62 protein-coding genes and 3 pseudogenes (2 of these 65 cut by a window edge) are annotated in these 54426 nt (G+C 66.7%); 24 read left to right on the top strand and 41 right to left on the bottom strand.

Going from position 1 to position 54426, the window contains the following annotated elements; all coding sequences use genetic code 11:
• Window positions 1-278, top strand: the 3' portion of a protein-coding gene (gene guaA / locus ROSELON_RS13390) for a glutamine-hydrolyzing GMP synthase (RefSeq protein WP_038650431.1). It extends 1300 nt beyond the left edge of the window; 278 of the gene's 1578 nt are visible here — the last part of the coding sequence; the start codon falls outside the window, past its left edge; it ends in the stop codon at window positions 276-278.
• A 7-nt stretch (window positions 279-285) separates the two neighbouring features.
• The gene (locus ROSELON_RS13385) at window positions 286-918 is read left to right on the top strand and encodes a YdcF family protein (protein WP_198020760.1); all 633 of its coding nucleotides are present in this window, start codon (window positions 286-288) and stop codon (window positions 916-918) included.
• Here the strand turns inward: ROSELON_RS13385 and ROSELON_RS13380 are convergent.
• Window positions 849-2297, bottom strand: coding sequence for a PQQ-binding-like beta-propeller repeat protein (locus ROSELON_RS13380; protein WP_245605351.1), 1449 nt, complete (start codon window positions 2295-2297; stop codon window positions 849-851). The genes ROSELON_RS13385 and ROSELON_RS13380 overlap by 70 nt on opposite strands.
• A 62-nt stretch (window positions 2298-2359) precedes the next feature.
• Window positions 2360-3163 (bottom strand): hypothetical protein, encoded by an 804-nt coding sequence (locus ROSELON_RS13375; protein ID WP_025312856.1) that lies wholly within the window; start codon window positions 3161-3163, stop codon window positions 2360-2362.
• A 301-nt stretch (window positions 3164-3464) separates the two neighbouring features.
• Between ROSELON_RS13375 and ROSELON_RS13370 the strand changes: the two genes are divergently transcribed.
• Together ROSELON_RS13370 and ROSELON_RS13365 are read left to right on the top strand one after the other, a co-directional pair.
• Entirely contained in the window at window positions 3465-4724 is a 1260-nt protein-coding gene (locus tag ROSELON_RS13370; RefSeq protein WP_025312855.1) for an efflux RND transporter periplasmic adaptor subunit, read from the top strand.
• Entirely contained in the window at window positions 4721-8542 is a 3822-nt protein-coding gene (locus ROSELON_RS13365; protein ID WP_025312854.1) for an efflux RND transporter permease subunit, read from the top strand. Before ROSELON_RS13370 ends, ROSELON_RS13365 begins: the two co-directional genes overlap by 4 nt.
• Before the next feature lie 123 nt (window positions 8543-8665).
• On the opposite strand, the pseudogene ROSELON_RS13360 reads toward ROSELON_RS13365, so the two are convergent.
• Window positions 8666-10568 (bottom strand): annotated as a pseudogene (locus ROSELON_RS13360) (ABCB family ABC transporter ATP-binding protein/permease).
• A gap of 71 nt (window positions 10569-10639) precedes the next feature.
• Window positions 10640-11248 carry a LysM peptidoglycan-binding domain-containing protein gene (locus tag ROSELON_RS17590; protein ID WP_025312853.1) on the bottom strand — a complete coding sequence of 203 codons (609 nt, stop codon included), beginning with the start codon at window positions 11246-11248 and terminating at the stop codon, window positions 10640-10642.
• A gap of 744 nt (window positions 11249-11992) precedes the next feature.
• Here ROSELON_RS17590 and ROSELON_RS13350 point away from each other — a divergent pair.
• Window positions 11993-12550 (top strand): LOG family protein, encoded by a 558-nt coding sequence (locus tag ROSELON_RS13350; protein WP_025312852.1) that lies wholly within the window; start codon window positions 11993-11995, stop codon window positions 12548-12550.
• Here ROSELON_RS13350 and rarD read toward each other — a convergent pair.
• From rarD to ROSELON_RS13295, 11 genes are all read right to left on the bottom strand, one after another.
• Window positions 12525-13442, bottom strand: coding sequence for an EamA family transporter RarD (gene rarD / locus ROSELON_RS13345; RefSeq protein WP_051508421.1), 918 nt, complete (start codon window positions 13440-13442; stop codon window positions 12525-12527). The genes ROSELON_RS13350 and rarD overlap by 26 nt on opposite strands.
• A 71-nt stretch (window positions 13443-13513) precedes the next feature.
• A complete protein-coding gene (locus tag ROSELON_RS13340) occupies window positions 13514-14023 on the bottom strand; it encodes a baeRF12 domain-containing protein (RefSeq protein WP_025312851.1) in 510 nt (169 codons plus the stop codon).
• Window positions 14023-14253 carry a hypothetical protein gene (locus tag ROSELON_RS13335; RefSeq protein ID WP_025312850.1) on the bottom strand — a complete coding sequence of 77 codons (231 nt, stop codon included), beginning with the start codon at window positions 14251-14253 and terminating at the stop codon, window positions 14023-14025. Before ROSELON_RS13335 ends, ROSELON_RS13340 begins: the two co-directional genes overlap by 1 nt.
• A 134-nt stretch (window positions 14254-14387) precedes the next feature.
• Window positions 14388-14996 carry a superoxide dismutase gene (locus tag ROSELON_RS13330; protein WP_025312849.1) on the bottom strand — a complete coding sequence of 203 codons (609 nt, stop codon included), beginning with the start codon at window positions 14994-14996 and terminating at the stop codon, window positions 14388-14390.
• 141 nt (window positions 14997-15137) lie between these two features.
• Window positions 15138-15704 carry a sarcosine oxidase subunit gamma gene (locus tag ROSELON_RS13325; protein ID WP_025312848.1) on the bottom strand — a complete coding sequence of 189 codons (567 nt, stop codon included), beginning with the start codon at window positions 15702-15704 and terminating at the stop codon, window positions 15138-15140.
• On the bottom strand, window positions 15697-18732 hold the full coding sequence (locus tag ROSELON_RS13320; RefSeq protein WP_025312847.1) for a sarcosine oxidase subunit alpha family protein: 3036 nt from the start codon (window positions 18730-18732) through the stop codon (window positions 15697-15699). Before ROSELON_RS13320 ends, ROSELON_RS13325 begins: the two co-directional genes overlap by 8 nt.
• Entirely contained in the window at window positions 18729-19049 is a 321-nt protein-coding gene (locus ROSELON_RS13315) for a sarcosine oxidase subunit delta (RefSeq protein WP_025312846.1), read from the bottom strand. Before ROSELON_RS13315 ends, ROSELON_RS13320 begins: the two co-directional genes overlap by 4 nt.
• Window positions 19036-19488: an HD domain-containing protein gene (locus tag ROSELON_RS13310; RefSeq protein WP_245605350.1), complete on the bottom strand. Its 453-nt coding sequence runs from the start codon at window positions 19486-19488 to the stop codon at window positions 19036-19038. Before ROSELON_RS13310 ends, ROSELON_RS13315 begins: the two co-directional genes overlap by 14 nt.
• On the bottom strand, window positions 19485-20222 hold the full coding sequence (locus ROSELON_RS13305; protein WP_025312844.1) for a glycosyltransferase family 32 protein: 738 nt from the start codon (window positions 20220-20222) through the stop codon (window positions 19485-19487). The genes ROSELON_RS13310 and ROSELON_RS13305 overlap by 4 nt, the downstream gene beginning before the upstream one ends.
• Before the next feature lie 22 nt (window positions 20223-20244).
• A complete protein-coding gene (locus ROSELON_RS13300) occupies window positions 20245-20991 on the bottom strand; it encodes an FkbM family methyltransferase (protein WP_025312843.1) in 747 nt (248 codons plus the stop codon).
• Window positions 20988-22232 carry a sarcosine oxidase subunit beta family protein gene (locus tag ROSELON_RS13295; RefSeq protein WP_025312842.1) on the bottom strand — a complete coding sequence of 415 codons (1245 nt, stop codon included), beginning with the start codon at window positions 22230-22232 and terminating at the stop codon, window positions 20988-20990. The genes ROSELON_RS13300 and ROSELON_RS13295 overlap by 4 nt, the downstream gene beginning before the upstream one ends.
• Before the next feature lie 229 nt (window positions 22233-22461).
• Between ROSELON_RS13295 and ccmI the strand changes: the two genes are divergently transcribed.
• The 3 genes from ccmI to ROSELON_RS13280 are packed head-to-tail and all read left to right on the top strand — an operon-like array spanning window position 22462 to window position 24480.
• Window positions 22462-23724 carry a c-type cytochrome biogenesis protein CcmI gene (ccmI, locus tag ROSELON_RS13290; protein ID WP_025312841.1) on the top strand — a complete coding sequence of 421 codons (1263 nt, stop codon included), beginning with the start codon at window positions 22462-22464 and terminating at the stop codon, window positions 23722-23724.
• Window positions 23721-24203, top strand: coding sequence for a Holliday junction resolvase RuvX (gene ruvX, locus ROSELON_RS13285; RefSeq protein WP_025312840.1), 483 nt, complete (start codon window positions 23721-23723; stop codon window positions 24201-24203). The genes ccmI and ruvX overlap by 4 nt, the downstream gene beginning before the upstream one ends.
• A gap of 4 nt (window positions 24204-24207) precedes the next feature.
• The gene (locus ROSELON_RS13280) at window positions 24208-24480 is read left to right on the top strand and encodes a DUF1289 domain-containing protein (RefSeq protein WP_025312839.1); all 273 of its coding nucleotides are present in this window, start codon (window positions 24208-24210) and stop codon (window positions 24478-24480) included.
• A gap of 26 nt (window positions 24481-24506) precedes the next feature.
• Here ROSELON_RS13280 and ROSELON_RS13275 read toward each other — a convergent pair whose 3' ends face one another.
• The 3 genes and pseudogenes from ROSELON_RS13275 to dusA form a co-directional block, all read right to left on the bottom strand.
• Complete coding sequence (locus ROSELON_RS13275; protein WP_025312838.1) at window positions 24507-25286, bottom strand: hypothetical protein; 780 nt, start codon at window positions 25284-25286, stop codon at window positions 24507-24509.
• Window positions 25283-26108: pseudogene (locus ROSELON_RS13270) on the bottom strand (sulfite exporter TauE/SafE family protein). Before ROSELON_RS13270 ends, ROSELON_RS13275 begins: the two are co-directional and overlap by 4 nt.
• A gap of 115 nt (window positions 26109-26223) precedes the next feature.
• Window positions 26224-27207: a tRNA dihydrouridine(20/20a) synthase DusA gene (dusA, locus tag ROSELON_RS13265; protein ID WP_342665337.1), complete on the bottom strand. Its 984-nt coding sequence runs from the start codon at window positions 27205-27207 to the stop codon at window positions 26224-26226.
• Between the two features lie 183 nt (window positions 27208-27390).
• On the opposite strand from dusA, the gene ROSELON_RS13260 reads away from it, so the two are divergent.
• Window positions 27391-28413 carry a site-specific integrase gene (locus ROSELON_RS13260; protein WP_245605349.1) on the top strand — a complete coding sequence of 341 codons (1023 nt, stop codon included), beginning with the start codon at window positions 27391-27393 and terminating at the stop codon, window positions 28411-28413.
• Window positions 28414-28658: 245 nt separating this feature from the next.
• Here ROSELON_RS13260 and ROSELON_RS13255 read toward each other — a convergent pair.
• The 6 genes from ROSELON_RS13255 to ROSELON_RS13225 all read right to left on the bottom strand — a co-directional run bounded on the left by ROSELON_RS13255 (window position 28659) and on the right by ROSELON_RS13225 (window position 32206).
• Window positions 28659-29758, bottom strand: a protein-coding gene (locus ROSELON_RS13255) for an IS3 family transposase (RefSeq protein WP_156945632.1) whose coding sequence is annotated in 2 segments (ribosomal slippage) — window positions 28659-29506 and window positions 29506-29758 — 1101 coding nt in all. Because the reading frame shifts where the segments join, the coding sequence is not laid out codon by codon here.
• Between the two features lie 70 nt (window positions 29759-29828).
• The gene (locus tag ROSELON_RS13245; protein WP_025312836.1) at window positions 29829-30080 is read right to left on the bottom strand and encodes a hypothetical protein; all 252 of its coding nucleotides are present in this window, start codon (window positions 30078-30080) and stop codon (window positions 29829-29831) included.
• 158 nt (window positions 30081-30238) lie between these two features.
• A complete protein-coding gene (locus ROSELON_RS13240; protein ID WP_025312835.1) occupies window positions 30239-30436 on the bottom strand; it encodes a CsbD family protein in 198 nt (65 codons plus the stop codon).
• 194 nt (window positions 30437-30630) lie between these two features.
• A complete protein-coding gene (locus tag ROSELON_RS17870; RefSeq protein WP_025312834.1) occupies window positions 30631-30801 on the bottom strand; it encodes a DUF1328 domain-containing protein in 171 nt (56 codons plus the stop codon).
• A 64-nt stretch (window positions 30802-30865) separates the two neighbouring features.
• Window positions 30866-31258, bottom strand: a complete 393-nt coding sequence (locus tag ROSELON_RS13230; protein ID WP_156945946.1) for a hypothetical protein — start codon at window positions 31256-31258, stop codon at window positions 30866-30868.
• Window positions 31259-31462: 204 nt separating this feature from the next.
• Window positions 31463-32206 carry a Crp/Fnr family transcriptional regulator gene (locus ROSELON_RS13225; protein WP_342665295.1) on the bottom strand — a complete coding sequence of 248 codons (744 nt, stop codon included), beginning with the start codon at window positions 32204-32206 and terminating at the stop codon, window positions 31463-31465.
• 80 nt (window positions 32207-32286) lie between these two features.
• Here ROSELON_RS13225 and ROSELON_RS13220 point away from each other — a divergent pair, with 80 nt between their 5' ends.
• Entirely contained in the window at window positions 32287-32661 is a 375-nt protein-coding gene (locus ROSELON_RS13220) for an ANTAR domain-containing protein (protein WP_156945945.1), read from the top strand.
• Window positions 32662-32715: 54 nt separating this feature from the next.
• On the opposite strand, the gene ROSELON_RS13215 is transcribed toward ROSELON_RS13220, so the two are convergent.
• From ROSELON_RS13215 to ROSELON_RS13195, 5 genes are all read right to left on the bottom strand, one after another.
• Complete coding sequence (locus ROSELON_RS13215; RefSeq protein ID WP_025312830.1) at window positions 32716-32907, bottom strand: PLD nuclease N-terminal domain-containing protein; 192 nt, start codon at window positions 32905-32907, stop codon at window positions 32716-32718.
• A gap of 11 nt (window positions 32908-32918) precedes the next feature.
• Window positions 32919-33128, bottom strand: a complete 210-nt coding sequence (locus tag ROSELON_RS13210; protein WP_025312829.1) for a hypervirulence associated TUDOR domain-containing protein — start codon at window positions 33126-33128, stop codon at window positions 32919-32921.
• A complete protein-coding gene (locus ROSELON_RS13205; protein ID WP_025312828.1) occupies window positions 33125-33376 on the bottom strand; it encodes a hypothetical protein in 252 nt (83 codons plus the stop codon). Before ROSELON_RS13205 ends, ROSELON_RS13210 begins: the two co-directional genes overlap by 4 nt.
• Before the next feature lie 40 nt (window positions 33377-33416).
• On the bottom strand, window positions 33417-34229 hold the full coding sequence (locus ROSELON_RS13200) for a formate/nitrite transporter family protein (protein ID WP_025312827.1): 813 nt from the start codon (window positions 34227-34229) through the stop codon (window positions 33417-33419).
• An 83-nt stretch (window positions 34230-34312) separates the two neighbouring features.
• The gene (locus ROSELON_RS13195) at window positions 34313-35155 is read right to left on the bottom strand and encodes a response regulator (RefSeq protein ID WP_025312826.1); all 843 of its coding nucleotides are present in this window, start codon (window positions 35153-35155) and stop codon (window positions 34313-34315) included.
• Window positions 35156-35239: 84 nt separating this feature from the next.
• Here ROSELON_RS13195 and ROSELON_RS13190 point away from each other — a divergent pair, with 84 nt between their 5' ends.
• Genes ROSELON_RS13190 through ROSELON_RS13180 form a run of 3 tightly spaced genes read left to right on the top strand, consistent with a single transcriptional unit; the run spans window position 35240 to window position 37687 of the window.
• A complete protein-coding gene (locus tag ROSELON_RS13190) occupies window positions 35240-35422 on the top strand; it encodes a NepR family anti-sigma factor (RefSeq protein ID WP_025312825.1) in 183 nt (60 codons plus the stop codon).
• Window positions 35412-35960: an RNA polymerase sigma factor gene (locus ROSELON_RS13185; protein WP_025312824.1), complete on the top strand. Its 549-nt coding sequence runs from the start codon at window positions 35412-35414 to the stop codon at window positions 35958-35960. Before ROSELON_RS13190 ends, ROSELON_RS13185 begins: the two co-directional genes overlap by 11 nt.
• Before the next feature lie 11 nt (window positions 35961-35971).
• Window positions 35972-37687, top strand: a complete 1716-nt coding sequence (locus ROSELON_RS13180; RefSeq protein ID WP_217520164.1) for a sensor histidine kinase — start codon at window positions 35972-35974, stop codon at window positions 37685-37687.
• 73 nt (window positions 37688-37760) lie between these two features.
• On the opposite strand, the gene ROSELON_RS18465 is transcribed toward ROSELON_RS13180, so the two are convergent.
• The 4 genes from ROSELON_RS18465 to ROSELON_RS13165 all read right to left on the bottom strand — a co-directional run bounded on the left by ROSELON_RS18465 (window position 37761) and on the right by ROSELON_RS13165 (window position 40195).
• Complete coding sequence (locus ROSELON_RS18465) at window positions 37761-37928, bottom strand: hypothetical protein (protein WP_198020759.1); 168 nt, start codon at window positions 37926-37928, stop codon at window positions 37761-37763.
• 228 nt (window positions 37929-38156) lie between these two features.
• The gene (locus ROSELON_RS13175; RefSeq protein ID WP_025312822.1) at window positions 38157-38909 is read right to left on the bottom strand and encodes a gamma-glutamyl-gamma-aminobutyrate hydrolase family protein; all 753 of its coding nucleotides are present in this window, start codon (window positions 38907-38909) and stop codon (window positions 38157-38159) included.
• Window positions 38906-39862, bottom strand: coding sequence for an amidoligase family protein (locus ROSELON_RS13170; protein WP_038651616.1), 957 nt, complete (start codon window positions 39860-39862; stop codon window positions 38906-38908). The genes ROSELON_RS13175 and ROSELON_RS13170 overlap by 4 nt, the downstream gene beginning before the upstream one ends.
• A 72-nt stretch (window positions 39863-39934) precedes the next feature.
• The gene (locus ROSELON_RS13165; RefSeq protein WP_025312820.1) at window positions 39935-40195 is read right to left on the bottom strand and encodes a DUF7218 family protein; all 261 of its coding nucleotides are present in this window, start codon (window positions 40193-40195) and stop codon (window positions 39935-39937) included.
• 106 nt (window positions 40196-40301) lie between these two features.
• Here ROSELON_RS13165 and ROSELON_RS17585 point away from each other — a divergent pair, with 106 nt between their 5' ends.
• The 5 genes and pseudogenes from ROSELON_RS17585 to ROSELON_RS13145 all read left to right on the top strand — a co-directional run bounded on the left by ROSELON_RS17585 (window position 40302) and on the right by ROSELON_RS13145 (window position 43829).
• Window positions 40302-40733 carry a DUF2383 domain-containing protein gene (locus ROSELON_RS17585; RefSeq protein ID WP_198020758.1) on the top strand — a complete coding sequence of 144 codons (432 nt, stop codon included), beginning with the start codon at window positions 40302-40304 and terminating at the stop codon, window positions 40731-40733.
• 97 nt (window positions 40734-40830) lie between these two features.
• The gene (locus ROSELON_RS13155) at window positions 40831-41349 is read left to right on the top strand and encodes a hypothetical protein (RefSeq protein WP_156945944.1); all 519 of its coding nucleotides are present in this window, start codon (window positions 40831-40833) and stop codon (window positions 41347-41349) included.
• Window positions 41349-41684 (top strand): annotated as a pseudogene (locus tag ROSELON_RS19230) (phage holin family protein); the annotation flags it as partial. The gene ROSELON_RS13155 and the pseudogene ROSELON_RS19230, both read left to right, overlap by 1 nt.
• Before the next feature lie 68 nt (window positions 41685-41752).
• Entirely contained in the window at window positions 41753-42706 is a 954-nt protein-coding gene (locus ROSELON_RS17580; protein ID WP_025312817.1) for a DUF3618 domain-containing protein, read from the top strand.
• Between the two features lie 154 nt (window positions 42707-42860).
• On the top strand, window positions 42861-43829 hold the full coding sequence (locus ROSELON_RS13145) for a YihY/virulence factor BrkB family protein (RefSeq protein ID WP_025312816.1): 969 nt from the start codon (window positions 42861-42863) through the stop codon (window positions 43827-43829).
• 14 nt (window positions 43830-43843) lie between these two features.
• Here the strand turns inward: ROSELON_RS13145 and ROSELON_RS13140 are convergent, their stop codons facing one another.
• The gene (locus tag ROSELON_RS13140) at window positions 43844-44893 is read right to left on the bottom strand and encodes an AI-2E family transporter (protein ID WP_038651602.1); all 1050 of its coding nucleotides are present in this window, start codon (window positions 44891-44893) and stop codon (window positions 43844-43846) included.
• A 232-nt stretch (window positions 44894-45125) separates the two neighbouring features.
• On the opposite strand from ROSELON_RS13140, the gene ROSELON_RS13135 reads away from it, so the two are divergent.
• Complete coding sequence (locus ROSELON_RS13135; RefSeq protein WP_025312814.1) at window positions 45126-45620, top strand: PRC-barrel domain-containing protein; 495 nt, start codon at window positions 45126-45128, stop codon at window positions 45618-45620.
• Between the two features lie 332 nt (window positions 45621-45952).
• Here ROSELON_RS13135 and ROSELON_RS13130 read toward each other — a convergent pair whose 3' ends face one another.
• Together ROSELON_RS13130 and ROSELON_RS17860 are read right to left on the bottom strand one after the other, a co-directional pair.
• Complete coding sequence (locus tag ROSELON_RS13130; protein ID WP_407059659.1) at window positions 45953-46354, bottom strand: DUF4112 domain-containing protein; 402 nt, start codon at window positions 46352-46354, stop codon at window positions 45953-45955.
• Window positions 46341-46508, bottom strand: coding sequence for a YqaE/Pmp3 family membrane protein (locus tag ROSELON_RS17860; RefSeq protein ID WP_038650423.1), 168 nt, complete (start codon window positions 46506-46508; stop codon window positions 46341-46343). Before ROSELON_RS17860 ends, ROSELON_RS13130 begins: the two co-directional genes overlap by 14 nt.
• 146 nt (window positions 46509-46654) lie before the next feature.
• On the opposite strand from ROSELON_RS17860, the gene ROSELON_RS13120 reads away from it, so the two are divergent.
• From ROSELON_RS13120 to dps, 3 genes are all read left to right on the top strand, one after another.
• Window positions 46655-48151: a TrkH family potassium uptake protein gene (locus tag ROSELON_RS13120; RefSeq protein WP_245605348.1), complete on the top strand. Its 1497-nt coding sequence runs from the start codon at window positions 46655-46657 to the stop codon at window positions 48149-48151.
• Between the two features lie 6 nt (window positions 48152-48157).
• Window positions 48158-48808: a potassium channel family protein gene (locus tag ROSELON_RS13115; RefSeq protein WP_025312811.1), complete on the top strand. Its 651-nt coding sequence runs from the start codon at window positions 48158-48160 to the stop codon at window positions 48806-48808.
• A gap of 155 nt (window positions 48809-48963) precedes the next feature.
• A complete protein-coding gene (gene dps / locus ROSELON_RS13110; protein WP_025312810.1) occupies window positions 48964-49446 on the top strand; it encodes a DNA starvation/stationary phase protection protein Dps in 483 nt (160 codons plus the stop codon).
• Window positions 49447-49549: 103 nt separating this feature from the next.
• Here the strand turns inward: dps and ROSELON_RS13105 are convergent, their stop codons facing one another.
• Complete coding sequence (locus ROSELON_RS13105) at window positions 49550-51031, bottom strand: Do family serine endopeptidase (RefSeq protein WP_025312809.1); 1482 nt, start codon at window positions 51029-51031, stop codon at window positions 49550-49552.
• Window positions 51032-51174: 143 nt separating this feature from the next.
• On the opposite strand from ROSELON_RS13105, the gene ROSELON_RS13100 reads away from it, so the two are divergent.
• Window positions 51175-51558, top strand: a complete 384-nt coding sequence (locus tag ROSELON_RS13100; protein ID WP_084613880.1) for a hypothetical protein — start codon at window positions 51175-51177, stop codon at window positions 51556-51558.
• Window positions 51559-51671: 113 nt separating this feature from the next.
• On the opposite strand, the gene ROSELON_RS13095 is transcribed toward ROSELON_RS13100, so the two are convergent.
• The 4 genes from ROSELON_RS13095 to ROSELON_RS18225 are packed head-to-tail and all read right to left on the bottom strand — an operon-like array spanning window position 51672 to window position 53827.
• On the bottom strand, window positions 51672-52646 hold the full coding sequence (locus tag ROSELON_RS13095; RefSeq protein ID WP_025312807.1) for an AI-2E family transporter: 975 nt from the start codon (window positions 52644-52646) through the stop codon (window positions 51672-51674).
• Window positions 52621-52833 (bottom strand): hypothetical protein, encoded by a 213-nt coding sequence (locus ROSELON_RS18230; RefSeq protein WP_156945943.1) that lies wholly within the window; start codon window positions 52831-52833, stop codon window positions 52621-52623. The genes ROSELON_RS13095 and ROSELON_RS18230 overlap by 26 nt, the downstream gene beginning before the upstream one ends.
• 38 nt (window positions 52834-52871) lie before the next feature.
• Window positions 52872-53642 (bottom strand): trehalose-phosphatase, encoded by a 771-nt coding sequence (locus ROSELON_RS13085; RefSeq protein WP_025312805.1) that lies wholly within the window; start codon window positions 53640-53642, stop codon window positions 52872-52874.
• Entirely contained in the window at window positions 53639-53827 is a 189-nt protein-coding gene (locus tag ROSELON_RS18225; RefSeq protein WP_156945942.1) for a hypothetical protein, read from the bottom strand. The genes ROSELON_RS13085 and ROSELON_RS18225 overlap by 4 nt, the downstream gene beginning before the upstream one ends.
• A gap of 111 nt (window positions 53828-53938) precedes the next feature.
• Between ROSELON_RS18225 and ROSELON_RS13075 the strand changes: the two genes are divergently transcribed.
• A protein-coding gene (locus tag ROSELON_RS13075; protein ID WP_025312803.1) for a sodium:calcium antiporter crosses the window boundary here: on the top strand, window positions 53939-54426 show its beginning. 538 nt of this gene lie beyond the right edge of the window; the window shows 488 of its 1026 coding nt (coding positions 1-488); its start codon is at window positions 53939-53941; its stop codon lies off the right edge, out of view.

Genomic DNA, 54426 nt, shown 5'->3' with positions numbered 1-54426 from the left:
AGATTCGCAAGCACGGCCTCTATGACGAGATCTGGCAGGCCTTCGTGGCCATCCTGCCCGTGCGCACGGTGGGCGTGATGGGCGACGGGCGCACCTATGACTATGCCTGCGCCCTGCGGGCGGTCACCTCGGTCGACGGCATGACCGCCGACTACTACCCGTTCAGCCACGACTTCCTGGGCGAAACCGCGACGCGGATCATCAACGAGGTCAAGGGCATAAACCGGGTGACCTATGACATCACCTCGAAACCGCCGGGCACCATCGAGTGGGAGTGAACGGCTGATGCGCGGCACGGGTGTCCGGCGCGTGGGGCGGGGATTGCGCGCAGTTGGTCTGATCTGGCTGGCGACGCTGGCGGCTGTCTGCCTGTGGACGTTTCTGTGGCCGATGGACCGGTCGATGCCGCGTGGCGATGCCATTCTCTGCCTTGGCAGCGGTCTGAACGACGACGCCACCGCCGACGACGGCTCGCGTTCTCGGGCCGAGACCTGCGGCGCGCTGTACCGCGCCGGCGCGGCCCCGGTGGTCATCTTCAGCGGTGGTGGCCGGCCGGTGACCGTTGCCGCGGCGATGGCCGAGGTGGCAGACCTGCCGGAAGGGGCCGCACAGATCGAGCCGCGCGCGGCCTCGACCCTCCAGAACATCCTTTTCGCGTCGCGGATGCTGCCCCGGGGCGCGCGCGTGATCCTTGTTACCGAGGCCTATCACCTGCCGCGATCCTGGGCGAGCGCGCAGCTGATGGGCCAGCGGGATGTCGCGCTGGTTCCCGCCGCGCGGCTGCACAACACGCCCCGCGCCTGGTCACTCGTACGCGAGAGCATGGCAATCTGGTTCAATCTGGCCCGCTATGGCGCGTGGCGGATCGGCGGATGGCTCGGCGTCTCCGATACCGCGCGCGACCGCTGGTTGGTCTGATCCCGCCTCAGCGATAGGCGCTCAGGCGCCCGTCTTCGGTGACGACCAGCAGCGTGTCGTTGACGACGATGGGCGCCGCCGCCGCCCCGTCGCGCAAGCGCACCGTCCCCAGCAGCTGACCGGATTCGGGTGAGAACAGGCGCAGTTGCCGACTCCCCCGAGGCCACCAAGAGCCGCCCCCCGGCCAGGATCGGTCCGTAATGGGTAAAGACCGCCCGGCGGCGACGCTCGCGCTCGCGCACATAAAGCGGCAATTCGGTGCCCCAGACACGCGCGCCATTCGCGGCGTCGAGGCGGATCAGCTCGTTACGGTCCGAGACGAAGAACAGGCTGCCGCCCGCCACCAGAACCGGCGAATAGCTGCCTTCGATCGCGGTCCAGCGCCGCGCCCCGGTATCGGCGTCCAGCGCGATCACCCGGCCCGACTGGTTGCCGGTATAGACGGTGCCGCCCAGGACGACCGGATCGCCGGTGATGTCGTTGATGTTGGAATAGGCCACACCCAGCCGCCCGCCGGCCACCGCCGTGGACCACAGGCGCACGCCGCTGTTGCGCAGGCTGGCCACCAACTCGCCCGAGCCGAAGGGGAAGATCACCACGCGATCGGTCACCGCCGGGGCAGCCCCGCCGGCCAGAACGGCCTGGGCCGGGGCCGAGGGCACCTCCCAATCGAGACGCCCGGTGGCGGCGTCGATGGCCCAAGCCCGGTTGTCGCGGCTGACGACATAGACAGTGCCGCCCGACACGGTGGGCGCGCCGATCCCGGCCTCAAGCCGCTGGCGCCAGATCACGTTGCCCGTGGCCGGGTCGAGCGCGACCAGCTCGCCAAAGCCCGTGGTCGCAAAGAGCCGGCCACCGGCCACGGCCAGCCCTCCGCCGGAAATGCTGCCACCGCGGTCGAAACCGGGTTCGAGGCTGACGCGCCACAGCGCCTCGCCCGAGCTGAGAGAGGTCGCCTGCAGCCCGGCCTGGGCATCGAGGGTAAAGACACGGCCCGCATCGGCCACCGGATCCGCCGTCAGGCGCAGGCGGCGCGAGTTGCCGCGCCCGATCCCGGTCGTCCAGACCTCGGTCAGACTGCCGCCAAGGGCGGCGTGGGGCGTGCGGTTCTGCGCATCATAGCCCCGCATCCCCCAGCTCGACAGCGCACGCGCGGCCGGCAGGCTGATCGGGCGGGCCGCATCCGTGGGCCCGGTATCGACCGCGCCGCGTTCGGTCTCGGCAAGCGGCACCCGCGTGTCGAAGCGTTCGCCGGGCAGGATGGTTTCATCGCCGCAGGCCGACAGGATCAGGCCCGCGCCCAGCACGAGGCCCCAGGTGGCGGGGCGGAACAGACGGCGCGGTGCGCGTGGGCGGGCGGCATCGACTTGGGTCATCATTCTGTCGGGTCTTCCTGTCTTCCGTCCGTTTTGGCCGCGCGTGCCGTAACAGCAGACGCGGTTCAGTTCTCGGGCGCAGTGGCCTCCTCGTCGGCTGCCTCGTCAGCCCCCTGGGTGGGCGCTCCTTCGGCCGGGTCGGCCTGGCCGGGCGCCGCTTCGGCCTCGGGTGCCGTCTCCTGTGGCAACTCCGGGGCCGCCTCGGGTGCCGTATCGACAAGGCGCGCCCCGGTTTCGAGCGCCACAATCAACTGTGCGGCCCGTTGTTGCAAGCCCGGTGTCGCAGCGGCGGCGTTTTCCAGCGCACGCAAACGGTCGATCCCGGCCTCGATGTCGCCCTCGGCGATATCCAGAAGGGCCAGTTGCTCTTCGGCGAGCGCGGCGAAGGGACGGCCCGGCTCGGCAAGACCGCCCAGTTCCAGCCGCGCCTCGGCAGGCGATTGCGGGCTGAGCAGATGCGCCTTGTAGATCGCCAGGTCGCGGTAGATCGGCGGCACATCGGGCGCTGCGGCCGCGCGGCGCAGGGTGTCGGCGGTCTCGCGCGCGGCCTCGGGGTCGGCGGCCACAGCCTCGCCCGCCGCCAGCAGACCCACCAGCAAAGCCCCCTCGGGGCCCGGCGCCTCGACCGCCCCCAGGGCAGCGATCCGGGCCTCGGGCGTGGTGCCGTCGAGCGCCGCCAGAAGCGCATTGCCGAACGCCTCGGCGCGGGCCTGGTCCTGCGCGCGCTGCCATTCCAGCCATGCCGCCCCGCCCACCAGCACGGCGACGATCAGGACGGCCAGCCACGCCCACCGGCGAAACAAGGCATAGAGCCGGTCGCGGCGCAGCTCTTCTGACACCTCGTCGATGAAACTGTCGGTATTGGCCATGTGCCGATCACCCCTCAACCCTTTGCGCCGATGCCATAGCGCGGTCGGCGGGGGCGCCGCAAGGGCCACGGCCCGGCCCGGCGCATCGGCCGGCATGCTGACCCACGGTCGCCCCCGCAACGCGTGGTGTCACAGCGGTGTCACGGCCGCGTGTCAGCAACGGCGGGCTTTCTTGCGCCGCGCCGCAGAAAAAACTAATCTGAACGGGTTGGTTCAGCGTATTGCTAGCAACTCATACCCCAAAACGGCCCCGCCTGCGCCGCGCGCGACGGCAATCGCCGGGAAAGACGTGTAAACCCGTATGAAACCTTTTCCGCTGATGATCGCGGCGCTGGTCTGCGTTGCCCTGTATTTCGTCATCCTCGATCGCACCACGCTGATCGAGTTCGCGCAGCGCTATGCCCCTGCCCCCACGACCGCCGTGCCGGTTGACGAGGCCGAGCTTGCCGCCGCCGAGGGCGCAGAGGCCGCAGAGGCCGCAGAGGACGACACGCGCGTACATGTCACGGCGCGCCGGTCGCAGGCCCGCACCACCGAGAACGCCGTCATCCTGCGCGGACGGACCGAGGCGATCCGACAGGTCGACGTGGCGGCCGAAACCTCGGGCCGGGTGATTTCCGACCCGATCCGGGCCGGGGCCTTCGTCGAGGCGGGGCAATTGCTGTGCGAGATCGATCCCGGCACGCGCCTGACGGCGTTGGCCGAGGCGCAGGCGGCGCTGGACACTGCGCGCGCGCGCCTGCCCGAGGCCGAGGCGCAACTGGCCGGCGCGCGGGCGCAGCTGGCCGCCGCCGAGATCGACGCCAATGCCGCCACACGCCTCAGCGCATCGGGCTTTGCCAGCGAAACGCGCGCCGCCAGCGCCGAGGCCGCCCGCGAAAGCGCCGAGGCCGCCATCGCCGCCGCCGAGGCCGGGGTCTCGCAGGCGCGGTCGACCATCCGTTCGGGCGAGGCCGCCGTGGCCGGGGCCGAGGAAGAGATCGCCAACCTGCGCATCAGCGCGCCGTTCGAGGGCTACCTGGAGTCGGACACCGCCGAACTCGGGAGCCTGATGCAGCCCGGCAGCCTCTGCGCCACGGTGATCCAGCTCGACCCGATGAAGCTCGTGGGCTTCGTGCCCGAGGCCGATGTTGACCGGATCACACCGGGGGCGATGGCCGGGGCGCGGTTGGCCTCGGGGCGCGAGGTGCGCGGCGAGGTCACCTTCCTCAGCCGGTCGGCCGATGAGCGGACGCGCACCTTCCGTGTCGAGGTGACCGTGCCCAACCCCGACATCGCCATTCGCGACGGGCAGACCGCCGATATCCTGATCCAGACCGCCGGAACCCCCGCGCATCTGCTGCCCGTTTCGGCCATGACGTTGAACGATGCGGGCGAACTGGGCGTGCGCATCGTGGTCGACGGCGTGGTCGATTTCGTACCCGTGCGCATGATCCGTGACACCGCCAACGGCGTCTGGCTGTCCGGCCTGCCGGAGCAGGCCGATGTGATCACCGTCGGGCAGGAATTCGTGACCGAAGGCGTTGCGGTGCGCGTCAGCTACGAGGAGTTGACGCAATGACGGGCATCATTGACTGGGCAGCCAGCCGTGCGCGCATGGTCGTGGCCTTTGTGGTTCTGTCGCTGGTCGTGGGCACCGCCGCCTATGTCGGCCTGCCCAAGGAAGGCGAGCCCGACATCGACATTCCTGGGCTCTTCGTCTCGGTCCCCTTTCGCGGCATCTCGGCCGAGGACAGCGAGCGTCTGCTGGTGCGCCCGATGGAGTCGGAGTTCCAGGATCTCGACGGGCTGACCACGATCACCGCGACCGCCGCCGAAGGGTTTGCCGGTTTGTTCCTCGAGTTCGAGTTCGGCTGGGACAAGGGCGCGACCATCGCCGATGTGCGCGACGCCATGGGCCGCGCCGAGGCGCAGTTTCCCGAAGGCGCCGAAAGCTATTCGATCAACGAAATCAACTTCTCCGAGTTTCCGATCATCGTCGTGGCGCTGTCGGGCGACGCGCCCGAACGCACGCTGATCCGCCTGGCCCAGGACATGCAGGATGCGCTCGAGACGCTGACCCCCGTGCTCGAGGCCGGTCTGGCCGGGAGCCGGGACGAGATGCTCGAGGTCATCATCGACCCCATCGCGCTGGAGGCCTATGACGTCACCGCTGGCGACCTGATCAATGCGGTGGTCAACAACAACCAGTTGATCGCCGCGGGCGAGGTCGAGACCGAGGGCGGCGCGATCTCGGTCAAGATCCCCTCCAGTTTCGACAGCGCCGAGGATGTCTACAACCTGGTCATCAGCGTGGATGGCGACAGGGTCGTGACCCTGGGCGATCTGGCCGAAATCCGCCTGACCTATCAGGATCGCAGCGGCACCGCGCGCTTCAATGGCGAGCCGACGATCGCATTGCAGGTCGTCAAGCGGCTGGGCTTCAACATCATGGATACCGCCGATCTGGTGCGCCAGACGGTCGAAGAGGTGCGCGCCACCTGGCCGCAGGAATTGCGCGACTCGGTGCGTGTGGACACGACGCTCGATCAATCCGTGCAGGTCGACGGCATGGTGCGCCAGCTCGAAGGGTCGGTCCTGACCGCCATCGCGCTGGTGATGATCGTGGTGCTGGCCTCGCTCGGGACGCGCTCGGCGCTGCTGGTGGGCTTTGCCATCCCGACCTCGTTCCTGCTCTGCTTCATCCTGCTTGGGATCATGGGCATCCCCGTGTCGAACATCGTGATGTTCGGCCTGATCCTGGCCGTGGGCATGCTGGTCGATGGCGCCATCGTGGTGGTGGAATACGCCGACAAGCGGCTGCAGGCCGGCGCCCGCCCGATGCAGGCCTATACCGACGCGGCCAAGCGCATGTTCTGGCCGGTCGTGTCCTCGACCGCGACGACGCTCTGCGCGTTCCTTCCGATGCTGTTCTGGCCCGGCGTGCCGGGCGAGTTCATGGGCATGCTGCCGGTCACGCTGATCTTCGTTCTGTCGGCCTCGCTGATCGTGGCGCTGATCTATCTGCCGGTTCTGGGCGGGGTCGCGGCACGCTTCTCGCGCGTGGTCGAGAGCGGCTCGGCCGCGCTCAAGCGCCTGGTTCCGGTCTACCTGTTGCGGGTGGGTCTGGCCATCGTGCTGGCCTACGGGCTGTTTCAGGCGGCCCTGCTGACGATCAACGGCCAGGCCTGGTTCCCCCCGGGCACGGCCGCAGTGATGACCATGGCGCCCGGCATGATCGCCTTCGTCCTGCTGTCCGCGACGATGTCCGTCGTGCTGGGCTCGATCCAGCGGCCCGCCCGCCAGCGCAAGGTGCAGGCGGGCTACCGACGCTCGCCCTTTGGCTGGCTGATCCACGCCATCGTCGGCAACCCGGTGATGCCGCTGGTCATGATCGCGGCGGTCGGGGCCTTTGTCATCACGGTCTTCAGCTATTTCGGCGAGAACAACAACGGCGTCGAGTTCTTCGTCGAGACCGAGCCGGAGAACGCCATCGTCTATGTGCGCGCCCGCGGCAACCTGTCGGTCGATGAACAGGATCACCTCGTCGGCCTGGTCGAACGCGAGGTTCTGGGCACGCCGGGCATCCGCGACGTCTTTGCTTTTGCCGGCGATGGCGGGCTGAACAACAACACCGGCGGCGCCTCGGCCCCGGCCGACACGATCGGCCAGGTGCAGGTCGATCTCGAACCCTGGGGCGAACGGGCCGATGGCGACCTGATCCTCGACAGGCTGCAAACCCGGCTGGACCGCATTCCCGGCATCGAGGTCGAGATCTTCAGCCAGGCCAACGGCCCGGCCAGCGGCAAGCCCGTCGACCTGCGCCTGTCCGGCGACAACTGGGACGAGTTGCAGGCCGCCACCCGGATCGTCCGCGCCCATTTCGAAACCCGCCCCGGCCTGACCCTGATCGAGGACACGCTGCCCCTGCCCGGCATCGACTGGCAGATCGATGTCGATGTCGAGGCCGCAGGCCGGTTCGGCGCCGATGTGGCGACCGTGGGCGCGATGGTGCAGCTTGTGACACGCGGCATCCTGCTCGACACGATGCGCGTTCCCTCCTCGGACGAGGAGATCGACATTCGCGTCCGCTTCCCCGACGAGGCGCGGGTTCTCTCGACGCTCGACACGATGCGCGTGCGCACCATGGACGGGCTGGTGCCCCTGTCGAATTTCGTCAGCTACACCCCGGCCCCGCAACTGGCCGAAATCAACCGCGTCGACCAGTCTCGCGTCTTCGAGGTCAAGGCCGATGTCCTGGCCGCAATGGTGCGCGCCACCGACGCCGAGGGGCAGACCGTCGCCTATCTGCGTGACAGCGCCGATCCCACGGTGGCGGGCGGCGCCGATTTCACCTTCAACGACACGGGCTGGCAGATCCACCTGCTGATGGAGACGGGTGTGACCGCCGACACGGTGGCCGCCGGTCTCGAGGATGGCACACTCAGCCTCGTTCCCGTGACCGCCAATGAACGGATCGAGCGCATCACCGAATGGCTCGAGGCCGAGTCGCCGCTGCCGGCTTCGGTCGAATGGGAATGGGCCGGCGATCAGGAGGATCAGGCCGAAAGCCAGGCCTTCCTCGGGCAGGCCTTCGGCGCGGCCCTGGGGCTGATGTTCATCATCCTGCTGGCACAGTTCAACTCGGTCTACAACTCGGTGCTGGTGCTTTTGGCCGTGGTGCTGTCCACCACGGGCGTCCTGATCGGCATGCTGGTCATGGATCAGACCTTCTCGATCATCATGACCGGCACCGGGATCGTGGCACTGGCCGGGATCGTGGTGAACAACAATATCGTGCTGATCGACACCTACCAGGAATACGCCCGCTACATGCCAAGGCTCGAGGCGATCACCCGCACGGCCGAGGCCCGCATCCGCCCCGTCCTTCTGACCACGATCACCACGATGGCGGGCCTGGCCCCGATGATGTTCGGTGTCTCGCTCGATTTCGCGGGCGGTGGCTACACCATCGACAGCCCCACCGCGCTGTGGTGGAAGCAACTGGCCACGGCCGTGGTGTTCGGCCTTGGCATCGCCACGGTCCTGACGCTCGTCTTCACCCCCTCGCTTCTGGCGCTGCGGGTCTGGTCGGGCACGATCATGGGCTGGATCGGCCGGGCCCTTGCGCGCCTGGGGGCCCGCCGCATGAGCCAACGCGCCCAGGATTGGGCGCTGGCCCGCGCGGCACGGCGCACCCACGATCCGATGATCTACTGGGACGAACAGCCCGACCTGCCCCGCCTCGACGATCCCGCCCCCGAGGTCCCGACCGACCCCGCCGACCCAGGGTTTACCCCTCCCGAGCCGCCGGCGCACGACCCCGCGCCCCGGCCCGATAGCGATGATGCCGATGACCCGAACACACCGCCGCATCCCCCCTTGCGCGCGGCGGAATGAGGCCGGGGACCACATTGCCCCTTCATCTTGGTTGAAAAACTCCCGCCGGAGGCACCAGCGCCGAGGGGGGCTCAAGGCCCCCCGAGGCGCTCGCCCCGGCGGCGGCAAAGCCGGCGCAATCCCTCAGTCGAAATCGTCGCCCGCCATCTGCCGCGCCCACAGGCTGGCATAGCGCCCGCCCGCACCCAGCAGATCGCCATGGGTGCCCTGCTCGACAATCTCGCCCGCCTCCAGCACCAGGATCCTGTCGGCATCGACGATGGTCGACAGCCGGTGCGCGATGGTGATGACGGATCGCCCCTGCCCCATCATGCGCAGCTCCGACTGGATGTCGCGCTCGGTTTCGGTATCCAGCGCGCTGGTCGCCTCGTCGAGCAGCAGGATCGGCGGATCCTTCAGCAACGTGCGCGCGATGCCCACGCGCTGCTTCTCGCCGCCGGACAGTTTCAGACCGCGTTCGCCCACGACCGTGTCATACCCATCCGGCAGGCCGAGGATGAATTCGTGGATCTTGGCGGCCTTCGCGGCGGCGACGATCTGCGCATCCTCCGCCTCGGGGCGGCCATAGGCGATGTTGTAGCGAATGGTGTCGTTGAACAGCACCGTGTCCTGCGGCACCACGCCGATGGCGTCGTGCAGGCTGGCCTGGGTGATGTCGCGCAGGTCCTGACCGTCGATGCGGATGGCCCCTCCGCGCACGTCGTAAAAGCGGAACAAAAGACCGCCCGATCGTCGATTTGCCCGAGCCCGACGGCCCGACAAGGGCCACTGTCTCGCCCGGCGCGACGCGAAACGAGATCCCCTTGAGGATCGCGCGTTCGGTGTCATAGGCAAATCGCACGTCATCGAAGGTGACCTCGCCGCCCGTGACGGCCAGATCGGGCGCCCCGGGCGCATCCGCGACCTCGGTGGGCTGCTCCAGCAGGTCGAACATCTCGCCCATATCGACCAGGCTCTGGCGAATCTCGCGATAGACCGTGCCGAGAAAGTTCAACGGCATGGTGATCTGGATCATGTAGGCATTGACCATGACGAAATCGCCCACGGTCAGATCGCCCGACTGCACCCCCAGGGCCGCCATCACCATCACGATCACCAGCCCCGCCGTGATGATCAGAGACTGGCCGAAATTCAACAGCGCCAGCGACAGCGAGGTGCGGATGGCGGCATCCTCGTAGCCCGCCATGGCGCGATCATAGCGCTCGGCCTCGCGGCGCTCGGCCCCGAAATACTTGACCGTCTCGAAATTCAGCAGGCTGTCGATGGCCTTCTGGTTGGCGTCGGTATCCTGCCGGTTCATCTCGCGCCGGATCTTCACCCGCCACTCGGTCACCTTGAAGGTGAAGGCGATGTAAAGGGCGATCGTCACGGCCAGCACCAGCAGGTAGCTGATGTCGAACACAACGGCCAGGATGATGCCGGTCAACAGCAGTTCCAGGATCAGCGGCCCGACCGAGAACAGCAGGAAGCGCAGCAGGAACTCGACCCCTTTCACGCCGCGCTCGATGATCCGGCTCAGGCCGCCCGTCTTGCGCGTGATGTGGTAGCGCAGGCTGAGCGCGTGGATATGTTGAAACGTCTCCAGTGCCAGTTGCCGCAGCGCGCGTTGCGCGACGCGGGCAAAGACCGCGTCACGCAGCTGCTGAAACCCGACATTGGCGAGGCGCGCGAACCCATAGGCCACGGTCAGACCAACCGCGCCGATCGCCAGCATCATCCCCGCATCCGTGCCCGCCTCGCCGGCCAGCACATCGACCGCCGCCTTGTAGAGGAACGGTGTGGCCACGGTCACGATCTTGGCCAGCGCCAGCATGACCAGCGCGATCACGACGCGGCGTTTGACCCACGCCTTGTCCTGCGGCCAGAGATACGGCGCGACCTTGCGGATCGTGCGCAGACCCGAGCGGCGCTCGTCCTCCTCGACGCTGGGGGGCGGCGTGTTTGCGGCGGGCGTGTCTGCGGCGGGCGTGTCTGCGATGGCGGCGGCTGGATAGGCCCCGGACGGGGCGGGTTTGTCGGCTGGCATGATCTATGGTCCTGAGCGCTGGCGCTGCACCCTAGGACCCCGCCACGGAAAAGGCCAGCAAGCCCGCGCGCTCACTGCGCCTGAGCCGGGTCCTCGGCCCCGGGCAGATCGGGCAGGCGAAAGATCTGGCCGGGAAAGATCCAGTGCGGGTCGCGGATCTGGTCGCGGTTTTCCTCGAAGATCTGCACATAGGCCAGCCCTTCGCCGAAATTCGCCTCGGCAATCCCCCAAAGCGTGAATCCCGGCTGAACGGTGATGACGGAGACCCCATCCTCTGCGGTCGGGGCCTGTGCCACCCGCGCGGGGTCTTCGCGCAGAAAGGGCGTCTCGGTCTCGGAGGCGACCTCGCCCTCGGGTCCAAGCTGCGTCACGCGCAAGGTATAGGTGCCCGGATCGACATCGGGCAGCGCCAGCGACCAAGTGCCGCCCGGCCCGATCTCGCCCATGCGGATGGGTTGATTGTTGAGGTAGACGCGCAGCTCGGCCGCTTGCGTCCCCCGCCCCGAAACGAACACCGCGCCTTCGGTGTCGTAAGAGATCGCATCGATCTGGATGTCGGTCTGCGCATCGGGCGGCTGTGGCCCCCCGCGGCTGATGCGAAGCCCATCCGGACCCGCGATCACCACGGCAGGGGCCGCAGGCGCGGTCGGCGTGGCCTCGGCCGGCGCGGTGGGGGGCACGCTGGCGGGCGCGACCGGGGTGTCCGAGACTTCGGCGTGCCGGCGGGGCGTCCGCGGGCAGGTCGGCGGCCGCGATGGCCTCGGGCGCCGAGAAGGGGGCGACGATGACCTGGTCCGCGCCCGCAATTTCCTGCCCGTCGATGCGCGCAACCAGCGTCAGGATGCGCGGCTGATCCGAGGGCGGCAGGCTCAGCAGGGCGGCGAAGGCGCCGGCGCCGTCGGCGCGCGTGGCCGACACCGCAGCCCCATCCAGCCTGACCTCGATCTCGGACCGGGCGGGCGCGCGGCCGGCGATCACCGTGTTTCCGTCCGGGGCGACCCGCACCTGATCGAAACTGGGCGGCCGATAGATCGGCGCTTCGGGAATCTCGGCCTCGGGCTCAGGTTGGGGGGCGGCGGTGGGGGCGCTCGCGACCGCCTCTGGCGGGGGCGGGTCCTGGGGGTCGGCGATCGGCGCGGGACTGTCGGACACCTCGGCGGACACGACCGTTTCCGGGGCGGCCTCGGGGCCGGGTTGGGCCGGATCCTCGCGCAACAGCGTATAGCCGACCACGGCGCCCACCACCACGATCACGCCGCCGGCGGCCGCGCCGACGGCGGGTGTGCTGTTGCCGAAAATGGCGCCGAGTTTCATCGGCCTGCCCCTTTCCCACTCCCAGTCGCCCGGCCATGTCCCAATGGCTTGAGCGGCCCTTGCTTCACAGGTATCAGGGCTGAAAAACCGTCCGAGTGCAAGGTGGCCCGATGTCGAGCTTTTCCGTCTGTGTCTATTGTGGCTCGCGTGCCGGTCGCCGTCCGGCGTTCCTGCAGGCCGCAACCGATCTGGGCCATGCCCTTGCCGGGGCCGGCATGCGGCTGGTCTACGGGGCGGGCGATGTCGGGCTGATGGGCGCGGTGGCCCGTGCCGCGCAGGCGGCGGGTGGCGAAACATTCGGCGTCATCCCCACCCATCTGCTCAGCCTCGAGGTCGGCAAACGCGATCTGACCAGCTTCATCGTCACCGAGACGATGCACGAGCGCAAGAAGGTCATGTTCATGAATTCCGACGCCATCGTGATGCTGCCCGGTGGCGCGGGCAGCCTTGACGAGTTTTTCGAGGTTTTGACGTGGCGGCAACTGGGCCTGCACGAAAAACCCGTCTACCTGCTGGATACCGAAGGCTATTGGGACCCGATGCGCAGTCTTTTGGACCATGTCGTCGCCGAAGGGTTCGCCGAGGCCTCGCTGTTGGGCTACTATCACAGCGTGCCGGATGTCGCGGGCCTGATGGATGCGCTCAGCGCGGTGCGCGCGCCTGCCTGAGCGTCGCCCAGGAATAGATCGCCAGGGCAACCCAGATGATCGGAAACGCGATCATGTGCCACGGCGTCACGACCTCGCCCAGGATCAGGGCCGCAGTGGCGAATTGCAGGGTCGGATTGAGGTATTGCACCAGACCCACGGTCGCCATCGCCACGCGTTTGGTGGCGTAGGAAAACAGGATGAGCGGTGTCGCCGTCATCGGCCCCGAGGCGATCAACAGCAGGCTGTCACCTAGGGACTGACCAAAGGCCCCCGCCCCGGCCCCCAGCCAGGCCAGATAGGCCACGGCGATGGGCAGCAGGATCAGCACCTCGGCCGTGACCGACACGACCGGCCCGGCAGCGACCATGCGTTTCAACAATCCGTAGATGCCGAAGGTCACGGCCAGCGTCAGCGATATCCACGGCGCGGCGCCAAGGCCGACGGTCAGCACGATCACCGCGCTGGCGGCCAACGTCACGGCCAGCATTTGCGCGCGGCAGAGCCCCTCGCGCAGGATGACCGCGCCGATCAGAACCGCGACGAGTGGAAAAATGTAGTAGCCAAGCGACGCCTCGACCGTGCGTCCGGCCTGAATGGCGAATATGAAAAGAAACCAGTTGATCGAGATCATCGCCGCCGCCGCCGCCACGGCCAGGGCGGGCCGCAGGCCGCCAAGGGCGCGCGGCACCTCACGCAGGCGGCTTTGCAGGGCCAGAACCCCGGCAAAGACGATCAGCGACCAGACCGTGCGATGGGCCAGCACCTCTTGCGGGGGAATGTGCGCCAGCAACTCATAAAAGAGCGGCGACAGCCCCCAGATGACGCAGGCCAGCACCAGCGCCGCCACCCCGCGGCCCGCGGCACCAAAGCGCGCAGGCGATGCGGAAGGGGGAGACGCGGCATCGGGCATGCCCGCGACTTTTCACGCTTTGTCGGGGCGGTCAACAAGGCGCCGCGCGCCCGCGGCGCGGCGCGTTGGGGTCAGTCGGACGGGATCAACGCCTCGGCGATATGTCTGGCCATGTCGTCCACCGGATGATTGGTCAGGGTCTTGTCGACCTCGCCCACGACCTTGTCGGCGACTTCCTTGTGCATCTGGTGGCGCAATTCGCCCAGGATTTTCGGGCTGGCGGCGATGATCAGCCGTTTGAACCCGTGGGCATGGGCGCGTTTGTACAGCATGTCGGCCAGATCGTCGGCAAAGCGCATCTGCTCGAGGCGATGCCAGTCGGTTTCCTCGACCGCGGAGCGCTGGACATTGGGGCCGTCATTGAAGCGCCCCGGCTTGTCCGTGCCCTGCTCGGCCGTCTTGGGGTTGTCCTGTTCGTCCTCTCGGCGGACTTCCAGTTGCGGATAATCGGCATCGCCGATGTTTTCCAGCAGAAGCGCCTTTTCGCCATCGGCCACCAGAACCCAGGTGCCGTTGGTCAGCGGCGAGGGGTTCTTGCGCACCTGCTCGACGGGGGTGGGTGTCATCGAAGGGTCAGCCATCATTTGTTCCTTTCGCCGAGATTGTCCGTGCCGGGGCGGTCCTCGTCGGATTTGGTGGCGCGGGTGGCGCCAAAGCGGCCGTCATGGTCGCGTTTCATCTCGTCCTTGGTCGCGGTCTTGCGGGTCAGATCCCCGCCATCGCGCCCCTGAAACGACGGCGCCTTGTCCACCTCGCCGATGATCTCGCGGGTTTCGCTGCGCCCGTCCTTTGATTTCGCGCGCTCTGCCATGATGTCCTCCTTTTTGCGTTCATGGCAAAAACGCAGGCCCGCCCGGCCTTGTTCCAGACTACCATCGCGCCAGTCCGATACCGAAACGAAAAAGGCCCGCCGAAGCGGGCCTTTCCAAGCGTGTCGGTTGCGGATCAGGCCGCGGCGAGGCGCGCGGCCACGTTTTCCCAGTTCACCAGCTTGTCGAGGAAGTTCGACAGGTAGGCGGGGCGCTTGTTGCGGAAATCGATGTAGTAGGAATGTTCCCACACATCGCAGCCCAGAAGCGCGGTCTGCCCGAAGCAGAGCGGGTTCACGCCGTTCTCGGTCTTGGTGACCTTGAGACTGCCGTCGCTGTCCTTGACCAGCCAGCACCAGCCCGAGCCGAACTGGCCCGCGCCCGCGGCGGCGAAGTCGTCCTTGAATTTGTCGACCGAGCCGAAGCTTTCGGTGATCGCGGCTTCCAGCTCGCCGGGCATGCCGGTCTGGCCGGGGCCCATCATTTCCCAGAACTGGACGTGGTTCCAGTGCTGCGAAGCGTTGTTGAAGATGCCGTTCTGGGCCACGGCGCCCGCCTGGTAGGTGCCGGTGATGATCTCTTCGACCGATTTGCCTTCCCACTCGGTGCCCGCGATCAGCTTGTTGCCGTTGTCGACATAGGCCTTGTGGTGCAGGTCGTGGTGGTATTCCAGCGTCTCGGCCGACATGCCGAGATCGGCCAGCGCGTCATGGGCGTAAGGAAGATCGGGAAGTTCAAAAGCCATCTGGGCCCCCTGTTCTGCGGTTTGTGCTTGGCCTTGAGATGGAGGTCGCAATGGGGTTTCGTCAACCCCATGGGCCTGCTGTATGCCACGGAATCCCGAGTTTTCTGCGGGACTTCGCCGTGATCGCCCTTGGTGGCGGCGTCAGTGATAGCCGACCGCGCCGCCCTCTTGCGCCGAAAGCGCCAGCAGGTCGAACATGTAGCGCGCGACCGAGCGGAAACAGATCACGCGCACGGTGTCGTCGCCGGTCATCCAGACCGCCGCGGCCACCTGCGCCATGCGCGTGCGCCGCATTTCGCCCGGCCCGAACACGTCGCGCGACAGGTCGGCAGGGGTCACCTTGGCCAGCACGTCGCGCCACGCGGGACCGGTGACCTCGAAGACCGCGCGGACGTCCGAGACGTTCAGCGCGAGGTTATGCGCCTCGCCCATCGCCTCGGACAGGTCTGCCGCGACCCGCTCGGCGAGGTCATGCGGGCAGATCACAAGCAGCTCATCGGGCGACATCCACGCCACGCCGTTGTCGCCCGCGGTCACGACGCCACGCCGTTCGGGCATGTCGCAGCCGGTGGCGGATTTCACGGCCTTTTTCGTGGCCGCCGCCGACAGATCGCCGCGAAACGTGACCATGCCCACAAGACCCGCCTCGCGGATCGTGACCAACCCTTGCGCGTCGGCGCCGGGCATTGCGCTCGCCAGATCAGACATTCTGCTTCTCCCCCTCGGGGTCATAAAAGACCGGGCTGACGATGCGCGCCTTGATGGTTTTAGGCGCCTCGCCCTTGACGGTTTTTGCGGTGGTGTTGAACTCAAGCACCTCGCCCATGCGGTCGGGACCGTTCAGGACCAGACCCATGGCGATACCCTTGCCCAAGGTCGGCGAATAGTAGGTCGAGGTCACGCGCCCTTGCGTGTTGCCCTGCCCGTTCGCATTGACCCCCTCGGCCAGCGCGTAGCTGCCATCGGGCAGGACCGAGCCGTTCAGCGTCTCCAGGCCCACCAGTTTCCAGCGGGTGGGTTTGGTCATATGGCTGCGCTGCTGCGCGCGTTTGCCAAGGAAATCGTCCTTCTTCTTCGAGATCGCCCAGTCGAGGCCAAGATCCTGCGGGATCACGGTGCCGTCGCTTTCATCGCCGATCATGATGAAGCCCTTTTCGGCCCGCATCACGTGCAGCGCCTCGGTGCCGTAGGGTGTGGCGTCGAAGGCGGCCCCGGCCTCCAGCAGCGCGTCCCAAAGCGCGCGGCCCTGGCTGGCCGGCACCGCAACCTCGAAGCTCAGCTCCCCCGAGAAGGAGATGCGGAAAACGCGGGCGTCGAACGCGCCCAGCTTGCCCTCGGCCCAAGACATGAAGGGCAGCGCGTCTTTCGACAGGTCGATGTCACCGCCCAGCTCTTGCAGCACCTTCTGGGCATTCGGGCCGACCACGGCGACCTGCGCCCATTGTTCGGTGACATTGGCAGTGTAGACCTGCCAGTCCCACCACTCGCATTGCAGCCAGTCCTCCATATGGGCGTGGACAGCCTCGGCGCCGCCGGTGGTGGTGTGGCACAGGAACGTATCCTCATCCAGTCGCGCCACCACGCCGTCATCCATCAGGAACCCGTTTTCCGAGCACATCAGGCCATAGCGGCATTTGCCCGGTTTCAGCGTGCTCATCATGTTGGTGTAGAGCATATCCATGAAGCGGCCCGCATCCGGCCCCTTGACGATGATCTTGCCAAGGGTCGAGGCATCGAGCAGCCCGAGCGACGTCCGCGTCGCCGTGATCTCGCGATTGACGGCCTGCCGGTGGCTCTCGCCCGCACGGGGGAAGCAATAGGGCCGCCGCCACTGGCCGACCGGCTCGAAATGCGCGCCATTGGCCTCGTGCCAATCCTGCATTGGCGTGCGGCGTAAGGGCTGGAAGACATCGCCGCGCGCCTCGCCTGCGATCGCCCCCATGGAAATGGGCGTATAGGGCGGGCGGAAGGTGGTGGTGCCGACCTGCGGGATGGGGGCGTTCAACTCGCCCGCCAGAATGGCCAATCCGTTGATGTTGCTCAGCTTGCCCTGATCGGTCGCCATGCCAAGCGTGGTGTAGCGCTTGGTGTGTTCGACGCTTTCATAGCCCTCGCGCGCAGCCAGTTGCACATCCGAGACCTTCACGTCGTTCTGGAAATCGAGCCACATCTTGGCGCGTTTTTTTGGCCCCGCGCCCTGCGGCATCATCCAGACCGGCATCAGGGGCCGTTCCGGCGGGGCATCGGCCTGCGCCACATCGGCGTTCGGCGCGGCCTTTCCCAGCGACGTCATCACATCGCGGGTGGCGGCGCTGGCGGATGCCAGCACCTCGGCGGCCTGCAGCGCCCCGTCCGATGCGCCCACGCAGGTGACGAACCCGGCCCCGTCATGGCCGGTCGGCGGGCGGGTGTGATCGGGGCGGAAGAAGGCCCCGGCCTCGTCCCAGGTCAGCTTGCCCCCGCAATGGGACCACAGATGCACCACCGGCGACCAGCCGCCCGACATGGCGACCGCGTCGCAGACGACCTCCTCGATCACCGCGCCTTCGCCCTCTTGTCGGCAAAGCTGCACCGCCACGACACCGCGCAAGCCCTTGACCCCGGCGATCCCCATGCCGGTCTTGACCGCGATCCCAAGCGCGCGGGCCTGATCCGGCAGCGGGCCATCGGCCTGCGCGCGCGCATCGACGATGCAGGGCACGTCCAGACCCGCCTGCCTGATCGCGATGGCGGTGCGATAGGCGTCGTCATTGTTGGTGACGATCACCGTGCGGTCGCCGGCGCTGACGCCCCAATTGACAATGTAGTCGCGCAAGGCGCTGGCCAGCATCACGCCCGGCTTGTCATTGCCGGGAAAGCTGAGCGGGCGTTCCAGCGCGCCGGTGGCCGAGATCACCTGTTTCGCGCGGATGCGCCACAACCGGTGGCGCGGCGCGTCGGCCTCGGGCGTGTGATCGGCCACACGCTCGTAGCCCAGGACATAGCCGTGATCGTAGACCCCCGCGATCATGGTGCGCGGGCGCAGGTGGACATTCTCCAACACGGCCAACTCGGCCAGGGTGGCGTCGATCCAGCTATCAGCCGGATCGCCATTGATGCTCACCCCATCGACCGGTGCGCGCCCGCCCCAATGGGCGGTCTGCTCGCAGAGCAGCACCTTGGCCCCGGCGCGCCCCGCGTCCAACGCAGCTTGCAGCCCGGCTATGCCGCCCCCCGCGATCACCACGTCCACATGGGCGTAGAAATGCTCGTAGCGATCGGCGTCACGCTCTTTCGGTGCCTTGCCCAGACCCGCGGACTGGCGGATGACGGGCTCGAACACGTGTTTCCAGAAGGGGCGCGGATGGATGAAGGTCTTGTAGTAGAACCCCGCGGGCAGCAGTCGCGACAGCGCCGCGTTCACCTCGCCGATGTCCCATTCCAGGCTGGGCCAGTGGTTCTGGCTTTCGGCACTCAGCCCGTCGAACAGTTCGGTCGTGGTGGCGCGTTGGTTCGGCTCGAACCGCGCCCCCGTGCCAAGGCCCACAAGCGCGTTGGGTTCCTCGGCCCCCGAGGTCATGACCCCGCGCGGGCGGTGATACTTGAAAGACCGGCCCATGATGCTTTGACCATTGGCGAGCAGGGCCGAGGCGAGTGTATCGCCCTGAAACCCGTGCAACCGCTTGCCGTTGAAGGTGAAACTCAGTTGCGTATCGCGGTCGATCAGGCGACCGCCGGTGGACAGACGGGTGCTCATGGCTGGCTCCAGTCGGGACGTTTGGCGCGGATCGCGTCGAGGATATGTTGCGGGGGTTCGGTCGTCTGCGCCGAATAGGTGCCGAACACCTCAAGCGTGGCGGTGTCGCGCGCGGCCAAGAACCACTTGCCGCAGCCATGGGCGTGGCGCCAACGCTCGAAATGCACACCCTTCACGTTCGGACGCAGGAAGAGGTAATCCTCGAACTGCTCATCCGTGCTGCCGGGGCCGAAGCGTTTAAGATGCGCCTCGCCGCCGGGGCTGAGCTCGGTTTCCTCGGCACTCACGCCGCAATAGGGGCATTCAAGAAGCAGCATGGGGCGCCTCCGCAAGCTGGATCAGAAGGGTTCGGGCAGTCGCGTATTTCTCGCGCAGCCGCGCGCGGTCGTCGGGGTCAAGCGCGGCCAGCCGCGCGGGGTCGGCATTGTCGGCCATGTCGGCCAGTTTCACCGCCAGGCTGATTGGGTTGGCGGCCACACGCGCGAGATAGCCCTCATAGGCCTCGTGCGGACGTTTGGTGATCGCCTCGACCGCCGCGCAGATATCGGGTGGAAAGCGCAGCGCCAGATCCTCGGCACTCACCTCGGTATCCTCGAGCACATCATGCAGCAGTGCCACGACCCGTTCATCGCGGTCCGACAGTGCTGTGGCGACGCGAACCAGATGCAGGACATAGGGCTGCCCCGCCTTGTCCACCTGGCCGGCATGGGCCTGAAAGGCCAGTTCGAACGCCTCGCCCAGATAGGATTTCATCATCTCGTCACCTCGTTTCTCTCGGGCAGCGCGGCCTGCAGCGCGGCCAGCGTGTCATCGCGTGTCGAGCGCGCGGGCGCCGCGCCGTAACGGTCCAGCGTCGTGCCCCAGTGATGGTCGGCATAGACCTTGCCGGGCCCGTCATAGCGCGGCTTGTCCTTGTGTTGCGGGATGAAGGTGTAGGCCTCGAAGATCTCGAGCTGTGTCATCCGGTCCCGATGCGTATCGAGAAGGTCGCGCAGGAACAGGTTTCCCACCGAAATCCAGGGCTGTTCCGCCGTCTCGGGGGCCTGGGCGTAGCGGTCCACAAGCACATCCAGCGTCAGGGTCAGCGTGTCGGTGCCGGGGGCCGAGGCCAGGTAAGGCGTCATGCGGCAGCGTTTCTTAGGATAGGTCTCGAAACAGGTATAGGTGATCGGGCGGGTGAACAACTCGTCACAGGGGTGCAAGCATTCGAAATCTGCGCCGGGGATGAACCCGCCCTGCTCGTGCAGGATCTCGTAGCGCATCAGATCGGCAACACCCTCCAGCCGCCCGCGCCGGAAATACTCGGCGATCAGCGCCTGGTTGCGCCAGCGCCGCCCCGTCAGATAGGCCGTGTCATAAAGCGTGTAATCCCAATCGGGGTGCTTGTCCCGCCAGGTCCGCATCCAATGCGTGGGCGCGGGGCGGTCGCCCACCCAGATATGGGCCAGCCTGCGCGGGATCGCCACCGTGCTTTTCGCCACCGTGTTCATCGACCGGCCCCCTGCCCCATGCTCATGCCTCGGCCGTGTAGGCCCCAAGGCCAAGCGTCTGCAGCAGGTGGTCGACCTCGATCGCCTCGCGCAACTCGGGCGCCAGCGCGATCAATTCGCCCGCGATCTTGTAGACCGAGCGCCCCCCGGCGGCGAGCACCGGCATCAGCGCCCGCGTGCGCTTGCGGTCGGTGCACTCGACCCGCGCCAGAACCGGGTTCAGCGCCAAGAGGTCCAGCCCCGCCAGCACCTCGGCCTCGTGCCCCTCGACATCGATGACCAGCACATCGGCGCGCGTGACCCCCTCGCGGGCGAGGATGTCATCCAGCCGGTCAAGCTGCACCTCGGTCACGGCGATATGGCTTTCGTCGAACACCTCGCTTTCCTTGGCCAGCGCGTCATGCAGCCACGCGCGATCGAGCGACGCCGTGCCGCGCGCGTTGCGGCGATAAAGATGCTCGTGCGCCTCTCCAAGGTGATAGAGCGGCAATGTCCCCGGTTCGGACGAACAGCCGATATTGCGCACCGTCACGCGGTCATTGTCGGCATGCAGCGCCTCGGCCCGCCGGAAATAGAGGGGGTTGGGCTCCATCAGCAGGCCGCCCCAGCCGCGCTTGGTCAGGAACGGGTTCAGCGGGTCGGCGATGACCCCATCATTGGCCCCCACCTGCACGCAGAAGGCGCGCCCTTCGGTCCATTGATCGGCGATCTCGAACAGCAATTGCAGCGCCAGTGACTTGACCCGGCGCGTGGGCTCGACGCGGGTCAATGGGCTACCCCCGCCGCAACGCTCTCGTCAATGAACCTGCCTTCGCGGAAACGGGTCATGGAAAACTCCTCGGCCAGGGATGAATGGCCCTTGGCCATCAGTTCCGCCATGGCATAGCCCGATCCGGGGATGGCCTTGAACCCGCCCGTGCCCCAGCCGCAATTCACAAAGCAGTTCTCGACCGGCGTTTTCGAGATGATGGGCGAGCGGTCGCCCGTCATGTCGACGATCCCGCCCCACCAGCGCAGCATCTTGAGGCGGCTGATGATGGGAAAGGTTTCGACCAGCGCGCGGACGGTTTCCTCGACATGCTGGAACGACCCGCGCTGCGTGTAGTTGTTGTAGCCGTCGGCACCGCCGCCGATCACCATCTCGCCCTTGTCGGACTGGCTCATGTAGCCATGCACGGTGTTGGCCATGACGACGACATCCATGCAGGGCTTGATGGGTTCGCTGACCAGCGCCTGTAGGGCCACCGACTCGATGGGCAGGCGAAAGCCCGCCATCTCGGCCAGAACGCCCGAGTGACCGGCAACGACGATGCCCAGCTTGTTGCAGCCGATGACGCCCCTGGTCGTCTCGACGCCGGTGACGCGCCCACCCTCGCGGCGCACGCCGGTCACCTCGGTCAGCTGGATGATGTCCATCCCCATGTCGGAACAGGCCCGCGCATAGCCCCAGGCCACCGCGTCATGGCGCGCGGTGCCGCCGCGTGCCTGCCACAGCGCGCCGAGAACCGGGTAACGCGGCCCGTCGAGATTGATGATCGGGCACAGTTCCTTGACCCGGCGGGGGCCGATGAACTCGGTCTCGACGCCTTGAAGGGCATTTGCATGCGCCGTGCGCTGCCAGCCGCGCACCTCGTGCTCGGTCTGGGCCAGCATCATCACGCCGCGCGGGCTGAACATGATGTTGTAGTTCAGGTCCTGGCTGAGGGTCTCGTACAGGCTGCGCGCCTTCTCGAAAATCGCGGCGGACGCATCCTGCAGGTAGTTCGAGCGGATGATCGTGGTGTTGCGGCCCGTGTTGCCGCCGCCCAGCCAGCCCTTTTCGATCACGGCGACGTTGCGGATGCCATGCACCTTGCCAAGGTAATAGGCCGTGGCCAGACCATGGCCCCCCGCCCCCACGATGATCGCGTCATAGGACGCTTTCGGCGCGGGGCTTTTCCAGGCGCGCTCCCACCCGAGGTGATGGCGCGCGGCCTCGCGGGCGATGGCAAAGGCGGAATATCGGCGCATCGGCACGCTCCTGTAACTCGGGCCCTTAACTTTGGCCTGCAACTCGGGCCTTTCCTTTGCGGCAGACGGTGACGGTGTAGGATACTCATCCCGACACCTCTTCGGCAAAATGCGACGCCGCTACAACTTGTCCCGGTTTACACGCCGTCCCGCGCCCTTTTGAAGGGTTTTCGCCGCGTGCCGTGGGCCTTACATGTGACACAGGACCGGGCAAGGGAGAACGACCCAAATGACATTCTGGATCGCGGCGGGCGTCGTGTCGCTGCTGGTGGCGCTGATCATTCTCATGACCTACCTGCGGCCCGGCAAAACCGAGGCCCCGGCGGCCGCCTATGACCTCAAGGTCTATCGCGACCAGTTGAAGGAGGTCGAGCGCGATCTGGAACGCGGTGTCCTGACCGAGGAGGAGGCCGCCCGCGCCCGCACCGAGGTGTCGCGCCGCATCCTCGAAGCCGACCGGGCCTTGAGCCGCAGCGAAACCGCGTCGGGCGGCGGCACCGGCGGGCGCTGGATGATCGCGGCCAGCCTTGTGCTGGTGATCGGCGGGGCGGTCGGCGTGTACTACCAACTGGGCGCGCCGGGCTATCCCGACCTGCCCCTGCAAGCCCGCATCCAGATGGTCGAAGAGGCGCGCGCCACCCGCCCCGCCCAGGCCGAGGCCGAAGAGGACGTGCCCTTCCGCGAAGGCGTGCCCGAGCAACCCGAGCGCGAAGCGCTGGTCGTGCAGCTGCGCACGATCATGGAACAGCGCCGCGACGACCCCGAGGGCTGGGCGTTACTGGCGCAGAACGAGGCGGCGTTGGGCAACTTCACCGCCGCGCATCGGGCGCAGGCGCAACTGATCGCTCTGCTGGGTGACGAGACACCGGCCCAGGCGCATGTCGATCTGGCCGAGATGATGATCCTGGCGGCCGGGGGCTATGTCTCGCCCGAGGCCGAAGACGCCTTGCTGCGCGCCCTCGAGATGAACCCGCGCAACGGCACGGCGCGCTATTACGCCGGCCTGATGTATGCGCAGCAGGGGCGCCCCGACCTGGCCTATCCGATCTGGCGCAACCTGCTTGCCGAAAGCCGCGCCGACGCGCCCTGGCTGGGGCCGATCCGCATACAGATCGAGGAAATCGCGGCCCTTGCCGGCGACCCGGTATCGCTGGCAGAGCTGCCGCAGCCCGACCCGGCCTCGGCCGAGGACGATATCATGCCGCCCATGCGCGGCCCCTCCGGCGCCGATATGGACGCCGCCGCGGAAATGACGCCCGAGGAGCGCGCGGAGATGGTCGAGGGCATGGTCGCCAACCTGTCGCAGCGCCTTGCCACCGAAGGCGGACCGCCCGAGGAATGGGTGCGCCTGATCAACGCCTATCTGGTGCTCGGCCGACCCGAGCAGGCGCAGGCCATTTATGACGAGGCGCAGACCGTCTTTGCCGAGGTCCCCGAAGCCATGGAGATGCTGGCCCCGTTGGGCGCGCGTCTGGGCGGGGCGGACGAGTGATCTTCGACGAGATCGCCGGCTTTGCCGCCGCCCTGCCCCGCGCGCGGGCGCTGATGGGGCTTGACCTCGGGACCAAGACGATCGGCGTCGCGGTTTCGGACAGGCTGCTGTCGGCGGCCTCGGCGCTGGAAACGGTGAAACGCACCAAGTTCACCGCCGACGCCGCGCGGCTGGCCGACTTGGCCGATGCCCGCGAGATCGGCGGCATCGTGCTGGGCCTTCCCCGCAACATGGATGGCAGCGAAGGGCCGCGCGCGCAATCGACCCGCGCCTTTGCGCGCAACCTGTCGCGCCTGCCCGCCTTCGCGGCGATGCCCATCACCTTCTGGGACGAACGCCTGAGTACCGTGGCCGCCGAGCGCGCGCTGCTCGAGGCGGATACGTCCCGAAAACGTCGCGCCGAGGTGATCGACGCCGTCGCGGCGGGCTATATCCTGCAAGGGGCGCTGGACCGCCTCCATCATTTGCAGGCAGATTGACCCCATGACCGACCGCGACCCGAAACCGCCCCGGACCGACGCGATCTGGCGCCGCGACGAGATCGAGAGCCCCTGTGTGCAGATTTGCGTCATCCACCCCGAGGCGCGGCTGTGCACGGGCTGTCTGCGCAGCATGGACGAGATCGCGCAATGGTCCCGCATGGCCCCCGAAGCCCGCGCGGCGGTGATGGTGGACCTGCCGGGCCGCAAACACCTGATCGCTCGGCGGCGCGGTGGACGGCGCGCCCACCTGACCCGGCGCGGCCAGATCGGGTAACCGGGCCGGAGCGATCCGCACCCAGATCAATCCACGGCAAGATAATCGCCGAAGCCGCTGAATTGGGGGCGAAAATAGGCAATCATCCGACCCGAAGGATCGGCTTTTGCACCCGGCTGCCACGGCGCGACGCCGTGGATCGTCATCCGATGCAGCAGAAGCGCGCCGCCCGGCGGGCTGTGGATAACCCGGCGGGGACAAGTCTCGAACACGGCCCGGCGCGTGGCATGATAGACCTCGGTCAGATCGACCTGCGGCCACGCCTCGGGCCGGAGATCGCGCAACGCGCGGATCAGCATGGACCGGATCAGGTGGTGACTGCCCTCCCAGACGACCAGCGGCGCGGCGTCCGGCGCGGCCTCGGTCAATGGCAGGCCCAGGATGTAGGCATGCGGCTCGACCAGATGCCGCCGCCTTGCCGGCCCCAGGGGCAGCAAACCGTCCAGATGCGCGCCATCGCGGTCGCGGCGAAAGCGGTGCGCGGCGTCGCCCTCGCCCGGATCGCGACCCGGATAGCCGGGATAGGTCACCGACACCTGCGCCTGATGCAGATCGCCCACGCCCGTGACGCGCTGCGCCGTCTGCAACGCGACGCAGCGCAGCGGCGGACCATCCGCAACGCAGCCCCTGGCATCGTTGGGCAAGGCGTCGACACCGACGAACCAGGTCGCCCCGTGCCGCAACCATGTGCTGCGCTGCTGCGGATCCTGCGCGACCCGCAGCGCGGCGGGCCGCGCCGCCGCCACCCAGGCCGCGACCGACGGGGCGGGATCGAACACCTGCCATCCGCGGTCAAGCCAGCTCAATACCCAAGTGCCTTGCGCAGCATGTTCAGCGCCATGATCATGATGAACACCGCAAAGGCGCGTTTGAGTGGCTTGGGGTTCATCGCATGCGCCAGCTTCACCCCCAGGGGCGTGGTCAGCAGCGTCATGGCGATCACCGCGACGAACGCCACCAGATTGACCTGACCAATGGTCAGGGGCGGCCGCCCCGGCCCGTCGCCCCCGATCATCAGAAAGCCCAGAACGCTGGGCACGGCGATGATCACGCCGAACCCCGCCGCCGTCGCCACCGCGCGGTGGATGGGCGTGTTGTAGAGGGTCATCAGCGGCACGCCGAAACTCCCGCCCCCGATCCCCATCAAGACCGACAGAAACCCGACGACTGGCGCGGCCACCATCCGGCGCAGGCCGGTGGGCATCGCCTCGCCCAACCGCCAATCCGCCCGGCCAAAGGCCAGGTAGAGGCCCACGACAAGGCCAAGCACCCCGAAGATCGCCATAAGTACCTCGTTGCGCATCCCCGATGCCGCCACCACCCCAAGCGCGGACCCAAGCGCGATCCCCGGCCCCCACCCCCTTACGGATCCGCCAATCGACCGCGCCTTTCTTGTGATGCGACAGGACCGACCGCAGCGAGGTGACGACGATCGTCGCCAGCGAGGTCGCAAGACAGATCTGCATCAGTTCGGGCGTATCGTATCCCAGGCTGTCGAAGGCGAAAAAGAACGCGGGCACCAGAACGATGCCGCCGCCCACACCCAGCATCCCCGCGATGACACCGGCAAAGGCCCCGATGGCCAGAATGAGGGCCAACATCGGGATGAATTCGGAAAGCTCGGGCATCGGTCGCTCCTGTGCGTCGCAAGGCCTGGCGCGTCTAGCCCATGTTCCGCCCGAGGAAAAGCAGGTGCCGGCCACCCGCGCCGGGCCTGTCCCTCGGTTTGACGCTCAGGTCGGTTCAGGCCGCGCGCTGCGTGATTTCGGCCAGGGCGCGTTCCACCAGCGCGGGGCCGGCACCCGGCTTGTGCGCGCCTTCGGACAGGACGCGCTTCCAGCCTCGGGCGCCCGGCCGTCCGGCAAACAGGCCCAGCATGTGCCGGGTGATCTGGTGCAGCCGCCCGCCCGCCGACAGATGCCCCTCGATATAGGGCAGCATCAGATGCGCGACCTCGACCGGGTCGCGCGCCGGTGAGGCGGCACCGAAAATCCTTCGATCGGCCTCGAGCAGAATATCGGCCGGCGTGTGATAGGCGGCGCGCCCAATCATGACCCCGTCCATGCCGGCGCGAAGATGTGCGTCCGCCTCGTCGAGCGAGGCGACCCCACCATTGATCGACAGGTGCATCTCGGGGACCGCATCTTTCATCCGGTACACCAGCGGGTAGTCCAATGGCGGGATATCGCGGTTTTCCTTTGGGCTGAGCCCTTGCAACCACGCCTTGCGCGCGTGGATGGTCACGCGCCGCACGCCGGCCGCCGAGATCTGGCGCAGGAAATCGGGCAGGATGTGCGCGGGCTCCTGATCGTCCACGCCGATCCGGCATTTCACCGTCACCTCGACAGGGCTGGCGGCCCGCATCGCGGCCACGCAGGCGGCCACGAGCGCGGGTTGCGTCATCAGAACCGCCCCGAAGGCCCCCGATTGCACACGATCCGAGGGGCAGCCGACATTGAGGTTGATTTCGTCATACCCGTACTCCGCGGCGATCCGCGTCGCCTGCGCCAGCTCGGCGCGGTCCGATCCGCCAAGTTGCAGCGCCACGGGATGTTCGGCGGCATCGAAGCCCAGCAACCTGTCGCGGTCGCCATGCACCACTGCGGGCGCCGTCACCATTTCAGTATACAGCAGGGTCTCGCGGCTCATCAGGCGATGAAAGAACCGGCAATGGCGGTCGGTCCAGTCCATCATCGGGGCAATGGACAATCTAGCGTTTTGATATATTGGCTATTTTTTTCTTCAAACTGTTGGCGGCAACGGCTGCTACGCTGGAATACGCCCCGACACCCCCGAATTTGCCCCTCTATGACGCCTTATTGCACGTACAGCGCACACGAAAATGGCCTCCATCACCAACCTTCCCTCCGGAGCGTGACCTCGGTCCAGATCAGACGACAGGGTGGCTACGTGAGCGAGACGTTCCGCCGCCGAGACGCCGCCCACCGCTGGGCCCGTCAGGCGGAGACCCGGGTCGATCAGGGGCTGGCGCCGATCAAGTCGTCAGTCTGCCGCCACCAGACCTTTGGCGACCTCATCGACTTTCATATAGCCGATATGTGCGAGGTAGGGAAACCGCCGCGTCGCAGCAAGGCCGCCACGCTCACGACGCTCAAGCGCGATCTCGGGAAGGAGAGGATCGGCCACCTCGACCGCTCGAGCCTGATCGACTACGGCAAGATGCGCGCAGATCAGGGCGCGGGACCAGTGACCCTCGGGATCGACATTGGCGCTATCAAGATGATCATCACCCACGCTGCAGCCGTGCACGGGCTCGATATCTCACCGGAACCCGTTGATCTGGCGCGCGTCGCACTCAAGCGGCTTGGACTCATCGGCAAGGGCACGGAGCGGGATCGCCGCCCGCGCACGGACGAGTTGAACCGCCTCTTCCGCTGCTTCGATGACAACGAACGGCTCACCCTGCCGATGACACGCATCGTGAAATTCGCCGTGGCCACGGCGATGCGGCTCGACGAGATATGCCGCGTCGAATGGGCCGATCTCGACGTCGACCGCCGCATGCTCCTGATCCGCAACCGAAAAGACCCGCGCAACAAGACCGGAAACGACCAGCGGATCCCGCTCTTCGCTGCCACCGGCTTCGACGCCTGGGCGCTGGTCACGGCGCAGGCCAAGGAATTGGGGCGCGCGAAGGGCCGGATCTTTCCCTACAACTCGAGGTCGGTCGGAACCGCCTTCCGGCGCGCCTGTGTGGAGGTCAGCGTGAAGGACCTTCATTTCCACGATCTGCGCCATGAAGGCACTAGCCGCCTGTTCGAGGCTGGCTTTGCCATCGAACAGGTCTCGCTGGTCACCGGCCACAAGGACTGGAAGATGCTTCGCCGCTACACGCATATCCCCCCAGAGGCACTGCACCGGCTGGCCGCATCGCGCGGCCCCTCCCCGCTGGGGGATCTCGCAGCGGAGTGACCCAAGAGTCAGAGGGATGCCGTTCCGGCCCGTGACGGGTTTGGAGGTCGAGAGAGAGGCTCCCGGCCGCCCGTCGCGGAGTTTTCCTCATGAATACCGAAATTATCGATGCCGGGCGTGACACCAGCGGCGGCTACAAGGTGGATGTATCACGCGGCACGAATGTGGACCGCGTTTCGTCGGAGTTGACCTGAGACCCGACTTCCGTCCAGCCTTCAGGAGAATCCGTCGGTTGATTTCTGGCCTCATGCGGCCTTCGTTTCCAGTCTCGATTTCATTGCAAACTCCTGCGGCGTGAGATTGCCCAGGGATGAGTGGGGTCTGTTTCGGTTGTAGTCCTCCTTCCATGCGCCGATCTTTTCACGGGCTTCGGCCAGCGTTGAGAACAGGGTCTCGTTCAAGAGCTCGTCCCGGAAGCTGCCGTTGAACGATTCGATGAAGCCGTTCTGCATCGGCTTTCCCGGCGCGATGTAGTGCCAGCCGATCCGCGTTTCCTGGCACCATCTGAGCACCGCCATACTGGTTAGTTCCGTGCCGTTGTCGCTGACAATCGTTCTGGGTCGTCCGCGTCTGGCCATGATCGCTGACAGCTCTCGTGTGACCCGCAGCCCCGAAAGCGAAGTGTCCGCAACCAATGCCAGACATTCGCGACTGAAGTCGTCCACGATGGCCAAAACCCGGAACCTGCGTCCATCTGTAAAGGCGTCCGAGACGAAATCCAGGCTCCAGCGCTCATTGGGCCGTTCCGGAACCAGCATCGGCCTGCGTGTCCCGAGCGCCCGTTTGCGACCGCCGCGCTTCCTCACCTGCAGCTTCTCCTCGCGGTAAAGCCGCCTCAGCTTCTTCAGGTTCACTTGCCAGCCTTGTCGTTCCAGCATCACATGCACCCGCCGATAGCCGAACCGACGGCGCTCGGCCGCCACAGCCTTCATCGCCTTGCGTAGATCGGCATCGTCCGGGCGCACGCTTTGATAGCGTACGCTCGACCGATCCGCCCCGACAACTGAACACGCCCGCCGCTGGCTCACCTGGTGCGCTTCGCACAGATGCGCCACGGCTTCCCGCCTGGCCGCGGGCGTCACCATTTTTTTGATGCAACGTCTCGCAGCATCGCGTTGTCCAGCATCTGCTCGGCCAACAGCTTCTTCAGCTTTGTGTTCTCGTCCTCAAGCGCCTTCAGCTTCCGGGCATCCGACACTTCGAGCCCACCAAACTTCGCTTTCCATTTGTAGAACGTGGCCGAGCTGATCCCATGTTCCCGGCACACATCCGCCGTCGCCAGGCCGCTCTCCTGCTGCTTCAGGATCGCGATAATCTGCTCTTCGCTGAACCGTGATCTCTTCATTCCGTCCGTCTCCTTCGTTGGGACGGACTCTACCTCAAAATGGATGAGGAAACGGGTCTCAGGTCACGCCTCACACCTCGGGCGCGTCAGGGTCGGGCACGATGCGCGACTGCTGCGGTTTGCGATCGGTCCAGGCCGGGTCGGATCGCTTGATCCAGCGCGAAATCAGATAGGCCACAGGCCAGGAGGCGATAAACCCCACCACCGCGGCGAAAATGACGGCGGGCCAGCCATAATACCCCAGGGAAAAGGCGGCGACGGTCAGGCTGCCGGTCAGAACGGCGCCGGTCATGAGGGTGAGCACGATGCTTAGTCGATCCATGAGTCATCTCCTTTCAAGGCATAACGTCCGGAACGGAGCGGGGTTCCTAAGCGTCCGTCCCGGCATCGGGCTCTGCCAGGTGCTTTGGGGCGGCCCGATGGCCGGGCAAAGAAACGGGGCGCCCGGTCAGGGCACCCCGTTTCGCTGTTCTTGCGGCGTCAGACGCTTTCGAGGATCCGGTCGACGGTGCGGCGCACCTCCTCCTTGGTGTTGCCGGTTTTCTGCTGCAACACGCCCTCCATCTGCTCGCGGTCGCCTTTTGCCTCTTCGATCTCGTCATCGGTCAGATCGGCATAGCTCTCGCGCAGACGACCCTTGATTTCGGTCCATTTGCCTTCGATCTGGTCGCGGTTCATCGGTGCGTCCTCCTTGATGTCAACGCAGGGCTGGCGGCCCTGAATGGGTTACGGGGAGAGAACGCGTGACAGGGCGATTGCGTTCCACCCGACGGACGACCTGTCGCATGTGTCGCGGCCATGGCACAAAAAAGAACCGGCGGCCCTGATCCGGGCCGCCGGTTGACGCATGACAGCGCAGTCAAAGCCCCGCGTCAGGGCGAGCGTCCGCGCACGGCGCGGGCCACCATCGCGACCACGAAGAGCACGATGAAGACGAAGAACAGGATCTGCGCGATGCCAGCCGATGCGCTGGCGATACCTCCAAAGCCGAAAAGAGCGGCCACGAGGGCGATGATGAGAAAGGCGATTGCCCAACCAAGCATGGTAATTACTCCTTTGCAGTGACAAAGGGGTAACGAACGGGCCGGGCTGCGGTTCCCTCGCCGCCTAGGGGCGCGGCATTTTCATGCCGGTCAGAAGAACGCCCGCCGCCTCGAGGGCGGTCGTCACATCCTCGGTACGAAAGGGCTGCCGCAGGCTGGTGCGCACCAGCGGCGTCTCGGGCGCGGGGTGCATGTCGTCGGTGATCCAGATCACGCGGGCCAGCGCCTTGGACAGGGTTTGAAACGCCGTCTCATAGGCCGTGGCATTGCGCGACACTTCGATCAACGCCGCGTCATAGCATTGGCCATCCAGATCGTCGGGGCGCAATGTGTCGGCACGATCGACCAAGGCCGCAGACCCCGTTTCGGCCAGTGTCTCGCAAAGGTCCTCGAGCACGATGAGATCGTGATGGACGACAAGCAGTCTGAGGCTTTGCGCCTGAGCGTCGAGAGACATGATGCCACCTTCACCTTGCGGAGCCGACGCGACCGGCCCAGGAAGCAGCACGGAGGGTTCGCCTAAAGGGGCCAAACAAAATACCCCTGCGGCACATCGTGTCCGATTTCTTGTGCAGCTACAAGATGTGTTTGTCGGGTGACATAGGCGTGAGCGAAACGGCGCCGTTCGCAGTCGCTTGGGCCCGCGCCCGTCGCGCGCCCCCTAGATCAGCGGGCGTGGGGCGGCGGGCTGCTGCAAGTCGGCGTCCAGCATCGCCTTGGCCCGCGACAGGTCGAGCATGCGCAACCTCTTGTCCTGCAGCGACAGGATCTGGCGCTGGCGCAAGGCCTGCAGTGTCTTGTTGGTGTGCACCAGCGACAGGCCAAGCGCATCGGCCAGATCCTGCTGCCGATAGGGAAAGGGCACGCCCCGCGCATCCCCCAACCCCGCCATGCGGCAACGGTCGTGAAACCGCAACAAGCCCCAGACGATGCGCGTTTCGGCCGGCGCCTGACCGACGATGGCCAGGGCCTCGCCCAGAAAGCTTTCCTCGATGGCCGCCAGCCAGGTCAGATCGAAGGCGATGGCGGGCTGCGCCTTGAACAGCGACCACAGGTCCGCGCGATTGAACACGCACAGCGTCATCGCAGTCGAGGCCTCGACCGAATGCTGCATCTCTTTCATGACGCCCGCCTGCAAGCCTACGAAATCGCCCGGCAGCACGAAATTGATGACCTGCCTGCGCCCGTCCTCCAATGTCTTGTAGCGCACGCCCAGACCTTCGAGCGCGGTAAAGAGCTGCGGGCTGTTGGACCCCTGCAGCAGCAGTTGCGCGCCCGGCTCGACCTTTATTTCGCCGGCCTTGAAGCGGCGCAGAAAGTCGAGCTGTTCCTCGGGCAGTGACTTGAACTGCGACTGCCCCCTCAAGGGGCAGTTCTGGCAATGCGTGACCATGTCCTTTTTCACCCCCTATGTCGCAGTTTAATGCGCGCGCCCCGGCCAGCCGTCATGCTGCCCCTTTCCAGCAACCCGACAGAGGAGACCGCGTGACGCGACCAGATCAGACATATGGGCATCGCATGTTGGTGGTGCATTCAACACCCCTTGTGGCCGAAGACCTGCGCGAGATGCTGGTTTCTGCCGGGGCGAACCGGGTCGAGCTGGCGATCTCGTTGCCGGACGAGACCCCGCCCGAGCCGTTCGAGACGTGCTTTCTGTCCGTGTCACGCGATGCGCTCTCAGATATCACCTTGCTTGACCGGGTGGCGCGGATGGCGGCGCATGTCGTCCTGATCGTCGGGTTTCTCGAGGCCAAGCCGGACCTGCCGCCGGGATTTTCCGTCTTGTCCGAACCGTTCCGGGATGCCGATGTCCTTGCCGCCCTGCTGAGTGCCCGACAACACGGCGGCAGCGCGGCCTGAACCGCGCCGCCGCGCAGCCGGGGCACACTCAGGCCATGCCAAGGGCGCGGTGGTTCATGTCCGGCTTTGTTCCGCGCGGGGGCCGAAAAGCAGCCAGGCGATGAACCCCAGGATGGGCAGCAGGATCACGGCAAGACACCACAGAACCTTCTTGCCGGTGCTCGACGCCGATCCGATGATCGACACGATGGCCCACAAATCCAGGATCAGGATGATCAGGCCGCCTAGTCCGGTTATCTCTAGCATGGGTGTCTCCCTCAGGCTCGTTCGATTTCAGTGATGGATTTGAGAACCTCGTCGCCATCCTCCTGACGGATCAGAAAGGCCGGCGCATCCTCGCTGGCCTTTCGCGTGACCGAGGTGCCCTTGAGCGTGCGGGTCACGTCCGAGGTGAAACGGTCGACCACCTGCCCTGACGCGGTGCCCCCGCCCCAGGACCATGTGACGGCTGTGCCCTTGCGGATCATTGCGTTTCCCCGGTCGCCGCGTCGGCTTCGCTGTCGATGACGATGGACGGGCCGCCGCTGACGGCATCGCCGTCGCTGGTTTCGGTCGGGGCGCCGTCGGGCGCGGCCTGCTGGTCAAGCGGTAGCCCGGGCCACACGAACGCGGCCAAGGCCAGCAATGCAACGCAGACCAGCCCGAAGGTGATGCCCCAGATCGGGCCGCGATGACGTTTTGCTTGTTTGTCGAGATCGGTGTCGGGTGCTGACATCTGGTCCTCCTTGTCGACTGGGATAACGCGGCAGGCGGCGTCAGGTTCCCTCGCCGTCCGGGTCCTCGACCTCGGCCTTGACCTGACCCCACGCCAGAAAGGCGAAAACGGCGGTGCCACCGGCCACATTGCCGGCCAGAACCGGCAGGAAAAAATCAAAGACGGCCGCGCGCGCGCCAAGGTCGCCGGCGAAGATCAGCACCCACATCTCGACGCTGCCCGCGATAATATGGGTAAAGTCGCCCGCCGCGATCAGCCATGTGATCGCGACGATCAAGAGCACCTCGTTGCCCTGCTGTGCGGGCAGCATCCAGACGATCGCGGCCACCAGAACGCCCGCGGGGATCGCCTTGAGAAAGGCCACACCGGGGGCAAAGCCGGTGGCATGTTCGGACAGTTCAAAGATCGAGGTCAGGAGCGGCTCGGACATGGTGCCGGACCAAACGATAAAGGCCGCGGCGGCAGCGGCCCCCACCACATTCGCGGCCAGAACCAGCGCCCACAGCCGCAGAACGCGCATCAGGCACGACACCTCCCGGCGGGCCACAAGCGGCAGGATGGTGGTGATCGTGTTTTCGGTGAAGAGCTGCATGCGCCCCATGATCACTAGCAGAAACCCAAGGCTGTAGCCCAGGTTTTCGACAAGGTAGCTGGAGGGCGCATCCGGCAGATAGGTGCGAAAGATCGCCTCGCCCAGGACGGAAAAGGAAATCAACAGGCCGGCGGTTGTCCCCGACCACAAAAGCGACGCGGTCGGGCGGTTCAGTTCCTCGTCGCCGTCGCGGCGCACGACCTCGTAAATCATCTTGGACGACAGGCGGCCGGCGTCCTGAATGGCTTTTTCTTCTTGCATAAGAACTCCTGTCCCGTGACGCGCCTTCGCATCACGGGATCATGAAAACCGGGCCTGACGCGGGCTGCGCGGGCGGGGACGGGTCAGCCCGCCTGCAACAGGCTTTCGGTGGAGGCAAAGAACATCGCCTGGCTGACCGCCGCGCGCACCTGCTCTTCGGAATAGGGCTTGGCGATCAGGAAGGCCGGTTCGGGCCGTTCGCCGGTCAGCAACCGTTCGGGGAAGGCGGTGATGAAAATCACCGGCACATCGCCGAGGGTGGCCAGCAAATCGTTCACGGCATCGATGCCCGAGGATTTGTCGGCCAGCTGGATGTCGGCCAGGATCAGGTCGGGCTGGTGCTTCGTCCCCAGCTTGACCGCGCCGGCGCGGGTGCGCGCGATATCGACGACCGTGTGGCCCATGCCGCTGACGATCGCCTCGAGGTCCATGGCGATGATGGCCTCATCCTCGATGATCAACACGTCGCCGGTGACCATCTTGCCCATCTCGGCGCGCGCGCGGTCCAAAAGTTCTTGCGCCTCGGCCTTCGAGACCCCGAGGATCTCGCCGATCGCGTCCAACGGGAAGCCTTCGATCGTGTTGAGCAGCAACGCCTCGCGCGAATTGGGGCTGAGGCCGTGCAAACGCCATTGCGCCCGCTGTTCCAACAGGCTGTCGGGCGCGTCCGTATCCTCGACCACGGCGCCGGAACTGCTCCAGATCTGGTGGAACACGGCGAAGAGCCCGGCCTTGGCGCTGTCATGCCCGTCGATGGTGGACGGATCGGCCACGATCGCCTCGAGCGTGGCAATCGCATAGCGGTCGCCTGCATCCTGCGCGCCCGTCAGCGCCCGCGCATAGCGTCGCAGATATGGCAGATGCGTGGCGACAAGCTGGTCCAAGCTCATGTCCTTGCCGTCATTCGTGCTGCTGTCTGATGTCATTTTTGACCCCTCTCATTTTTTATGGAACCTTTTGCGGCTAGGTTGGTTCCCATCCTGCATGCAAAAAACCTCGGCACCTGAATGATGGCAGAAAAACGGACGAAATCCAAAGTGGATGAGCAGATCGATGAGAATCTCAAGCGCGTCTATGACGACGTGCTGAACGAGGCTGTCCCCGACAGGTTTCTTGACCTGATCGCGCAGTTGAAAAGCGCCAACACGGCGTCGGAGCGAAAACCTGACGGAAAGGATGGCGATGACGCGTGATCCCCGTGAGGAAATCGTCGAGCATCTGGCGTCCCTGCGGGCCTTCGCCATATCGCTGACGCGCAACGCGGCCACCGCCGACGACATCGTTCAGGATACGATCGTCAAGGCATGGTCGAATATCGACAAGTTCGAACCGGGCACCAACCTGCGCGCCTGGTTGTTCACGATCCTGCGCAACACCTACTATTCGCTGCATCGCAAACGCGCCCGCGAGGTCGCCGATGTCGATGGCGAATACGCGGCCCAACTGTCGGAAAAGCCCGAACATGACGGCCGACTGGCCATGACGGATTTCCGCGCGGCGTTTGCCCAGCTTCCCGACGACCAGCGGGAGGTGCTGATCCTGGTGGGGGCGTCCGGGTTTTCCTACGAGGAAGCCGCCGAGATGTGCGGCTGTGCGGTCGGCACCATTAAAAGCCGGGCGAACCGTGGTCGCAAACGGCTGGCCGAACTCATGCAACTCGAAGACGGCGAGGCCATGGAAATGACCGATGCCGCGACGCTGGGCGTCGTCAACGCGCCGCCCTCGGGATGAAGGCCCGAGAATTGCGCCCACGGCATTGGGCGCGGTCGCTGAGCACCCGGCTTCTGATCTTTCTGAGCATCGCGCTGCTGCCGCTCGGGGTGATCGCGGTGTATCAGACCGTTCAGGTGATCGAGGAAACCCGGCGTCTGGCCGAACGCGATGCCGTCTCGCGCACGTCGGAAGCCGCCGATGAACAGCAAGTTCTGCTGGAACGCGCGTTCGGCTCGGCCTATGCGCTTGGCGAGACGGCGGCCAACCTGCGCGACGATCCCGCGACCTGCGCGGCCATCATGGCCGATTTCGTCGCGAACCATCGCGACTATGTGTTCGCCGGTTTCGTCAATGCCGATGGGGTGATGCTGTGCAACAATGCCAGCGAAACCGTCGAATTCCGCGGCCGGCCCGATTGGGAAGAGTTCGTCGCCGACCCCGTCGCGCAGGTGAATGTCAGCCGCGCGGGCGAGGTTTCGGGCCATTCGGTCTATATCGTCTTCGTGCCGATTTTCGACGGCCAGACGCAGGAGCTGTTGGGCGGCCAGGCAATTTCGATCCCCCATGCCCTGTCGGCCACTTTGTTTGCCAATGACGACGACGGCCTTGAGCTGGCGCTGATCAACGCCGAGGGCGAGATTCTGGCCGCCAGCACGGGCATGAACGACCTCGGCGCCTTCGAGCGGCGCGGCGTGGTGCCCGATGCGCTCGAAATTCCGTCACGCGGCCTGCTGGTTGCGACCGATGCGCGACACCGGTTCAACCGCCCCACCGCCGTGGTGCCCCTGATCGGGGGGCAGATCTATGTGCTGGGTCTGTGGCGACCCGGCACGATGGACATGGGCGTCGGCCCACTGAGCCGAACCGTACCGCTGTTTCCTCTGCTGATGTGGCTGGCCAGCTTGGCAGTGGCCTACATCACCGTGAACAACCTGATCCTCAAGCCCCTGTCGCGGCTCTCCACCCGGATGCGCCGCTATCGCGGCGACAAGCCGGGCAAGGCCTTTGTCAGTCTTCCCGATGCCCCGTCCGAAATGATGGCGATCGCGGAAAGCTACAACACGTTGCTCGACCGCGTGGCCGCCGACACCGCGCAGTTGGAGGCGAATGTCCGGGAAAAGGAAACCCTGCTGCGCGAGGTGCATCACCGGGTCAAGAACAACCTGCAGCTGATCTCGTCGATCCTGAACATGCAGATGCGCGGCGTGCAGGACGACAACGCGCGGCGTATCCTGTCGCGGGTACAGGACCGGGTGATGAGCCTGTCCTCGGTGCATCGGGTGCTGTACACCGACAACGAGTTGCAAAGCGTGCGGGCCGATCACCTGCTCGATGACGTGATCAAGGGGATCGCGGATCTGGTCAGCTCGGCCAGTACGCGCGTCGAGGTGAACGTCGATCTCCACCCCGTGCGCCTCGACCCCGACCAGGCCGTGCCCTTGTCGCTTCTGGCGACCGAGGCGATGACCAACGCGGTGAAATACGTGGCCCCCGACGATCACGGTCGGGCCGCGATCGACGTCACCCTGCGCAAGGAGGATGCCGACGAGGTCGTCTTTTCCATCAGCAACACACGCGGCGCCGAGGACGCGGCGCTGCACCACGACAGCGACGCCACCAGCACCGGGCTTGGGGCCCGTCTGATCCAGTCCTTTGCCTCGCAACTGGGCGGCGAGGTCGAGATCGTTCACAGCACGACGGCCCATATCCTCGAGCTTCGCTTCGAAAGCCTGCCGGCGACCTGACGTGCGGCCCCGCGCCCGGAAAAAAGGCCCGCCGGTCGGCAAACCGGCGGGCCTGTTTGTCATGTGGCGCCCATCAGTCGGCGCGGCGGTGGCTCGGGCCGTCCTTGGCCAAGCTCGACTTGGGGGCGTTGTCATCCTCCATCCGCTCAATGGTGCGGCGGCGCGACCAGATGGCAAAAACGATCACGGCGCCAATGGTGCCGAGCGACAGAAGCGACGGAATAAGAAACGGGATATCCATGAATGCGGTTTCCTTTGACTGAGTGTGGCAGCGCGCCGCCCTGTCTGGGGTGCTGCGCGCCTTCGTTGGAAAAACGCGGGTCCGGCCCCCATGTTCCGCTGCGGAACGAAAAAAAGGCCGAGAGTGGGGCAAACACTCTCGGCCTTCACGAGGGACGACGCCGGTGGGAAGAGGGGACAGTCAACGCCGCCCGGCATTCAGGGGCTGAACGGGCGCCCTGATGCCGGGTCAACGGCCGGCCGGCGCCGAAGTTCCGTGTCCGGGCACATTTTTTTCAAGAACCGCATCGACATCGCGCAACTGCGCCCGGTCGCGTCGATAGGCCATGGCCGCCGTCACCAGTGCCCGAAACAGCCGGCGGTGGCGGCGATCATAGAAAATGTGCTCGGGGTGCCATTGGACCCCCAGGGCATAAGGATCGCGCGTACGTTCGACGGCCTGCACCATGCCCGAGCCGTCGCGCGCCGAGACCTGCAGCGACCGGCCCAGCCGATCGACCGACTGGCTGTGCAGCGCGTTGACGCGCATGTCCCCCGCGCCCACGATCTGGCCCAGCCTGGACCCCGCCGCAATCTCGACCGTGCGGCGCGGCAGGATGGTGCGATAGCGTCGCCCGCCATGGACGGCATAGGCATCCTGATGCAGCGTGCCGCCCGAGGCGACGTTCAGCATCTGCGCGCCGCGGCAGATCCCGAACACGGGGATGCCGTCCTCGACGGCGCGTTCGACGATCCAGCGCTCCATCGCATCGCGGGCATGATCCAGCCGTGCCTCGGCCTGCAAGGTGCCGTGATAGAGCGTCGGTGCGATATCGTCGCCGCCGCCGATGATCACGCCATCCACGGCGTCCAGATCCACGTCGGCAGCGGTTTTCCACTTCACCGCCCGTCCGCCGGTCAGCCACAGGTTCAGCACCATCAGGGGAAAGATGCGCCAGGCCGAGCGGCGCGATACCGTGACGCCAATCAGCGGGCGGGTCATCGGGCATCCTCCGTCGCGGGGGCATCCAGCAGGCGCCGCACGCGTGTAGACCAGCGCCCCCGCTGCAGGGCGGGTTGCCCGGACCATTCCGCACGATCCTTGCGCAGGCGCTCGAACAGCTCTGGCGACGCGGCAAGGCGTTCGACCGCCAGCCACATCGACCACGGCTCGAAAATCGACCAGCCCGCCTCGTCGATACGACAGTCGGGCATGCGGAAATGATAGGCGGGGCGGGGCTTGGTCTCGGTCCCGTCCGTCAGCCGCCCGGCGACCGCATCCGGCGCGAGATGGGCAAAGATCGGCAACAGGTCCAACCCATGATTTCGGGTCGGCGCGTGGCGCAGGTAGGTCTCGATCAACGCGGACAGGCTGTCGGGTTCACTGTCGGCCAGATCGTCGATCAGGACATCGGGATAGGGCTGAACGAAGGGCAGAACGCGGCGCGACAGGTCGATCCCGGACGAGCGGCGCAACTCGGCCTCGAGCAGCGCATAGGCCGTGACGATGCGCCAGAGATGTCCGGGCGTCGCTTCGGCGATTTCGACGTTCAGGTGAACGCCGAACCCCAGCAGCCAGCCCTGCCGCGACCCGGTGGCCCCGGCCCCGCGCAGGGCGTCGACGACCGCGTTCAAAACGGGCAGATGCGCAGGCTCGAAGGGCGCGGTGACCAGCTCGACCGGGACCACGAGTCGCGCAAGATCGACGGCGCCCTCCCCCGCAGCGCGCGCCACATCTTCGCGAAACCGCGTGTCCAGATAGACCTCGCATCGGCCCAGATCGGGGGTGTCGATCCGCCAGACATTATGCGCATTTTCGCCGAGCGTGCCGCCCGCCACGGACTGGATGATGTGCGCCGCCGCGTCTTCGGTCAGGCCGCCGAATTCCAGTTCGACGCCAAGTCGCCGAGGCTGCCCATCCGCGCCGCGCGCGGTGGGCCAGTCGGGTGTGTTCATGAAATCAGTCATGAGATGGGAACCCGCGCGAACCGGGCCGGTTCCCCCGCGCCCAAAGCGTCGCCCCGCGCGTCATTGCGACCGCAGCGCGTCGATCAACGCATCCTTGGTCATGTCCGTCCGGCCCTTTACGTCCAACTCGCGCGCGCGCTCCATCAGGTCGTCCTTGGTCCAGTCCTCATAGGGGGGCGCCTTGCCGCCCTTTTGCGATGGCGACATGGCGTCATTGGCCTGGGCGTTGGCGATACGGGCGGCCTTGGTCTTGCCGTAGCCCTTGTCGCGCAGGGCTTCGTAGGTGTCTTCGTCCTTGATCGAGGGCATTTGCTTGGGCATGGCGGCCTCCTTTCCGTGTCCCGCAAACGCACCGGCCCGCGCGGATGTTCCGCATCTTGGAACCGCTGGCGCGACACGCGGGTTGTACCCGCGAAAGGAGACCGCCATGCCCATCGACACGCACGACCCGACAGCCGCGCTGTCGCAACTGACGACGAATATCGCCGACATCATCCGAGGCTACGAGGTGATGGAGGACAAGGCCGACGTCGAGCTGCGCCCCGTCGCCCAGAGGCTGCACGCCCTGCACGAGGCACATGCCGCCGAATTGCTGACGGTGATGGAGAATATGGGCGGCCGCCCCGAGGATACCGGCTCGATGATGGGGGCCGTGCATCAGGCCGTCGCCACCGGGCGCGACTGGCTCGGCACGCTGGATGCGTCGGCCATTCCGCAGATCGTGTCGGGGGAAGAACGGCTGCTGTCCTCCTATGACGCGGCGCTCGACACGGCCGAGCCGCGCCCGGAACTGCACAAGCTGCTCCTGCATCAGCGCGACACGCTCAAATCCCAGATTGACGCGCTCAAGCGCCATTGAGGGAACCAGCGGGCCGGTTCGCCGGTTTGTCCCCCAGAGACCCGACCACAAACCGCCGTTTCGACCGACCACGGCGGATATGAAAGGAGTGTGCCAAATGGCAAAGTCAGCCCACAGCACGAAAATGGCCGAACTCAACACACCAAACCCCCAAGCGCCGGAGGGCCGTGGCAGCATCCCGCCCGAGCGCCGCACCGTCACCCCGACGCCGGACGACGTGAAGGCGCAGGCCGACAGCGACGATGACAGCGTGGCCGATGCGGCCCGCAAGGCCGCTGCCGAGCAGACCAGGGCCGCCAAGGACGCGGCCGCCGCCCGCGCCTCGGATCAGGCCGCGCGCCTGCGCGACGCCGGCGAGAGTTTCGATCCGGGCTCGTTTGCGCATGCCGCGTCCGAGCGCCTGGCCGACAACCTGAGTGACGCCGCCCGCTCGATCCGCGATACGGATCTGACCCATGTGGCCGACGATCTGGCCAGTTTCGCACGCCGCCAGCCCCTGCTGTTCTTTGGGGGCGCGGCGCTCTTGGGCTTTGCCGCCGGACGCATGCTGAAAGCGTCCGAGCGCGCCGATACAGATACGACGGGCCTGTCGCCCCATGATCGCGGGGTGTCGTGATGTCGGATCCCACCTCGCATCCCGGCGACGACGCGCCGTTGCGGGAGCTGATCAGCGATATCGTGACCCGCATCACGGTGCTGTTGCGCAAGGAATTCGACCTTGCGCGCAGCGAAGTGTCGGAGAACCTGAACCGCGCCGCCTTTGGCGCCGGGCTGGTGGTGGTGGCCGTCATTCTGGCGCTGACCGCGCTGAATGTGCTGGCGGTGGCCGCCGTCGTGGCCCTGATGACCACCGGACTGGATGTCATCTGGGCGACGCTGGCCATTGGCGGGGCGGGTCTGATCGTGGCGATCATCCTGGCCGCGATCGGCATCCGGCGCGTCAAGCCTGCCAACATCGGCCCCCACCCGCAGCTTGCGCGAATTGCGCCGCAGCACCGATGCGGCGAAGGAGGCCGTCAATGCGTGACCCCGACACCATCGAGCGCGAAATCGCCGCAGAACGCGACCTGCTGGTGCAATCGCTGCGCGCCCTCGACGCGCGCCTGTCGCCAGAGGCCATCGTGGAGCGCGCGACCGACCGTTTGCGCGGCCCCGCCAGCAACGCCTCCGAGCTTGTGCGCGACAACCCTCTGGCGCTTGCGCTTATCGGGTCCGGGGTGGCGTGGCTTTTCGCCAGCACCACACGCGACGGTACAGCGCCGACCCAGACCCAGACGACGCGCGCCGCCTATGACCGGCGCGAGACACCCACGGCGTCCGGAATGCCGGATGCCGCCGATCCGATGGTCGGTTTCGACGCGCGTGTGGCTGCGGCAGACGCCGCCATGCGCCAGCAAGACCAGGAAGGAGACGATATCATGTCCATGACTGACACCAGCTACCACGACAGTGCCGCAGCGACCAACGCGGCAGAGGGCAAACGCGCCCGGCTGCGCCAGAGCGCCACTGAAATGCGCGCCCGCCTGCATGACGGGCTCGACACCTTGCCAGACGCGGCGAAGGCACGCGTTCTCGAGGCGCGGCTGAAGGCCATCGAGGTGCAGCACGCCGTCGAGGCGCGGATTGCGCGCGGCTCGGACTCGGTGCGCAAGGGCGCCAACGAGAATCCGCTGCTGGTCGGCGCCATCGCCTTTGGCGTTGGCGCGGCCCTGGCGGCGGCCCTGCCGCGGACCTCGGCCGAGAATCGCACGCTGGGCGCGCATCGCGATCAGCTGCTGGACGAGGCCGACCGGATCTTTCGCGAAGAGACGGCGAAACTGCGCAACGTCGCCGAAGCCGCCGTCGAGGAAGGCAAGGAGGCGGTGAAAGACACCTTGCGCAACGGCCCGCCGAGCGAAGACGACCCCGTGGACCGCGTCCATGCCGCCGCCAAGCGCGAAGCCAAGCGTCAAGGGGTGGGCGACGTCAGCTGACCGCCGCGACCCCCGTCGACTCATCCGCACGTGACAGCCCCGGCCAGCCATGGTCGGGGCTTTCTTTGTGCGTCCCTCCTCCGGGCCCTCGGAACCCGTGCTTTCGCTGCGACGTTGACGTGACGACACCGAAACCTGTACCGGAGCACCCGCCATGGCCCAGGCAGACAGCAGCCGCGACACCCACACCGAACAGACCGCCCGCCGCCCCAGCCAGTTCGGCCTCGCCGATCTGAAACAGGCCGCGCAGCGTGTCATCACGCGCACGGGCCGCGACCGTATCGGACTGGTTGCCGCGGGTGTTGCCTTTTACGCGCTCCTGGCGCTGTTTCCCGGCATCACTGCGCTGGTGGCCCTGGCCGGCCTGATCCTCGATCCTGGCGACATCATCGCCCCGCTTGAGAACGGAACCGCGGCCCTGCCCCCGGCCGCGCGCGAGATACTGCTGGGACAGGTGCGCGATGTGGCCGGCGGCGCATCGGCCAGCCTGAACCTCGCCGCGCTGGCCGGTCTGGCGCTGGCCATCTACTCGGCCAGCCGGGGGGTGGCGAACCTGATGGCAGGCTTGAACGTGGCCTATGAAGAGGAGGAGGCGCGGGGGTTTTTCGCGCTTTTGGCTCTGACCCTGATGCTGACGCTGTTTCTGCTGATCACGCTCAGTCTGGTGCTGGCCGTTTTCGCGATCCTGCCCGCCATACTGGCGCTGGCAGGCGATCGGCCCGCCCTTGCGATGGCCGCCGAGATCGCGCGCTGGCCGCTCTTTTTCCTGATGGGGGCGTTGATCTTCTCGACGCTCTACCGGTTCGGCCCCTCGCGGCGCGCGGCCCGCTGGCGTTGGCTGGCTCCCGGGGGGCTTCTGGCCTGTGCATTCTGGATCGCGGGCACGGCGGGCTTTGGCTGGTATGTCGAGACGCTGGGCAGCTATGCGGAAACCTTCGGCGCGCTGGCCGGGGTGATCGTCCTGCTTTTGTGGTTGTGGCTGTCGGCCTTCGCGGTGCTGTTCGGCGCGGTGGTCGATGCCGAGCTGGAGCATCAGACCCGGCACGACAGCACCGTCGGCCCCGACCGCCCCATGGGCGCGCGCGGCGCCGTCAAGGCCGACAGCTATGCCGGCGATGCCTGAGCCGACCCGGGCCTTCAGCGCATCCGGGGAAAGGGGGATGGCATTTCCTGGCCCTCGGGCTCCCAATCGAGGCGTCCCAGCAGGTAGAGCGTCCAGACCAGCACCGGAATGGCCACGATGCCGCCGATCGGCCCCCAAAGCCATAGCCAGAACACCAGCGACACGAACACCAGCAGCGGGTTGACCTTCATCTGTTGGCCGACCAGCGCCGGTGTCACGAACTGCCCCTCGGTCATGTTGAGCGAGACATAAAGCACGGCGGGCACGACACTCATCGCACCGTCGAAGGTCAGGATGCCGACGACCAGAAAGGCGACGGCCAGCGCGGCCGGCCCGAGATAGAGCACGAAGTTGAACAGAAAGGCCGCCAGCCCCCACAACCCCGGTTGCGGCAGGCCGACCAGCGTCATGACCAGCCAGATCAGAACGCCGAACGTGCCATTGATCAGGGTGATCGTCAGGAAATACCGCGAAACCCGCGCCTCGGCGCGTTCCAGCATACGCCGGTTCCACGGCAGGATCGACCGCTCGACCTTTTCGTAAAGCGAGGCGCGGCTGAGCAGGAAGAAATAGAACGACCCGGCAAAGATCAGCAGCGCCGCAGCCACCGACGGGGCCAGGGCAAGCGCATCGAAGACTCCGGGGATCGAGACCGCGTCGCCGCCGTCATCCGCCGTGCCTTGGGCATCGTCGTCGCCCAGGGCCTCGGACACCGTTTCCTGCAGATCCTCGACACCGGCCATGGTGCTGCGGATGTTTTCCAGAAGAAAGGTCATTTCACGCCAGATGTCCGGCGCGCTGCGGGCGGCCTCGTTGATGGTGGGCCCCATGGCCACGAAAAGACCGATGGTCAGCAACACCAGCAGCCCCAGGACGATCAGCGCCGCCAAGGTGCGCGGCAGGCCCGTCCGCTCGACCAGATTGGCCAGCGGCGCGCAGACGATACCCAGAACCAGCCCCGTCAGAAGCGGGGCGAAAATGCCCTGACCCAGCCGCAAGGCCGAAAAAAGCGCCACAGTGGCGAGGATCCCCAGAAACAGCGTCTGCGCGGCGCGATGGGTCATCGATGAAACCTCCGTTTGCATCGACAACAACCGCGGGACGTTGCCGGTTCCCCCTGTCCCCTTTCTCCGCGCGCGCGGGGGCCCGCCCGTGCGGCACGGAAGGGTCCGCGCGCGCGGTCGCATTCCGCCACGTCAATCGGAAGAGAGCGCATCTTTTCGGCAGATTTCCCGGAACCCGCTGGGTCCTGCCTCGTTGATCCGGCACAACGCAACCAACCAAAGGAGGTTTGTTATGAAGTTTCTGACCACGAGCACCCTCGCCCTTCTCGTTGCCGCGCCGATGGCCTTTGCGCAATCGACCGAAGGTACGGTCACCGCTGAGGAAATGGAAAACGACACCATGCAGATGGCCGAAGGCCATGGCAGCACGGACATGTCCGACCCCGCCCAGCTGATCCGCACCCGCGACATCACGGGCGGCGAGATCTACACCATGAACCAGGCCGATGACGAAGGCTGGGATCCCGAATTCATGTATGAAGAGGTCAATGCCGACTGGAACCAGATCGGCACCATCGAAGACCTCGTCCTGAACCACAGCGGCGAAGTCGTCGGCGTGATCGCCGAGATCGGTGGCTTCCTCGACATCGGCGACAAGCACGTGATGCTCGAGATCGACGACCTGAACCTCGTGGCCGTTGACGACATGCGCTACACCTACGTGACGCGGTTCAACGAAGAAGATCTGGAAGACATGGAAGGCGTCGATGAAGGCTTCTGGAACTGAAGCTGATCTCCGCCAGGAAGAAGGGGCCGCCTCGCGGCCCCTTTTTTCGTGTGCAATGACCCCCGGTGACGGCACATGAACAGCTTGGGCCACAGTCGGTCGTTTTTTTCCAGCCCGTGCATCCGACGACGACAGCACGTCGCGCCACGCCGAAGCGGCAGGCTGTTCGGGCGATCAATCTGCGCGGGGGGCGCTATCCCGGTGCGGGCCCCGCGCGCCCTGCCCTCCGTCGTCCGACAAGGAGGGAGCGACGCAACACGCCGCGCAGAACAAAGGCCCCCCGCAGCTTGTGCGAGGGGCCCTTGCGGGACACGGTGGGCAAGCGTGGTCGCCTAGCCAGATAGGGTCTGCCCCGCGCGGGCGGCGTGACCGAGATAGGGGTTGTCGCGCGCCATCTCGCGCTTGAGCAGCGCGATGTTTCGGCGGTTGGCCTTGAAGGCGACGTCGAAGGCATCGCCCAGAACGGGGATGCCGCCGATCACGACATCCGCTGCGGTGTTCAAGCCCATGCGGGCCAGAACGCGACGCCGCGCGCCCATGCGCGCGGCCTCGGTGATGATGTAGACACCGGGCGCGGCCGAGGCCACGTCGCCCACGCCCGGAAGAAGACCGAGGATGCTGTCCCAGCCGAAGCGGATCCCGAAGAACCGGAACCGCGCGTCGAGCTGGTCAGCCAGCCGGTCGAGCCGCGCCAGACGCGCGGCATGCTCGGGTGCGTGCTCAGGCAGGGGCACGGCGGGCGATGATGTAGACGGCATGAACGATCCCCGGAATGTAGCCAAGAAGGGTGAGCAGCACGTTGATCCAGAAATGCTTGCCAAGCCCTTCCTGCATGAACACGCCGAGCGGCGGCAGGATCACGGCCAGTATGATGCGCAGGATATCCATTTTGTCTCCTTTCATGTGACGGGTGACAGCAGGCAAACGCGCGGGGCGCGCGCGATGTTCCGGCGCGCGATCGCCCGGCCATGCGGGAACTTTCCGGCGGCTCGCGCGTTTGCGGCCCATGATATGCATGCACCCTGCACCGCGCGGTGGCTGACCGCCGGGGCCCGAGTGCCATGGGCGTGAAACGGGCTGCTGCCTTTCGTGGCGGATCGGGGCCGCTGGTGCAGGCCGCACGGCTGCGCGTCGTGTCCCTGACGCTGGCCAAACATGCGCCGATCTTCATCTTTCTGCTGGCCCCGCCCGCCCTTTGGGCCGTGATCGAGGGGCAGATGGCCCTGTCGCTGTCGCTCGCCCTGCCGGCGGTTCTGTGCCTCGGTCTGTTCGGGATTGTCTGGCGCCTGCCCCTGCCCGACGACCTGCGGGGGATCGAGGCGCTGGTCAGCATCGCCCTCGTCTTCGGATTGTCCGCGCTGTTGGCCGTGCCCGCCTTCATGTCGCTAGGCATGCCGCCGCTCGACGCCCTGTTCGAGGCCGTCAGCGCCGCGACCACCACCGGCCTGTCGGTCGCGGCCGCGCCCGACGCCTGGCCCTTTGCGGGCCATTTCCTGCGAGCCTGGGTGCAATGGTGCGGTGGTTTGGTGATGGCCACGGCGGTGCTGGCGCTGCTGCTGCCCTCGGGCCTGCCGGCGCGCAAACTGGGCCAGGCAGGCATCGACCAGGGCGACCGCATCGCCTCGACCCGGCGGCAGGCCCAGCAATTGCTGGGGGTGTATGTCGGGTTGACCGCTCTGATGGCCGGTTTGGCCGCGTTGGCCATTCCCGATACGCGCGAGGCGGTCGTCCTGACGCTATCGGCCATCTCGACGGCGGGGTTCGCGCCACGATCGGACAGCCTGGCCTCGTATTCCGCCCTCGGACAGGGCATCGTCATGCTGACCTGCGTCTTTGGCGCGATCTCGCTTCTGACCTTCATTCTGATCCTGCAGCGCAAACCCAAAGAGGCCTGGGCGATTGGCTCGGCCCGCCGGGTCCTCTTGGCGATCCTGGGCTTTGGGGCGGTCTATGCGACGATGCTGTACCTGGGGGGCATGCGAAGCTGGGCATCGGTCTATCCCGAGATGCTGAACCTGATTTCGGGGCTGACGACGGCGGGGTTTTCGACCGGCGCGATGCCACCGCCCGGCGCGGCGCTGCTGGTCATCGTGATCGCGATGCTGGCGGGCGGCGATGTGGGCTCGACCGCCGGTGGCCTGAAACTGGCGCGGCTGGGGATCGTCGCCCGCGCCGTTCTGCACGCAGCGCAGCGCCCGCGCCTGCCCGCCAATGCCCTGGCCCCCCTGCGCCACCACGGCGAGCCGGTCGAAGACCGCACATTGGTCAGCATCCTGGCCCTGATCGGTATCTATCTGGCCGTACTGGTCGTGTTGTGGATGCACATGCTGGGCCATGGCCACCCCGCCATGCCCGCCCTGTTCGAGGTCGTCTCGACCCTGTCGACGGTGGGCCTGTCGACGGGAATCGTCGGCCCGGATCTGAGCGACGATCTGAAACTGTCCCTGACCTTCGGAATGTGGCTGGGGCGGCTGGAGTTTTTCGCGGTGCTGTTGCTGCTGGCCCCGCGCACCTGGATGAAGGGAAGGTAGATACCCATGCGCATCGTCATTCTCGGCGCCTCGCGATTCGGCTTTGCGATCGCCGATACGCTGATCGAAGCCGAACATGAGGTCGTCATCATCGACAAGAGCCGCGAGCGGCTCGAGACCCTGGCCGAGCGGCTGGATTGCGGCATGCTGACCGGCGACGGCACCATGCCCTCGACCCTGCGCGAGGTCTGGCGCGACGAGCGCGATGTCTTCGTCGCCGTCACGAATGCCTCCGAGGACAACATCCTTGCCTGTCTGGTGGCGCGCTCGGTCGGATTTGGCCGCGTGATCCCGCAGATCGTCGCCTCGGAACTGATGACGGTCTGCGAGGAACTGGACCTCAAGGATGCCATCAACCCGCATGCGACGGTCGCCCAGGACGTGGCCGAGGCGCTTGAGGATCGCGCGGAACTGGACCACGACACCGCGCTGAACAACCAGCTGGCGCTGAAGCGGGTGCATGTGCCCGCGCGGCTGGACGGCACCCGGCTGGCCGATCTCGACCTGCCCGATGGGGCACGGGCGGTGGCGGTGATCCGGGACGAGGAAGAAAACCTGCCCGAGGCCGAGACGACCCTGCAGGCCGAGGACCACATCCTGATGGTCGCGGCGCGCGAGGCCCTCGACGCGTTGAGCGACATGTTCGCCGAGGATTGACCCGCCCAACCGCGACGCACCCAAGGTCGTGCGTATCGCGCGCGCGGTGTCGGGGGGGCGTCACACATGGGCGAAGCCGTAGGCACCGGACGGAACCACCCTGCCCCCGCGCGCGTTAGACATGCGTATCTTATCGCAAAACACGGAGGCACCTCATGCCAACGAATTTCGCCGGAGGCCTGAACCAGGACACCCGCAGCCAGATCGTCGATTTGCTTAATGCCAACCTGGTCAACACCATCAGCCTGACGCTGGCGGTCAAACAGGCGCATTGGAACCTGAAGGGCAAAGGCTTCATCGGGGTTCACGAACTGCTCGACGATGTTGCCGACCGTCTGCGCGAAAGCGCCGACACCATGGCCGAGCGCGCCGTCATTCTGGGCGGCCACGCCAAAGGCACCGTCGAGATCGTCGCCGACAAGACAACGCTCGAGGCCTATCCGCTGGAGTTGCAGGACATCCAGGAACATATCGCCCATCTCAAGGAGCGCTTCATGGAAGTGGGCAATGCCATCCGCGAAGCGGCGGAGGTGGCCGAAGAAGCCGGCGACGAGGACACCGCCGACCTGTTCACCGAGGTCAGCCGCACGGTCGACAAGGATGCCTGGTTCATCGGCGCGAACGCCGAGGCCGCATAACCGCTGGCTCCACTCTGTCTGCACCAGTGCATTTCGCACAAGAAAAGGCCGCCCTCGTCGAGGGCGGCCTTTTTTGGCGTCGTGTCCGGGAAGGGGCGATGCCTCACTCGTCAGTCGCCGTCGTGGTGGGGATATCGACACGTGTGTACCCATAGCGCCCGTCTCGCCAGAACCGCACCAGCAACAGGCCATCCTCGCCCGCCGCCAGGTCGATGACATCGCGCAGCGTGTCCACCTGGCCAAGCGTCGCCGCGTCGGCCGAGACCATGACATCGCCCGCGCGCAAACCTGCCTCGGCCGCCGCGGAACCCGGCGCGACCTCTTGCACGAACAGGCCGCGCACATCCGCGGGAATACCGCTCCGGGCGCGCAGATCACCCGAGAGCGGTGTCACTGCTACCCCGATGCTGGGGCCGCTGCGCGCCGCTTCGGGGGCAGTGGCGGCAGGCGCGGTGTCGTCGGCCAGGATCGCGGCGGCCCGCAGGCCGATCGTCACCTCGGTTTCCTCACGCACACCGTCGCGCCAATACCCCATGCGCACCGGCTCGCCCACGGGCAATTCGGCGATGGCAAAACTCAGCGCACGCGGCGCATCGATGGCCTCGCCCCCCACTGAAAGGATCACGTCGCCGGGTTCCAGCCCGGCCCGCGCGGCAGGTCCGTCATCGCTCACCTCGGCAATCAGCACACCGTCGGCGCGCTCGATGCCCAGGGCCGCGGCCAGCCTGTCGCTGAGGGCCTGAACCTGCACGCCCAGCCAGCCACGGTCGACACGGCCGTCATCCTGCAGTTCCGCGACGACGCGTTCGGCCACGGCGGAGGGCACGGCAAAGCCGATGCCGACATTGCCGCCGGACGGCGAGAAGATCGCCGTGTTCACGCCGATGACATCGCCGGAGGCGTCAAAGAGCGGCCCACCCGAATTGCCACGGTTGATCGCCGCGTCGGTCTGGATGAAATCGTCATAGGGGCCTGCATTGATGTCGCGCGACCGGGCCGAGACGATCCCGGCCGTCACCGTCCCGCCAAGACCGAACGGGTTGCCGATCGCAACGACCCATTGCCCGATGCTGACCGTGTCGGACTCGCCCCAGCTCACGCTCGGCAGGTCCGAGGCACCCTCGACGCGCAACAGCGCGATGTCGGTCGCTGGGTCGGTGCCGACAAGCGTCGCCTCAAGGCGGCGGTCATCGGTCAACACGACCTCGATCTGCTCGGCGCCGTCGATGACGTGGTTGTTGGTCACGATCAGCCCGTCGGACGAGATGACGAAGCCCGACCCCTGACTGCGCATGGGACCCTGGGGGCCGGATGGGCCGGTCCGCGGACCCGGACGGCCGAAAAACTCGCGCAACCCGGGCGGCAGTTGCGGCATGGCTTGGGTCGTCGCCTCGGGGGCCGGTCCGGTTGACAGGATGCCCACGACCGCCGGAAGGCGCTCGCTAACCATCTGGGAAAAATCGGCGGGGGCGTCGAAACCGCTGTCCTGCGCAGGCGCGGGGCCCGCTGGCAGGCCTGTGCTCAACAGGGCGGCCAGGGCGACCGATGGCGCAATGCGCAAGAGGTTGAGTGGCGTTCGTTCCATATGCGTTCAGCTCCTTTCGTTGCTCGCAACGGATAGAAGAGAAACGCCATGGCGCCGGCGCGGTTCCGCGCCGCGCCCGTCCGGGCCGGAACATCGGCGGCGCTGCCACGTTGATCCCGCAACGGCAACCAATGGAGGTCACCATGGCAAAGCATGACGCAGCATGGACGCCCGACACCGACGCGGCGCCCACGACCCATCCCAAGACGCGCGAGCAGCTGGTGCAGGAAAACCGTGCCCGGCGCGAAACAGAGCCCGCCGCAGCCCCGCGTGAAACCGACAGCGAAAGCGGAACCCCCGCCGCCGTGCCCCTTGCGGCCCGGACCGAGCCCGCCCGTAGCCATGTCGTTCATGCCGCCGAAACCGGCCAGCATGATGTGCGCGTGGGTCCCGGCGATGCGGGCGCCGCAGACGCGCCCACCCACAGCACCCGGCCAAGCGCCGGCCGCACCGACACCTGGACGCGCGCGATCGTCATTCTGGGCATCGCAGCCCTGTTTGCGGGCATTTTCGTGCTGCTCTTCTGACGCGGCCCGATATCGGCAAAGCACCATGGATCGCCTTCCTCGATCGAAGGCGATCCTTTTTTTTGCAGGATAGCCGCCCGACGGGCACGGGTTCGCAGGGCATTCGCCGCACCTCAGGCCCCGAGGGCTGCATCAAGCTCGGCATGGGTTGTCCGGTTCGACAAGAGCAGCGCCACCGGCCTGGGTGGCGTCACCGCATTGCACAGGATCATGATCGCCAGCGTCATGGGCGTGCCGAGGAACGCGCCCGCCACGCCCCAGACCCACGCCCAGAACACGACCGCGACCAGAATGACCAGTGGCGACAGCGCGATCCGGTTGCCCTGAAGGCGCGGGTCGATCCAGTTGCCCATCACCTGCTCGATCACGACAAGTCCCGCCCCGATCAGAAGCGCCGTGCCCAGGTCGAGCGTCAGGAAGGCGTAAACCGTCGGGAACACGCCCGAAATGAAGGCCCCGATATTGGGAATGAAGTTCATCAGGAACACCAGGATCGCCCAGACCAGCAACAGATCGAGTCCAAAAGGCAACAGCCACAAAGTGTAGGCGACCGTCGAGATGACCCCGACGACCGCACGGGTGGCGAAGAACCGCCTGAGCGCCCGGCCCAGCGATTGCGTCACATCCCGCCAGGACCCGCCTGCCGCCGGGCCACCGGCGGCAAGTGTGTCGAGCTTGCCTTCCCAGCTCGGGGCCTCGCTGAGCGCGAGCAGGATCAGGAACACCACCAGCACAAGCCCGGCAAAGGCCCCGCCCATGGCGCCCAATATGCCCTGCGCGAGCGTGGTTGCCATGCTGACGGCTTGATCTGCCAGCGACGCCGCCTGAGCCCCGATTGCGTCCCGCAGCTGCGCGAGGACGGTGCCAAGCTGGCCGTCGGATGGTGCCGAGGGCAGGATGTCGTCCATCTCATCCGGCACGGCAGGCACATTCGTCGCGATCTCGGCGACGGAAAATGCAAGCCCGCCCAGAAACAGGCTGAGGCCCGCAAGAAGCAGCAGCAGCACCCCCGTACGACCCAGCCACGCCATCCTGCGCGGCAGTCTTGAGGCCAAGGCGCGGTCAAGCGGCAGGATCGCCAGCGTCACGAAGACTGACAAAAATGACCGGGATGGCCACCGGTGCAAGCGCCTTTAACGCGCCAAAGGCCATGATCGCCAGGATCGCCGCGACCAGGCCGAAGGCAACGGTACGGCGTCGCCTCTGCGCGGGGTGCGGTCGCGTCCACGCCGCCGGTGACAGCGCGACGGGCCGATGGGTGTCGGTCTGCGCCATGTCACCTTCCCCTGTACAGGATGCAACGGGGCCTCGGGTCATGCGGTCCTCCATCTGGTCTCGAGCCATTGGGCCAGGGTCTCGTGCACATCCGACGGACCGGAGAGGCGATGTGGCGCGACGCTCTTGCCGGGACCCACCTTGATGGCGCGCCCGCCGTTTTTCATGGCCCAGGCCATCGCGGGCTCGTCCGTGCTGTCATCGCCGAAATAGACCGGCCGACGCGCCGCAAAGGCGGGCAGCGCCATGGCGCGTTGAACGGCCTTGTCCTTGCCCAGCCCGCTTGGTCGAACCTCGATGCCGGATGTCGTTTCGATCGTCGCGAAACCGTCGAACTCGGCGACGAGGGCGGTTGCGAATTGACGAAGCGCGGTTTCGTGTTGGCGACTCGCACCATGATCCAGCACGACTCCCGTGGGCTTTCGCACGACCTTAACACCAAAGAGGCCCTCGGCCCGGCCCGCCTTGTCCTGCAGACGCCGCACCGCGTCAGATCCGATCATCGCGTGCCGAAAGGCCGGTGCGCCGGGCAAATACCCTTCGGCCCCATGGCTGCCGATAACGGCATGCGGCACCAGCGGCAGATGGCGTCGAAGATCCTCGACCGTGCGCCCGGACACGATTGTGCAGGCCCCGGATGTCTCGGAGTCCAGCACCGCCAGCAGAGAGACGAGCACATCGGAAATGCCCGGCGCATCGGACACCGGCGAAAGATCGACGAGCACACCGTCGAAATTGAGAAAAACAGCCGTGCTATCGGGCCTCAGATCGCCAAGGGCGCCGGCACCTGTGTCAAGTTCAGGGGTCATGCAGATGCTCCGTACTGCACGAGCTTGCGCGCATGTCGTGTGCGTGCGTCATGGCGCGTCAGGCGCATCGCGGGGATGGTACGGGTGAAAACGGGCCTGTCGTGCTTGCGCAATCGCGCGGTGGCGACGACCGGCACCGCCGCGACGCGCCCGGCAATCGGCAAGAAGACGGCAGTCTGGATCATGGGGATCACCCGCTTGAAGGACAGTTGCGGGGCGAACGCGCCGGGACACGCCCGGTTCCGTTTTTGCAGGGCGCGGGGAACCCGGCAGCCCCCCTGCGGCGTTGACGGATCATGTTCGCTGCGTTGTCGCTTCCCCTTCTGATCGCTGTCGGCGCCGCTGCGGCGCTGGTCATTCTCGTCTGCGGCCTGCGCATGACGGGGCTGGCCGACCGCATCGCGGACCGCACCGGATGGGGCGAGGCGGTGATCGGCGGCGTGTTGCTGGGGGCGGCAACCTCGTTCTCGGGCACCATCGTCTCGCTGACCTCGGCGCTGTCGGGCGATGCCTCTCTTGCGTTTTCGAACGGCATCGGCGGCATAGCGGCTCAGACGGCATTCCTTGCCTTGGCCGACATGCTGTATCGGCGCGCCAATCTCGAACATGCGGCCGCCGAACTTGCCAACGTGTTTCAATGCGGGCTGCTTCTGCTGCTCCTGTCGGTTCCGCTTGTCGCCTTCAGTGCGCCGGCCTTCACGATCTGGGCGGTCCATCCGGCTTCGCTGGTGCTGGTGGGGGCCTACGCGATCGGCGTCGTGGCCACCGCCCGATTGCGGCAAGA

Source organism: Roseibacterium elongatum DSM 19469 (assembly GCF_000590925.1).
Lineage (GTDB): Bacteria > Pseudomonadota > Alphaproteobacteria > Rhodobacterales > Rhodobacteraceae > Roseibacterium > Roseibacterium elongatum.
This window is presented reverse-complemented; position numbering and strand designations above follow the sequence as displayed.

Coding starts and splice junctions, on each gene's coding strand:
- ROSELON_RS13310 (WP_245605350.1), bottom strand. CDS start 19,488: ATGATGAAATCCTATCTGGGCGAGGCGTTCGAACTGGCCTTTCAGGCC.
- ROSELON_RS13195 (WP_025312826.1), bottom strand. CDS start 35,155: ATGACATCAGACAGCAGCACGAATGACGGCAAGGACATGAGCTTGGAC.
- ROSELON_RS13365 (WP_025312854.1), top strand. CDS start 4,721: ATGACGGGCATCATTGACTGGGCAGCCAGCCGTGCGCGCATGGTCGTG.
- ROSELON_RS13245 (WP_025312836.1), bottom strand. CDS start 30,080: ATGGATCGACTAAGCATCGTGCTCACCCTCATGACCGGCGCCGTTCTG.
- ROSELON_RS13280 (WP_025312839.1), top strand. CDS start 24,208: ATGACCGACCGCGACCCGAAACCGCCCCGGACCGACGCGATCTGGCGC.
- ROSELON_RS13100 (WP_084613880.1), top strand. CDS start 51,175: ATGGCAAAGCATGACGCAGCATGGACGCCCGACACCGACGCGGCGCCC.
- ROSELON_RS13295 (WP_025312842.1), bottom strand. CDS start 22,232: ATGCGCCGATATTCCGCCTTTGCCATCGCCCGCGAGGCCGCGCGCCAT.
- ROSELON_RS17860 (WP_038650423.1), bottom strand. CDS start 46,508: ATGGATATCCTGCGCATCATACTGGCCGTGATCCTGCCGCCGCTCGGC.
- rarD (WP_051508421.1), bottom strand. CDS start 13,442: ATGCCCGATGCCGCGTCTCCCCCTTCCGCATCGCCTGCGCGCTTTGGT.
- ROSELON_RS18230 (WP_156945943.1), bottom strand. CDS start 52,833: ATGGCGCAGACCGACACCCATCGGCCCGTCGCGCTGTCACCGGCGGCG.
- ROSELON_RS13145 (WP_025312816.1), top strand. CDS start 42,861: ATGGCCCAGGCAGACAGCAGCCGCGACACCCACACCGAACAGACCGCC.
- ROSELON_RS13380 (WP_245605351.1), bottom strand. CDS start 2,297: ATGATGACCCAAGTCGATGCCGCCCGCCCACGCGCACCGCGCCGTCTG.
- ROSELON_RS13340 (WP_025312851.1), bottom strand. CDS start 14,023: ATGGCTGACCCTTCGATGACACCCACCCCCGTCGAGCAGGTGCGCAAG.
- ccmI (WP_025312841.1), top strand. CDS start 22,462: ATGACATTCTGGATCGCGGCGGGCGTCGTGTCGCTGCTGGTGGCGCTG.
- ROSELON_RS13375 (WP_025312856.1), bottom strand. CDS start 3,163: ATGGCCAATACCGACAGTTTCATCGACGAGGTGTCAGAAGAGCTGCGC.
- ROSELON_RS13185 (WP_025312824.1), top strand. CDS start 35,412: ATGACGCGTGATCCCCGTGAGGAAATCGTCGAGCATCTGGCGTCCCTG.
- ROSELON_RS13190 (WP_025312825.1), top strand. CDS start 35,240: ATGGCAGAAAAACGGACGAAATCCAAAGTGGATGAGCAGATCGATGAG.
- ROSELON_RS13370 (WP_025312855.1), top strand. CDS start 3,465: ATGAAACCTTTTCCGCTGATGATCGCGGCGCTGGTCTGCGTTGCCCTG.
- ROSELON_RS13170 (WP_038651616.1), bottom strand. CDS start 39,862: ATGAACACACCCGACTGGCCCACCGCGCGCGGCGCGGATGGGCAGCCT.
- ROSELON_RS13330 (WP_025312849.1), bottom strand. CDS start 14,996: ATGGCTTTTGAACTTCCCGATCTTCCTTACGCCCATGACGCGCTGGCC.
- ROSELON_RS13315 (WP_025312846.1), bottom strand. CDS start 19,049: ATGCTGCTTCTTGAATGCCCCTATTGCGGCGTGAGTGCCGAGGAAACC.
- ROSELON_RS13240 (WP_025312835.1), bottom strand. CDS start 30,436: ATGAACCGCGACCAGATCGAAGGCAAATGGACCGAAATCAAGGGTCGT.
- ROSELON_RS13135 (WP_025312814.1), top strand. CDS start 45,126: ATGAAGTTTCTGACCACGAGCACCCTCGCCCTTCTCGTTGCCGCGCCG.
- dps (WP_025312810.1), top strand. CDS start 48,964: ATGCCAACGAATTTCGCCGGAGGCCTGAACCAGGACACCCGCAGCCAG.
- ROSELON_RS13140 (WP_038651602.1), bottom strand. CDS start 44,893: ATGACCCATCGCGCCGCGCAGACGCTGTTTCTGGGGATCCTCGCCACT.
- ROSELON_RS13115 (WP_025312811.1), top strand. CDS start 48,158: ATGCGCATCGTCATTCTCGGCGCCTCGCGATTCGGCTTTGCGATCGCC.
- ROSELON_RS18465 (WP_198020759.1), bottom strand. CDS start 37,928: ATGGATATCCCGTTTCTTATTCCGTCGCTTCTGTCGCTCGGCACCATT.
- ROSELON_RS13165 (WP_025312820.1), bottom strand. CDS start 40,195: ATGCCCAAGCAAATGCCCTCGATCAAGGACGAAGACACCTACGAAGCC.
- ROSELON_RS13175 (WP_025312822.1), bottom strand. CDS start 38,909: ATGACCCGCCCGCTGATTGGCGTCACGGTATCGCGCCGCTCGGCCTGG.
- ROSELON_RS13205 (WP_025312828.1), bottom strand. CDS start 33,376: ATGTCAGCACCCGACACCGATCTCGACAAACAAGCAAAACGTCATCGC.
- ROSELON_RS13350 (WP_025312852.1), top strand. CDS start 11,993: ATGTCGAGCTTTTCCGTCTGTGTCTATTGTGGCTCGCGTGCCGGTCGC.
- ROSELON_RS13200 (WP_025312827.1), bottom strand. CDS start 34,229: ATGCAAGAAGAAAAAGCCATTCAGGACGCCGGCCGCCTGTCGTCCAAG.
- ROSELON_RS13155 (WP_156945944.1), top strand. CDS start 40,831: ATGGCAAAGTCAGCCCACAGCACGAAAATGGCCGAACTCAACACACCA.
- ROSELON_RS13320 (WP_025312847.1), bottom strand. CDS start 18,732: ATGAGCACCCGTCTGTCCACCGGCGGTCGCCTGATCGACCGCGATACG.
- ROSELON_RS13085 (WP_025312805.1), bottom strand. CDS start 53,642: ATGACCCCTGAACTTGACACAGGTGCCGGCGCCCTTGGCGATCTGAGG.
- ROSELON_RS13230 (WP_156945946.1), bottom strand. CDS start 31,258: ATGTCTCTCGACGCTCAGGCGCAAAGCCTCAGACTGCTTGTCGTCCAT.
- ROSELON_RS17585 (WP_198020758.1), top strand. CDS start 40,302: ATGCCCATCGACACGCACGACCCGACAGCCGCGCTGTCGCAACTGACG.
- ROSELON_RS17580 (WP_025312817.1), top strand. CDS start 41,753: ATGCGTGACCCCGACACCATCGAGCGCGAAATCGCCGCAGAACGCGAC.
- ROSELON_RS13105 (WP_025312809.1), bottom strand. CDS start 51,031: ATGGAACGAACGCCACTCAACCTCTTGCGCATTGCGCCATCGGTCGCC.
- ROSELON_RS18225 (WP_156945942.1), bottom strand. CDS start 53,827: ATGATCCAGACTGCCGTCTTCTTGCCGATTGCCGGGCGCGTCGCGGCG.
- ROSELON_RS13215 (WP_025312830.1), bottom strand. CDS start 32,907: ATGCTAGAGATAACCGGACTAGGCGGCCTGATCATCCTGATCCTGGAT.
- ROSELON_RS13305 (WP_025312844.1), bottom strand. CDS start 20,222: ATGAACACGGTGGCGAAAAGCACGGTGGCGATCCCGCGCAGGCTGGCC.
- ROSELON_RS13325 (WP_025312848.1), bottom strand. CDS start 15,704: ATGTCTGATCTGGCGAGCGCAATGCCCGGCGCCGACGCGCAAGGGTTG.
- ROSELON_RS17870 (WP_025312834.1), bottom strand. CDS start 30,801: ATGCTTGGTTGGGCAATCGCCTTTCTCATCATCGCCCTCGTGGCCGCT.
- ROSELON_RS13385 (WP_198020760.1), top strand. CDS start 286: ATGCGCGGCACGGGTGTCCGGCGCGTGGGGCGGGGATTGCGCGCAGTT.
- ROSELON_RS13210 (WP_025312829.1), bottom strand. CDS start 33,128: ATGATCCGCAAGGGCACAGCCGTCACATGGTCCTGGGGCGGGGGCACC.
- ROSELON_RS13335 (WP_025312850.1), bottom strand. CDS start 14,253: ATGGCAGAGCGCGCGAAATCAAAGGACGGGCGCAGCGAAACCCGCGAG.